We start from the raw sequence: 57,671 nt of genomic DNA, 5'->3' as shown, positions 1-57,671 counted from the left end.
TACAGAAATCTAATATTTCCTGTTTTCTTGATTCTACATCCGTTTTATATTCGATAGATGTCAGCCCAAGATGACCCACACTCTCTATCTCCAAATGGCCATAAAAATGTTCTATGCTTCCGATGATCCGCTCACATTCCGGCATATTAGGTCCGGTTCTCAAAGCAATTGTAAAGCCTTTCTTGCCAGGCTTAATAGTTGCATGCGGCTCGTGCGTATTGCACCAAGGTGTACATCTGTCGATGAATGCCTTGAACTGTCCGGGAATATCTGCCCAGTATGACGGAGAAACAGAGACAATAATATCTGCCTCATCATATTCTCTCATTATATTCTCGATAACACCCGCATCACTCATGACACACTTCGCCATATTGTGGCACGAACGGCAGCCTCTGCAGAATGCAAAGACATAATCGTCAATGCAAATGCTTTTGACACTGTATTTATTTGATAACTGTTCCGAAACCAGCTTAACTATTTCTGCAGTTGCCCCTGTGCGAACAGGGCTGCAATTAATTATCAAAGCTCTCATTCCACAAAACTCCTTCGTACATAATTCTGAAATTTACGCGTCTGCCTGTGATATATACTTCTCGACGACGGAACGTATTGGTGGTGATATTTCGGAAAGAACTATTTTGGCGCACTCTTCGACATATTCATCAATCTCACCGAAGTTCACTTCGCCTAAATGAACTTCGGTAAAATGAACTTCGGTAAAATAATTATATACATAAATACACCACACTAGCAAGCAAAAGAGCAGCTACCTCTTTCGAGATAACTGCTCTATGTAAAGTTCATTATTCAATTAGGTCGACAAACTGCAATTTATTGTATAAAATACCTTTTCACCCATTTGTGATGAAGAAATACCATAATCAGAATAGGAATAATCGTGCCTATACATAACGGAATCACGGAGTATATGCTGTCTCCTCCAATAAACGCAGAACAAATCCACGAGCCAATAATACAAATGCCATAAATGATCCACATTACGCCATGTTTCTTATTCCATGAATTTACATCTGATAATTGATCTACTTTCGGTGGTTTTTCTCCTGTATAAAAACCAACAGGTTCCTTACTCTTTAGCTGACTAACTCCAATTCCAAGCATTATCATTGCAACTATACAGAAAATCACACCAGAAATAATTGTTCCAGCCATCTTTTTTCCTCCATTAAACTGAATTATATTCGTTTAAAATGCACCATCCAATCAGTTATCAGATGGTGCATCTGCATATTCATTATAATTTTTTTACAAATCTCAGCTGGTTCTTCTCGGATGCATAACCGAGATGTCTGTAGAACTCATGAGCACCGCTTCTGGATGCTCCCGAATTCAGTCTCATAAGAGCTATGTCATTCTCGTTAGCCCATTCTTCAGCCTTTTCTACAAGAGCCTTACCTATCCCGTGTTTTCTGACCTTTGAACTTACAGCCAGTCCGAGAATATTGGCCATCGTCTCAAAGTAAAGTGTATTATATCTTTCAACATGGATAAAACCGACTATACGATCTTCAAATATTGCTACAAATACCGCCTCTCTCTCAGTATCGAGCTGACTGATTCTCAGCTTGACCAGGGACTTATCACATTGATATCCCAGATCTTCGCAGCATATCATACATACTTCGGCGGCATCGGTCTCCGTTACCGGTCTGACCGTTACCAGACCTTTTTTACCTTCCATAATTCAAATATCTCCGTTATCATATTCTCACTTCAAATGTTGTAACATTTTTTTTCGATGAAGCTTTTATGGTACCGCCATGATTAAGAACTATTCTTTTAGCGATCGCAAGTCCCAGTCCATAACGATTTTCATTTCTGTTTCTGGATTTATCCGCCCTGTAGAATCTTTCAAATATCTTCTCTTCATCTCCCTCTTCTATAGGATCACCATGATTTACAACTTGTATCACTATACTGTTTTTCTCTGCAAATGCTTCAACCCTGACCTCACTATCCTTATAACTATGCTTAATCGCATTATCAATAAGTATAGAAACCAGTCTTTCAATATCTTCCTTATTGCAGCGAAGCTTAAGTCCTGATTCTATTTCTGTATTTACAGAAACTCCCTGTTCAAAAGCAACCCCTTCAAAAACAAGCGCCATTTTTTCAACAATTTTTGAAATATTCTCTTCCTTATACTCTTCCTTTGAACTTTCGTTTTCCAGTTTAGAAAGATCAAGAAGCGCTGTTAAAAGCTTATTCATCCTCTCGGATTCATATCTGATATTATCAATATATTTTTGATTTTTTTCTCCTGACAGTTCATCTGAAGAAGCCATTATAACAGCTATAGGCGTTTTAAGTTCATGAGAAGCATCCGCGATAAATTCCTTCTGTTTCCTAAATGCCTCCTTTGCCGGTTTTATGATCCATCCTGTTATTACTTTTGAAAAAATAATAATGGCCGCTTCAAATAATATAAATAGAATAAGAGTTTCTATAAGTATATCCCTAAGTTTCTTTTTAATAGACGTATTATTTACTATTATCAAAGACCGATTCATTTTATAGTTAAACGAATAGTTTGCCGTATAAAGATTGCCTATTTTTATTTTATCCGATACATATTTATTAATTACATTCGAAGCAATTCCTTGTACATCAAAATTATCGGATTCATTCCCATGGCTTATAATACGAGAAATCTTGTTATCAACTATATCAACAGTATATACTTCATAGTCCATGAACATGATATTCTCTGCGTCGGGAGCCTCATCCGGATTTATAAAACCATCTTCTTTCGGTCTATCCTTTCCCACCGGATCCCCTTCCGAAAAACTTCTCGGACCAAACCTTCCCGGTTGCCCCATTTTATTGAGATTCCGACTGACATTTTCATATTCGCGGCGATAATTTTCTACATTAACAATGACCATACTGACGATCAAAAAAAGTGTAAGTATACCGCATATTGTGAAAAATATTTTTCTACTCAGTTCTTTCATCCGACATCTCCATCTTATAACCCATATTCCTTACAGATTTAATAGTTACTGATGATTCAAGCACTTTTAACTTCTTACGTATAAATGAGATATATGCCTCCAGATTATTCGAAAGCGTCTCACTTTCCATTCCCCATACTCTGTCATATATCATTTCGCGCGAAAGTACACGCCCCGGATTATTGATAAAATATTCAAAAAGCTGGAATTCCTTATTATTTATCTTTATGCTTTCTCCGGTTTTTATATTCTTCAATGCAGGTATATCACGGTCCAGCAAAATATCTCCATACTCAGGTTTTTTTACTTTAGTGCTCTCCATCCTTAATTGAACATTCACTCTTGCTATAAGTTCATCTATATGAAATGGTTTCGGCAGATAATCGTTTGCCCCCTCACTAAACCCTCTTAGTCTGTCTTCCAATTCTCCTTTTGCGGTAAGCATTATCACTTTGGAAGTAATGCCTTCTTCCCTTATCTCTCTAAGTATTTCCAGACCATTCTTTTTAGGAAGCATTATATCCAAAAGAATAAGATCATATATTCCGGAAAGAGCATTATATGATCCGTCTTCACCGTCTTTAGAAATATCAACTGTATATCGTTCCTTTTTCAATCTGTCGGCTATAAGTCCGGCCAAAGTTTCTTCATCTTCAACTATCAATATACGCATATTGTCCCTCTAAGATAAAATTACTCACCATCAAATTCACTTAATTCGATTATATCATCTTTACTTTCTTTGAATCCTCTTTTGATGTAATACTTTCCGCCATCAACCCAAATGCTTCCGCATGAACACTTCACTCTCTGGGTTCTTACTTTTGATTCGATTATATCATTACATTTACGGCACTGAGCCTTATTGGCAATTATTCTTCTCAAAATATTTCACCCTTTCTTTCATAGTTTTATAAATATATTCTATCATAATTGCAGCATTTCCTCAGTATTTTTCTTATCTTTAGCATAGACAAAGAACTCAGTATGACAAAAAAAGTTTACAGGTGTCTTGTCAGCTGTAAACTTTTCTGATATGATAGCTTCACTTGATGAATATCAAAAGAGAAATACAGTCAGAGGTGTTGGCCTATGAAAACAGATATTATTATAGCCGGAAGCGGATGCTCAGCTTTATATGCTGCATTTAATCTTCCAAAAGACAAACAGATACTTATGATAACCAAGAGAAATCTCGAGACGAACGATTCATTTCTTGCCCAGGGCGGAATGTGTGTATTAAAAGACGAATCGGATTTCGATAGTTATTTTGAGGATACAATGAAAGCAGGTCATTATGAAAATGATCCTGTATCAGTTGAGATCATGATAAGGTCTTCTCAGACCGTTTTAAAAGATCTTATTTCCGTTGGTGCACGATTTGCCAAGAATCCCGATGGTACTCTTGACTATACAAGAGAGGGTGGACACAGTGCTGAAAGAATCGTTTACCATAAAGATGTAACCGGAAAAGAGATAACCAGTCATCTTCTTGCAGCGGTTAAGAAGATGAAGAATGTTACCCTTGTTGAATATACAAAACTCATTGATATCATCGAGAAAGACAATGTATGCTACGGCGCTGTTATACGTAAATCAGACGAAACAGTCATAACAAGAGGCGGCAAAGAATTAACCTGGGAAGAAGCAGGTTTCGATAATAATACACTTGAGAAAGTTGAAGCTGATGTAACCATCCTTGCTACCGGAGGTATCGGAGGATTATATCGTCACTCAACCAATTACCGTCATCTTACAGGTGACTCTCTCGCTATCGCCATTATGCATAATGTCAAGCTTCAGGATATTAATTATGTTCAGATACATCCGACTACATTCTATACGGATCGTGAAGAGGAAAGAAGTTTCCTTATCTCTGAATCAGTACGAGGCGAAGGCGCAAAACTCTATGATAAGGATATGAACAGATTCGTTGACGAGCTCATTCCGAGAGACCTTCTGACAGCTGCCATAAATGAGCAGATGGCAAAGGACGGAACACAGCATGTCTGGGAGGATATGAGACCTATCGATTCCGAAGAGCAAAAACTTCATTTCCCTAATATCGTTAAGCACTGTCGCAAGATGGGATTCGATCCTTCAAATGAATGCATTCCGGTTGTTCCGGCACAGCATTATTTTATGGGCGGAATCAAAGTCGATCACGAATCAAAGACCAGCATGGACAGATTATATGCCGTAGGTGAAACAGCCTGCAACGGTGTACATGGTCGTAACCGACTTGCAAGTAATTCTCTCCTTGAGAGTATGGTATTCGCTCAGAGAGCGGCGCTTGATATCACCAAATCATATATCGAAGGTGATTACGGAAGCATCAATCTTAATACCGGAATAAATGATGAGGAATCATTTAGAGAAAAAATCTTTTCATCTGTTGATCTCAATATATATGAAGACGATGATGCCATTACAGAGAAGTACCGTCGTCTTGTAAGAGAAGAGATTCAGAAAGCCGATAAAGCAGTAAGCGGTTTTAAGAATGACGAAGAATATGAAAAGATAAAAATAGAAAAAGAAAATGCAAAAGCAAAGAAGGAAGGAAAATAGAAATGTTTGATCCAGTTACATTAAAATTAAATGTTGATCCGCTTATCGAAAGCGCTTTAAGAGAAGACATCTCCAGTGAAGATGTTTCCACAAATTCAGTTATGCCTCTCCCAAAGGAAGGAAAAGTTGACCTTATAGCTAAAGAAGATGGTATCATCTGCGGACTTCAGGTTTTTGAAAGAGTTTTCAAATTACTTGATGAAACTGCAAGAGTTGTCTTCTATGTTAAAGACGGCGATGCTGTTACAAAGGGACTTCTTATGGGTGAAGTTTATGGCGATATCAGAGCACTCCTTTGCGGAGAAAGAACAGCTCTTAACTACCTTCAGAGAATGTCAGGTATAGCAACATATACTCATTCGGTTGCTGCCCTTCTTGAAGGATCAAAGACAAAACTTCTCGATACACGTAAGACTACTCCAAACAACCGTATATTTGAAAAGTACTCTGTTAGAGTAGGCGGCGGAAATAATCATAGATACAATCTTTCTGACGGAGTTCTTCTTAAAGATAATCATATCGGTGCAGCCGGCGGAGTTAAAGAAGCTATCACAATGGCTAAGGAATATGCTCCATTTGTAAGAAAGATTGAAGTTGAAGTCGAAAACCTTGATATGGTACGCGAAGCCGTTGAAGCAAAAGCTGATATCATCATGCTTGATAACATGTCTCATGAAGATATGCAGGAAGCTATGAATATCATCGACGGAAAAGCTGAAGTTGAAGTATCAGGAAATGTAACAAGAGAAAATATAGCAAGACTTGTTGATCTTGGAGTTGATTTTATCAGCAGCGGTGCTCTCACACATTCAGCACCTATCCTTGATATCTCACTCAAGAATCTTCATCCGGTAGATGAAGACTGAGCATTTTCCACCAGCTCATTATAAGTTTCTAATGATGATACATGAATTGCAACCACAAACTGACTGAGAGGTAAGACAATGACCGGAGAGGAAAGAAGAGAAAAATTAATAAAAAGTCTTAACAATCATACGGCCGTTTCCGGCACCGACCTGGCTAAAATACTTGGTGTCAGCCGCCAGATCATCGTTCAGGATATAGCTCTCCTCAGGAAGAGCGGTTCTAACATCATTTCAACTACTAAGGGGTACCTTCTTGAAGAGGATGACCGCCCAAGAAGAGTTTATAAACTCTTCCATCAGCCTGAAAAATGTGAGGAGGAACTCAACCTCATTGTTGACTACGGTGGACATATCGAAGATATTTTTATCTACCATAAAGTCTACAATGTTGTAAGAGCCGAAATGAATGTTCGATCCAGAAAAGACGTAGCAGAATTTATGGAGCAGATAAGAACCGGCAAATCCCATCTCTTATCTACTGCTACCAGCGGATATCACTATCATACAGTTTCCGCTGACACTGAAGAAGAACTTGATGCTATCTATGACCAGCTTGAAAAACATGGTTTTCTGGCAAAGCTTCAGGATTACGAACCGGTTGATTTTTGGAAAAAGGAAGATAAATAATTTAGTTTTAGATTGAGGATTATATATGACTATTCGTGAAATGCAGGATGAGATCATCCGATTAAAGAAAGAAAAAGATATATGTATATTGGTACATGCATATGTCGGACATGATATCTGGGAAGTTGCCGACTTCGTTGGCGACAGCTACGGACTCAGTAAGCAGGCTGCAGCTGCACCTCAAAAAAATGTACTTATGTGTGGCGTAAGATTTATGGCAGAGACATGTAAGATACTTTCTCCTGAGAAGAGAGTTTATCTGTCACATTCAGATGCAGGATGCCCAATGGCTGAGCAGATCGGCAAGAAGGTCATCGAGGAATTTAAGAAGAAAAATCCTGATACAACTGTTGTTGCATATATCAATACAACTGCTGACCTTAAAACAGTTTGTGATGTATGCGTAACATCTTCTTCAGCCCTTCAGATAGTAAATAATATCGAGAATAAAGATATCTTATTCATCCCTGATATGAATTTAGGCGGATGGATCAGAGAAAAGTGTCCTGATAAGAATATTAAACTTATGCAGGGTGGATGCCCAACACATGCACTGATCAGTAAGACAAATGTAGAACGACTTAAAGCAATTCATCCTGATGCTCTCCTTCTTGTTCATCCTGAATGCAGAAAGGAAGTTGTAGATCTTGCTGATTATGTCGGAAGTACGACAGGTATTATGGATTTTGCAAAGAAGAGCGATGCAAAAGAATTCATAATCGGTACTGAAAACAGTATCGTTCAGCATCTTCAGATGGAATGTCTTGATAAGAGATTCTATGAACTTTCTAAAGAATGTGTCTGCAGAAATATGAAACTTACAACTCTTGCCGATGTTTATAACATGGTTAAATACGGCGAGTGTGAAGAGATCATAATGGATGAAGAGACAAGACTTGCAGCCAAAAAACCTCTTGATAAAATGCTTGAGCTTGGTGGCTGATAAAGAGATCGATACACAGAATATACGTGATGCATTAGATGTTAAAGAGGCAGATAGTATGAAACATGTGCATGATTATGAAATAAGATATAATGCGCTCAGCGCAGAAGAGTTCCGTCTTTTGTGGGAATCGGCAAAAGGACAGCCGTTAACCATAGAGCAGGCAAGACTTGCAATTTGGAATACTCTTTTTAGTGTTTCCATGTATGATGGAGACACTATTATTGCTATGGCAAGGGTAATAGAGGATAATGGTTTATGTTACTACATAAAGGATGTGATGGTCAGACTGGAGTATCGGGCAAAAGGGTTAGACAAGCGTCTTATCGATGAACTAAATTCGAAAAGTTCAGAAATGAGTATTTTAATAGATGATCAGTATAGACACAGTCCACATTATGATAAATTTTTTGAATCATTTTGTAAAAGATTAGAGAAGCGTTTTAATGATATCCCTGTTTTTGATGCGGCAATGCAATTTTATAAGACGTATCATTATATAGAGTATTCAAGGGATCACAATAGCGTGGTATGTGGTCGTAATTTATATGATGAAGCATATCGTTACCTTAACGGAATACGTCTTGAAGAGGTGGTTCGTAAACTTGTAAAAGATAGCGGCATAAAATATCTGCCTGCTGCTTCTGTTTACTTAAAGAAAGGTTTTTTTAGATTCATACTCATCAATGAGAACGGTGAGTTTTATCTTGATGACGGAACATACCTCGGCACAGAGTATAAAAAGATAGTTGAGAGTATTCTCAGTGGTGAAAAAGAGGTCGTTCCGATACGAAACGACAGGATATTTACCAGTCTTGAAAGACACGGTTGGAATCCTGATAAGATCATTGATACTGCGCCTATTGAAGATAAATACAGGGAACTTGGTTTTTCGTTTTTCCCTGCAGCAAAGAAATTCTTTGAGGTGATCCCTACCGGTAAATATAAGATATGGATTCCTAGATCAGATGATGATTGCTATGTAGGATTTTATCCTAATAAAAGAATGAAAGATCCGAAAGAATTCCGGGATGAAATAGGTGAGGATCTGCTGACTATTGCTTCAAAAAGAGAGGCAGACTTCTTCATAAGCGAGAGCGGAAAATTTTACGTACAGTATGCTGTCCACACACAAAGAATCTATGTGACGGATGACCTGTATTTATTTATATACTACCTGCTTATAAATTGGAACGGCTTTTGATGCATTTGACCATTTATAATGTGACTATATGCATTATTTCCAAAGCCGGGAAATGAGTGAAAGGAAAGGTCACAGACTCGAATTGTTTGAAGCAAGTAAAAGTCTTCCCTTCATTTCAGCATCAATTTTGGTAAGTTCCTGTTCTGCTTGATAACGCTTAAGTTTTCCTTCCTGCTGTATTCTTGATATATCATCAAGACTTTCTATAAGGATCTTATTTGCTTCGCCTAAGGCCTTAGGATCTATATTATTATCATCTCTTGCTCTTTGTGTTTCTATTGTAAGCATTTTCAAATTTTGAGCATTTTTGATAAGAAGCTGATTCGACATATCTGTCAGTTTTTTATCTGCAGCGATCGCAGCCCTTGTATGTTCTGTTCCGAATGCAATAACTATCTGATTCTTCCAAAGCGGAATAACAGTATAAAGCGTTGACTGAAGCTTATCTGCCATTGCTACTGCATTTGCCTGAAGCATTCTTATCTGCGGAGCCTGCTGAAGAGATATTGTCTTTGTTGTTTCAAGTTCAATTATCTTTCGCTCCAATCTATCTATGATATCAGGAATAATATCCGCACATTCACTTGGATATTCACCTGCTTTGATCGAAGCAAGTTTATTTTTAGCAGCTTCGATCTTAAGATCTACCTGCTTAAAGTATTCCTGATTCATTCTATATATCTGATCAAGCATAGCTGTATCTTTCATAAGACGTATCTGATGGTCTTCCAGCGAACGTTCAATCTTTTCCACATTCTGAGAGATAATATCATATCTGTTCTGAAGAGTAAGAGTCTTTGATTTTTTCTTCCAAGGAAGAAAACTTTTTTCCTTATCTTCTTCATTGTCATCTGTTTTTTCCAGATATTCCACAGTCTTATCGATCACTTCACCGATCTCATCAACATTTGTCTCTCCAATGCTTTTGATCATCATCTCAGATAAATCGGCCATCTTCTTCTGAATATCCGCTCCGTAAATAGTGATACTGTTTGCCTTACTGATATCCAGAAGTTCCTTATTTGACTGAAGCATAGCCTTATCTTCGTCATTCATATATAATTCTGAATTAACAGATAATCCTCTAAATAAATCTAAATCAGCCATTTGTTATACCCCCATCCGAGTATGCCGGTACCCTTATCTTACCATCAAGATTTAATTTCTTTAAAAAGGTATCCGCATCTGTATAAATATTTTCACCTGTTATATTCATCTCACTTGGAGATCCGATATAGATATCGCTGTCCTTGATCTCCATTATCCTTCGAGTGTGCTCTTCATTTAACACAACTCCGTATCCCATTCCCCAACCGCATTCAAACGGCATGGATTCCTTTATCCTGCAAAGTATCCTTCTAACGAAGGCTTTTCCGCACATAGGATAATAACAAAGCCTTGGATACAGCATCTGCCCCGGCTTTTTTAATTCAATCTCACATCTGAACAGCTCTCTCTCGAAACTGCATAACTCAAAAAGTCTGAAGTCAACCATATAGTTATTCATTTCAAGAAGCTTTATAAGGTTCAACGCTATGATTCCTCTGTTCAGAATCTGATCCTCGTTTGTAGTGGCTTCATATGTAACCTTCATCCATATCCTTTTCAGCTTCTTCTCTTCAGTTCTTTCGAGCCTGTACATATTCTTGGGAGCTTCAGCAATATAAGCAGGCACATTAGGTCTCTGTCCCACAAATGATGTAATCGTCTTACGGACTTTGACATTTTTCTTATTCACCGCTTCAAGCTGCTTTGACAGACTCAGAAACTGGTCATATCTATCGCTGTATCCGCCTATACAATAATTTATTGCATCCTCCAGCGGCGCACCTGCAAAGCTTTCGCTTGCCGTCCTGCTTTTTTGCTCATAAAAAATATTCGTATTGATATCGGGATCAGCCATAAGAAAAGTCTGTACTTCTCCTATAGAATTAAAACTCATTTTAAATTGTCTTAAATTCTTACTTCCCGATATTTCAAGAAATCTGCATTCTTCAGGGCTCACCCCTGTTCCATTCATATATTAACCCCTTCTTGAATCGATCATCTTTGAAAATTCGTCAAAAATTGCCTTGGCATTTAAGTTCTGTTCAATTCTGTTTCTTATATACTCCTTGATAAATGCCAGATATGTAATATCCTTTGTCTGAATAAATTCATACTCAAGGATCCTTGACATATCAAAACTGTTATTATCTTTATATCTCTTAATGCGTGTAGCATCTCTTGTTGTTATGATACCAGGCGCATCTCCGTAATTTTTCTTTCCCCATTCATCGGTTGCCGACCTGAAAAGTACAATGAATGAATACCAATCCGGATAATTGCTGAGGATCTTCTTCTCAACCTCATTATCATAACCTATATATATCGGAGTAAGTCTCTGCTGAACCGACTCTTCAATCTTTTCTCTGGAATTATAGTTACTGTCAGCACCATTTCCGTCAGTATTTCCTGCACCGATCATTCTGAAATTCGGATGACGCATTACACATTCGCCATTAGGGAAATTATAACTTGCATTTTTAAGATTAGACAAAAATGAATTAAGCTTAACTGTCGCTCTGCTGTTACCATTATCAAGCTCATCACAGAAAGCAATTTTTCCATACTTGTAGCATCTATAGAAATTCGGTCTGCTGTATCCTCCGTTAGCTGTTCTGAATCCTAGAATATCATATTCTTCATTGATATATCCTATATCAATAAAGTCCATATCAAGGATTCTTGCTATCTGGGAAACCATATACGTCTTTCCGCATCCTGAAGGTCCGATGAGATATGGATTTGAATTTTCCATAACAGCTATCAGAACATCATCAAACATTTTATGGAAATGTTCTCCTGTGGCGATCATATACGTCTTCTTTTCCATCGCCTTCTCAAATCTCTCTGAGAAGCTTATTGAATCATCAAGTAAAGGATTTATTGCCGGAATCTCAACATCATCATCCTTTATGATTGTCTGCGTCTCATAAATCTTTGCATATTCGTCATATGAAACCAAACCTGCAGCATTTGTAGCACCACTATTTCCACCTGCAATGATCTGACCACCCGGAATAGGTGCTGAAACTTTGATCTCAGCATTACTATCAGATCCACCAAGTTCCATCTTGGTAATTCCTTCAGGCATTTCGAGTTTCACGGTATTGACAGTCTTTTCAGCCGCCCTTTTAAGAGACATGAGTTTCTCTTCCGCCTCTTGAAAGACTTCATCAACCATCTTCTTTTTATCATAAAGAATTGCACGCTTTTGTTCATTTACGCAGGAATCATAAGCCTGCTGTAACTTTTCATTTATGATACTAAGCTCATATTTGGCTTTACTGACTTCGTCATCGCAAAGACTCTTAACGTTATTTATTGCATTACTTGACATAGAATCCAGAATATTTACTCTTTCATCTACGATCTTCACGAGCTCAACTATCTTCTCGTGCATGGTATTGGCCATTTTGATCTTATTTACAGCATCCAAAAGGACTGCTTCATTAACATCATATATTCCGGCCATTCGATGAAGCTTTTCGGTTTCCTCATCCAATACCGCCTGCATATCGCCGGATGTCTGTATCTTTTTTGTTACATCGATCAAATTCGATACAAAGCAATCCTCATCTATAAAATATGCTCTTGCTTCAATTGCATATTGTTGAATAAAACTATTTACCGAACCATCTATAGCAGTATCCAGAAGATTTTTATTCCACTTCATGTAATTGAATTTATCACTGAAAAGATCATACATGGCTGTATTAAATCTCTTCTTTGCGATAATACCGTCTTTATGAATCATTTCCAAAAAGATGGTACTGAGATTTTCGAAATCCGGAGTATGTTCCTTATATGGAAACATAGCATTATATACATTTTCTATATATGTTAAATATTCCATATATCTTTCAGGAAAAACTCCAGATTCAAGTATAAGCGCCTTTATAGCTGATGCATATAAAACAAATGGCTCGACTACTCTGCTTCTTGGATTGCCCTTAAAATACAAGTATTTAGTTAATACTTCATTAGCCCCCGCACTGTAATGATTGCGGAGTATTCGCTCTGTTTCATTTATGATTTCTGAATCTTCATCTCTGTCAAGTATTGAAAAAATCCCCATAACCTACACACTCTTTCTATCTTTTATTATATATTTTCCTTCCAGTTCTTCCTTATATCTGCTTCCGGTGCCCCTCAGAAATGAACTTTGAATAAATTCTCTGTTATCCGTAAGATTAATAATCCAGAAAGCTTCATTTTTAAGAGCTATGCCTAACTTTTCACTCTTTATAACAGACCAGCCTCTTAAATCCGCCAGCGACGCCTGCTGCCACAAAAATGCTCCACAGAAAGTTTCTACTTCCACATCTTCCTCATTAAATACAGAATCATAAAGAATATAATCAAGTCCCATAGGAAGACTGTAAACCGCGCAAGGCTTAATTCCCTCCGGAAGTAATTTCAGTGATGATACCGACAGACAATCTTCTAACTTATCCTCTTCTTTAAATGTATTCGCATATGTATTTACATCATAGAAAAGCTGCTTGCCGTTTTTTTTGATCTGATGCATTTCTCTAACGCTGTCCTTACTAAACCTAAAAGAACTGCTTCCTTCTATCGCCGCCGCATCGGATTTATATGAAATAGAGAACATATCATCGTAAAAGATTATATTTATGACCATATCGCCATTTTGTGAAAAGCATCCGTTCAGCTTTATCAAAAAAGCATTGTTATCTATCTCAAACACTCTATAATACGTCATTTTTGTTTGATTACCAACATGGATACTGAGTCTTCCCGCACCGCGCCATCCGGTTCTTTTCTCTATCAAATCTGCCTCTAAACCCATTGTTTTATAAAGGCCCAGGAGAATATACTCAATAAGCGGCTCAAAACGTTTGCTTAATGTTGAAGCATTTACAATAGCCGGCATTTCCTGTTTCTTCGCGTCATAATATTTTCCTAAAATTCCTTCATGCCTTGGAACTTTACCTGCTTCCATTATCTTCCTGGTGTCATCATCCATGCTGATAAGCAATTTATTCGGCGAATTATTGTAAGCTTCAAACAATTTATTAACGAAAACATTAAAACAGTGATCATTCTCAGTATAATTTAACTGCTTATTGTCACCAAAATTAACAAGGACTGCTGTCACTCCGTATTTTCTTTCGAGTGTTGCTGCCCCTGCCAGATCATAGATATGGATCATTTTAATATTTTCGATCTCTTCAATATTCATCTCTTCAAGAGACATTTGTCTAAATGCTGATTCAATCATGATAACCCCTTAAAAATACTTTAACCCTAACACTGGTATAGCTGTTCTTAGCAAACATTCGGCGCATAAGTCGAGTTATTTTGAGACAGCTATACTAGTAATTATCTATCAAAATGCAACATTATTCCAGCATTATTTTTCTTAATTAAATAAATAAACTCATATCGGATTCTTCCCCGGATCCGATGAAAGTTGCAACTCCCCCAAGCTCAACTCCGTCTATAAGCTCTTCCTTACGGATTCCCATAATGTCCATAGACATCTGGCAGGCAACTATTCTTACACCATGTGCCTTTGCGCTCTCAACTAATTCTTCCAGAGAGCTGATCCCTTTTTGCTTCATTACCGCGCGGATCATTTTTGAACCCGCACCGCCCATATTCATTCTCGAAAGGCCCAGTTTTTTTGTTCCTCTCGGCATCATTATTGAAAACATTTTTTCAACAAATTTCTTTTTCACTTTAATCTTCTTTGGGTTTCTTAAGATATTAAGCCCCCAGAAAGTGAAGAACATGGTAACTTTTCTTCCCATCGCCGCTGCTCCGTTTGCGATGATAAATGCAGCAATAGTTTTATCAAGATCACCTGAAAAAACTACAAAAGTCTTATCATGCTTTTCCTGTACAGAAGCTGATTCTTTCTTCTCAGCCTTTGTAATAGTTGCACTTATAAAATTATCTTTTATGATCAACTGATCCAGATGATTTCCTGTTCTGTCGCACCAAACCTTTATATCCGAACCGAAAGCATCCTCAGTTGCTTCCACCACTACAGTTTCACCAACCTGCTTATCTTTTAAATAATCAGCAACTTTAACTATAGGTCCGGGACATTTCATCCCTTTTGCATCTATCAGAACAGGTGTCTTTGCATTAGCACTTTCCGTATTCGAGTTACTGCTGCCTGCACCGGTTATTTCTGCATTTCCTACTTTAGGATCACTACTGACATCCTTTTTATTTTCTTTTAAAAATTCTCTATACGCATTAAATCCGCCATCAAGTGAATATGCATCATATTCTCTATCTGCAAGTATCTCAGCTACCTCTTTGCTCCAGTCACCTACACGACAGAATATGATTACCGGTTTATCCTTCGGGATGGTATCTATCTCCCCAAAAACCTTGGAAAAAGGAAGATTTATTGCTCCTTCGATACCGCTTACCAATACTTCATCAGGCTCTCTAAGGTCAACTAGTGTGACGCTGCTATGATCAAGTTTAGAAAATTCTTCAGCTGAAATATGTTTATAACTATCCTGATTATTCATTACCTTTATTCTCCCTAAGTACTTCTCCGGAAGGTATTTCACAAACCGGCTGTTCATAATCGATCAACTTATGTATCGTCGGATGATCAGAACATATCTGGCAATCACTTCTTCTGTTTTTAATCGGAACTGTCCTGAAATTCATGGTTAATGCATCAAATGTAAGCATTTTACCTGTTAATAATTCACCTGTTCCTGTTATATATTTTATCGCTTCAAGGGCTTGTATCGATCCTATCACCCCTGCCATTGCGCCTATTACACCGGCTTCACTGCAGGAAGGAACTTCACCTTTTTTAGGTGGATTTTCAAACACACAGCGATAACATGGACTTTCGTGAGGAATAACAGTCATGACCTGACCGTTAAAACGAAGTATACCTGCATGAGAAAATGGTTTATTTACCATAACACAGGCATCATTTATTAAAAATTTAGTCGGGAAATTATCAGTACCGTCGAGTATAAAATCATAATCTTCTATTATTTTTAAAATATTTTCGCTGTAAATGCGAGTATTATATGTTCGGACATTTATACTTGGATTAATAGCTGAAATAGACTCAGCAGCAGATTCAACCTTCGACCTTCCTATATCTTTGGTTGTATGAATAATCTGTCTTTGCAGATTGGACAGATCCACCACATCAGCATCCACTATACCTATCGTTCCAACTCCCGCTGCCGCAAGATACATAGCGGCCGGAGCACCAAGTCCACCTGCGCCAATGATCAGTACCTTTGCTTCCGCGAGTTTCTTTTGCCCTTTATATCCTATTTCTTTCAAAATAAGATGGCGTGAATATCTTTCCAGTTCCTCATTTGAAAAAGCCATCTTTTACCTCCAAAAATAAAAAACGGAAGATTCAATCGAATCTTCCGGAAGCTTGATTTCATTTATTAAATCGACTATAAAGTTTTTTACTCACCTAGCTATTCGACAGGTCTCATGTTATCATGTTTTATACGTATTTTCAAGGTTTTTCATGCCTTTTGACCCATTTAACCCCTTAAAACTATTCACATACCTTTCTCCTTTTGCAACCAACTACAAAAAAGTAACACCCACATTAATTATATCACTCAGTTTTTTTTCACAATAAAGATATAGAATCTGTTTTTTATACAACCTTTAAAACTTAATCTACTCGTAAGATTTATTACTTCTCGATCACCAGTATAAACTCCATTTCCTTATTCTTTTCATTGGCTCTTACATATATATCTCCATCGAGTCTTTTTGCAATTTCATATGCTTCAAAAAGTCCGATTCCGCTTCCTTCTGTTTTTTCAGCATTTGATCCTCGCCAGAATCCATTGAAGATATATGGCAGCTCATTTTCACTGAGAACTTCACCCTTATTCTTAACTGATATCTTATATAATTCGCTTTCTTTATTTATATGGACAAATATACCTTCGCCATTTCCGTATTTGATGGCATTTTCCATAAGCTGTGATAAAATCCTGCATATTCCGTCTTTATCACTGTTTAAGATTGCATCATTCTCCAATGAAAATTCATATGGAATCCTCATTACTTCAAGTCTTCTTCCGTATTCTTCATCCAGATAATTCTTCAATTCACTAAGATAAAATCCATTTTTCTTCGGCTCGAAATCGATCACACCACCGGAAGCCTTATCAATAAGCTGCTTCACAAGATCTGATATATCATCTGCATTCTTTCTGATCTTTTGAGCAACTTCCAAATCGCTTTCATTCGGCTTTCCATCAGGTTGATAAAGCCCCGTCTCTATAGCATCGGAATACAGCCTGATATTGGATACCGGTGTTTTTATTCCATGAGCAATTGTAGTAACCATAGTAAGCTGTTCCTTATTAAGATCGTTTACTCTCTTCCTTTCACTGTTCAGGCTGTCATTCAGCATATTCATTCCCCAGACAAACTTACCAAACATACGATTCTTTGTCTCCGGAAGTTTATCTATATTCTGATTTTTTGAAATCTTTTCAGGATAATCCGCAAGTCTGTTAAAAGGTCTGATAACTTTTCGATTAATATAAATGCAGCATCCTACTGCAAAAATAAACGCTATCCCAAGTGAGAAATTTAAGATTAATCTGTATTTACTTAAATCTCTTTCTTTATAATAAAATATGATAAATCCTGCATTAATTCCGTCTTTTTTCAATATCCATATTTTGGAATCGGTTTTTTCTCTGTTGATCAGCGCCACTCCATCTTCTTTTGGCTCGGCAGCAAGGAAATAAACCTTATCCGGAAGATTATTCTTTCCAAACTTCTTTTTCAGGATATCTGTCTTTTCGTAATAGCAGGAATCTATGATCTTTTTCATCTTGTCAGTATCACTTATCTCTAATGAGTCATCATCAGAATCCCCGTTTTCCTCTAATAAATCATAATCAGGATCATCTTTTCCGGAAATTTTCAACATATCTTCTATATCATGAATCACCTGATTCATAAGCATGACTGATGTGTCTTCATTTTTTCTCATCATCTTATTCAGGATCAGATTTGAAAAAATGATTAGAACAGCAAAAAGAAGCACTATGATAAGATAAAGTTTTTTTAATCTTTTCATACCTCAGCGCCTCCAAATTTATATCCCACTCTCCAAATCGTCTGAATAAGCTTCGGATTCTTCGGATCATCTTCTAATTTTTCCCTAAGCCATCTTATGTGCACATTAAGACTTCCAACTTCGCTGAAACAGTCTTTACCCCAGACCTCGTCGAAAAGCTTCTCTTTTCTGATTATCTGATTAGGATTATGCATCATATATTCCAGAAGATCATATTCTTTTCCGGTTATATCTATTTTATTATCATCTTTATAAACTGTTCTCGTCGCCAGATCAACAGTAATATTTCCGTAGGTGAGAAGCTGTCTTCCCTCTGTCATATCATAAGAACGGCGCATAAGAGCCTTTATCTTAAGTCCCAGAACCTGTATGGAAAAAGGCTTTTCAATATAATCATCCGCTCCGACCTGAAGCCCTAAGATCTTACTCTGATCATCTGTACGGGCACTCATCATCAACACAGGAAGCTTTCCCGTCCTCCTTATTTCCTGAAGTGCGGCATATCCATCTATTCCGGGAAGCATGACATCAAGAAGAAGCAGCTTACATATTTCATTTTTCATGAATGTAAGCCCCTCTTCCGCATTCTGTCTCCATTCAACTGTATATCCTTCACGCTTTAAAAAATCATAAACCAGCTTTCCCAGCTCTTCATTATCTTCAATTATGAGTATATCAGTCATCTCTCACCCTCATAAATATAAAACAATAAATCCACTTCAGAATATACTTATACTATATCATATATACTATCTAATATGTACCTACATCTATATAGTTCGGCACATCATCCGCATAACTTCCTTTGGTAAATGAAACATGTATAGTACATGTCGCATAATCAAGAATTACAGTATGAACAGTTCCTCTATTATGAATATTATCGACTTCATACTGTTCCACTACTTCTCGTGCCATAAGCCCCTTTACATCAGCAACCGAAAACTTATCCGTCTCACTCACCCATTTATTATACTTAACCCATCTGTTGATATTGAATGGCTCACCGGTAAATCTATCCTGATTTCCCTTACTTGCAAATGTATTCACTATACATAAACTGTCTTTACTGTCCCATGAAAGTCCTTCCATAATTTCTGTATCTTCACTTCTAAGGACTGATTTTGCTTTTCCGTCAACAGCCACCTCAGCAGTTGCATTTTCACAGCAAAATGCATCTTTCTTATCTGTAACAAGAAGATTATTGCACCAGGTAAAATCCCCGCTTTCGCCAACAAGAAATTCTCCTGCTTCCTTCGCTGTACTAAAATGCTCCAGTGCATATCTCACTTCGAATGTATAGCATTTCTTACCTTCATATACGAAAGGCGAATGCAGTTTGGAACCAACATCCAGAATACCTATCATAACGCCATCATCATTTACAGCCGTGAGTATATCAAGAAGTCCCAGTACATTTATGGATGTGATCGATTCTTTGCCTTTCTTCATATGAACAACCGCATGAATTCTTGTCAGCTGATCCTCACTTCCCATATTCCATTCCAGATTTCGAAGCGTTATCCTTTCACCGGTTTTGGTTTTATTTCCCCATAGTGATAACGCGCTGCAGGCAGTTGGTCTAAGCGCATCAGGTATGATCTGAAAAGTCAGAATTTCAATATAACTAAGCTTGCCATTTTCACTATAACCTTCTTCGCCATCTGACATTGCCTTTGCAAAACTTTCAATCTCAATTCTGTACTCATCCGGAATAGCTGCTATAAGAGTAGTGATTCTTTTTTTCAGATCATCATAATTTACATTTCTTCCGTCATATGAATTTTTGATGTTTTCATATAATACAGATTCCATCATACTGTCATAATCCGGCATTACCTTCAGAATAGCTTCGGCATACGCTTTTCCAACCTCCGAAGGACTCCCATTTTCATAATCCAGAGTCACATCATAATATGAATCATATACATCAATTTTACATAGTTCATTTTCAGAAGAAATGCATAATCCAGGTCTCTCTTTCGTGCTTTCATCCGAGTAATTTACCTCTTCTTCAACATTCAAAGATCCGACTTTCTTCATGCCATTCGGATTTGTTATTTTTTTCTTCTTTCCACAACCACCGAGAGACATGACAGATGTTGCGGCAAGAGAAAATATCATCAGACTTGCGAGGCATTTTTTTATTTTATTTCCGCTCTTTTTATATTTCATACAAACATTCTTTCCCTTCATTTTAAATGATTCCTCTAATTTTCTCTTATTTCCTCTTATATCTTTTATTCTTCTCTTACTTTCCATATCTTTATTCGGTCTATCGGTTTAAATGATATATATAAAATGACGGTTACCAAAACTGCAAGCCCCATTGGAAGAAGTATTAAATAACCTACAGGTGATGTAACGATCATGAATTGTCCCACATTGAGCGCTGCCTTTCCGATCATATTGAACAGCATTCTCATAACTGTGAATGACAAAAGTATTGCCATAAACGAAGCAACAACCACAAGTATCATGATCCTTATATATTGCCATTTTTTAATATCTTTTCCGTCCACTCCCAGACTTTTCAGCATCGCTATATCAGAGGTCTCCTCTTCGATAAAAATCTGCTGATATAAAAATGTCATAGCAAAAACCATAAGAAAGACTATGCTGCCTGTTATTACAGCAAGCATGTTCAGGATTGTTCCGTACATATCTCCCATATCATAATCAAGGAGCCTGTCATAATCCCAGATCAGGATATCTTTATTAACAGCACGCATTTTCTCAATATAGTCATAATATTCGTCATCAGTGCAGTTGAGCCCCTGATTGAACAAGGTAAATTCACCGGTAAGCACCATATTTTCATCTGTATTATTGATATAAACCTGTGAATTATCAGTTCCCAGCCTTTCAACGTAAGCAGTTACTATAAAGTCCTTCCTTTTTACTTCTTCAGAAATACCATCCTCTTTATAGACTCTATATTCCAATGTTATAACGTCTCCGAGTTTTATTCCGTATTCATCCTTCATAAAATGTGAAACAGCAATTTCATTTTGAAGTTCAGGAAGTTTTCCGCCATTTACTATTTCAAGTTTTTTGATATCATAATCTCCATGATAAATATCAACAGCAATATTTTTATCATCAGCTATTACACTTCCATTCTGGATATCTAAGATCTGAATATCCAGCGGAATCCCATGTTCATTGTAATATTCTTCATAATAAAGAATCGTATTCCTGTAACTTCCGGTCTTCTCAATAAATTTCAACCTGAGGTTTTCTTCCGGTCTTATGAAAACTTCTCTGTCAGCCACACCCCAGTATTTTCTTCTGTAGATATCACTTACAAGAGTATCTTTAAGCTGGAAAATAGTGAAAAGAATTGTAAGGCCGAGAGTATAACTGATCACGATATAGATATATCGCTTCATTTTCCTGATAATATCTTCCAACGCCAGAAAAAAAGGCAATTTCATTTTCTTTGATTTATAAAAATGAATTCCCGGTATTTTACTGAATCTTTCACCTCTGTTTTCACCATGAATGGTATCCATAACCGAAATGCGGTTGATCCTTTTAAGTGCCACAAATGAAAAGAGCACCATCATAAGTATGAATATCATTCCTGCAATCAGTCCCAAAGCAACGAAAAGTCCGTCATCTATTCCAACGGTATTAAATAAAAATCTGCTTATCATTTTCTTACTTATCGGAATTCCGACAAATAAACCTATTATCGATCCGATTATTCCAAATGCGATATATTTAACGATAAAAAGCGTTCTGTAAGAAATGGAATCAACCCCTATGGCTTTCATGGTTCCTATCTCTTTTTCTTCTCTTTTTACCGTTGCACTTAAACTGAATCTTATGGACATAAAAATGATAAGAATAAGTGCGATTCCCATAAGCATCATAAATATACTGATGATAAGTGATATTGCAGCTTCATCTGTTGCTGTATTGGATTTACCGATCATCACATCAGTTATGCTTCCGTCAATCTTCCCGTCCTTACTTAGAGCCATCAGACTGTCTCTTATTTCGGCCATCAGATTCTCTCTTGCTGAACGCTTTAAAGCTTCACTATCATAATTAATCTCATACAGATTGGTGACATTTCCACTTTCTTCAAGTATCCTTTCAAAATCCCCGTCGGAAAAAAGTATTTTATAAAGCGCCGCCGTACTTGGATCCTTATATATCTCAGATACTATAAATTCATATGTATTTCCCATGTCTGTTGTGAGAAAAAATTTTGTTCCGACTTTAATGCCTGCGCTCGATGCCATCGTCTGCGGAATAGCCACGCATCCATCACTCAGAGTAAATCTATCATCGTCCATATTATATGGAATATTTCTTTCCGTACTGACTTTATATACAAGAAATGATCTCTCATAAAGTCCCGAAACATTTCTCTTATCTATCCCTTCAAAATTCATTCTTGAATTTCCAAGCAGGATTGAATCATTAATGAATATATCACTGACTTCCGGATAAGATTTCAACGTATCCTCTATCACTTTACGATTTTTATCTTCGTCCGATACGCTTCGTGAAACAGTAAAAAGTCCGTCTGTAGTTTTGCATTTATCATATGTTCTATCTATTCCGGCAATGAATGTATATACAAATCCCACACTCATTATCACAACCGTTGCGGATATGATCATGAATAGGCATAGAACGATATTTACACCTATCTTATCTCTAAGATCCTTTTTTAACATTCTTAGATACATATTACCAACCCAGCCCTTCTAACCACTTTCTAAGTTTCTTTTCACGTAAAATTACACGTTCCGTTTCCGATAATGAATCATCATTTTTAGCATTCATCTTACCTAAAATAAGTTCGCCCTGAATATCGCCGTCCAGAAGATATATGATCCTGTCAGACAGAGCTGCTACCTTCTCACTATGCGTTACCATAAGTACAGTAGTTCCTGCTTCATTTGCCTTAATCATTTCTCCCAAAACCTCCTTAGAAGCCTTGGAATTAAGCGCTCCTGTAGGCTCATCTGCAAAAATGACCTTCGGGCTGTTTATAAGTGCTCTTGCAAGACAGGCTCTCTGAAGCTGTCCACCTGACACTTCTGTTATCTCTCTATCAGCTGTATCAGCAATACCAAGTCTTTTAAGTAGTTCTTCTGCCTTTTTATTGACCTCTTCCCTGGATTTTAGTTTTGCCTGGTATCCCGGAAGTACAATATTATCCATGATGCATAACTTCTTCATCATATACATTTGCTGGAAGACAAATCCCATCTTTAGGAGCCTTAGCTTCGTCAGTTCCCTTTCCTTCATTTTTGAAATATCATCGCCATCAAAGATCACACTTCCTGCCGTCATTTTATCCATCCCGCTTATGGTATAGAGAAGTGTGGATTTTCCGGAACCACTGGGACCCATTATTGAGACAAACTCTCCATCCTCTATGCAAAGATTTATATTCTGAAGCACATTATTACTATAACCATCAACTATATATGACTTACATAAGTCATGTGCTTCCAAACAAATTCCGGCCATTTCTTTTACCTCACTTTCGCCTGAATATTTACCTTTTAAATCATTTTTAGCATCTTATGGATAGATATTAGCATTCCATTTCTTAAAAAATCTTTAATTGCAGAAAAAAAACTCTCTGCCTTAATTTAGGCAAAGAGTTTTTTAATCTTATCTATTTTATTCAGATATTTCCGCATATTTCTTGATCAATTCTTCGTCGGTTATCATTGTGATCCTGCCGCTTTCATACTCGGAGCTCACCCACTCATACATTTTCTTTACAAGTTCATCGGTCTTAGGAAGCTCAGGAAGTCCAAGATGTTTACGATGATCATTTACCCAGAATGCAATTCCGGCAACGCCTGATGTATTGGTGATAGACACCTTAGGCGGACGGTTCAGGATAGTTTCCGTATCAAATATATTGTAAATCTCAGGATCTTTCATCATTCCGTCTGCATGTATTCCGGCTCTCGTCAGATTGAAATTAGCTCCGACAAATGGTGTCATAGGCGGTATCTTATATCCCGTTTCTTTCTCCATATATTCAGCGATCTCTGTAATAACCTGAGTATTCATTCCGTTAAGATGTCCCCTCAACGAAGCATATTCAAATACCATCGCTTCAAGAGGTACATTTCCGGTACGCTCTCCGATACCGAGGAGTGAACAGTTAACTGAAGATGCTCCGTACATCCAGGCAGTAGTTGCATTTACAACTCCCTTATAGAAATCATTATGTCCGTGCCACTCTATCATTTCAGAAGGTACATCCGAATAATGCTGAAGTCCGTAAATGATTCCCGATACACTTCTAGGAAGCGCCGCACCCGGATAAGGAACTCCGTAGCCCATTGTGTCGCAGGCACGTATTTTTACAGGAACATTACTTTCTCTAGATAATTCCATAAGCTTATTTGCAAAAGGCACCACAAACCCGTAAAAGTCAGCCCTTGTTATATCTTCAAAATGGCATCTTGGACGAAGCCCGGCTTCGATGCAATCCGATACTATCCCAAGATATTTATCAAGTGCCTGTTGTCTGGTTAATCCCATTTTATTGAATATATGATAATCCGAACAGCTTACGAGAATTCCCGTTTCTTTTATACCTATGGATTTTACCAATTCAAAATCTTTCTTCGAAGCTCTTATCCACGTTGTTATCTCAGGGAACTTATATCCGAGCTCCATACATTTTTCCAAAGCTTTTCTGTCTTTTTCAGAATAAACAAAGAACTCGGTCTGACGGATCATGCCATTTGGTCCGCCCAATTCGTGAAGAAGTTTATAGAGATGAACCATCTGTTCAGTTGTATATGGAGATCTTGACTGCTGACCATCTCGAAATGTTGTATCAGTAATAAAAATATCTTCCGCCATATTCTCCGGAACACGTCTATAATTAAATGCCACCTTAGGAGTCTCCGTATATGGGAACATCTCTCTGAAGAGTTCCGGCTCCTCCACATCCTGAAGCTTATAAATATATGGATCATGTTCCAGCTTATATGTCTTATTACTTAATACAATATTTTTCATATCACACATCCTTCCTAATCTCGACGACTCTAAAAATATGTACAAGTATATACATATGTAGTATTATGTGTAAAATAAATAATTTTAATAACATTAATTCGTTTTATCGATAATGAGGTGCGTATGGATATTGAAATGATAAAAACCTTTTTGATTTTGGCTAATAATATGAGCTTTACAAAGACAGCAAATCAGATGTTTGTTGCGCAATCTACAGTAACAAACAGAATAACGGAACTGGAGCGTGAACTTAAAACAACTCTCTTCTACCGCACCAACAGAACCGTTAAACTTACACCTGAAGGAGAGATTTATAAAGAATACGCCGAGAAGATAATCTCACTCACAGAAAAATCTCTGGCTGAAATGTCCTCTGTTAAGAAATATAAAAATAATCTGAGAATCGGAAGTACTGACTCCATTTACGAAGGTCATCTTGCTTCTCTGATCCTCAAATACAAAAAAAATAATCCCGATAATTCTCTCAGGATTTCCATCGGTCTTTCAAATCATCTCATAGAGCAGTTACAGGGTGATTTTCTTGATGTGGTATTCTCCTATATTCCACTAAGAAAATTATCTTATCATTCAGAATTATATAAGCAGGATTCTCTCGTTCTTGTAACAGATCGAAACAATAAAAAATATGCAAAGGGTATAACTGCCGAAAAGCTAACAGAAATCAATTATCTTATGTGTAATTTTGCCCTTCGTGACGTCGGTCAGTTTATCAGAAATCTTTTTCCGAGATTCCATCAATTTGAACTGGAAATAGATGACTGTATGAAGATCGTGCCTTACCTTGTGGGACAGAATAATTATACATTTCTTCCTAAACACATGGCCGAAACATATATCGGTGAGAAAAAATTACGTGAGATTCCTCTTCTTGATTTCAGCACTCCTGTAATAAACAGCTATATTATTTACAAAGATTCAATGAAAGAAAGAGTTTCAGAAGTTTTCTAAATTTGTGGTATAATAAGTATTAGTATTTATTTAAAGGGGAAATAAGTAAAATGAAGGAGAACAAAAGAAACGCATCACTGCTTATTATTTCATTACTGTTTCTGATATGGCTCATCGGATCGATCTGTCTCAGTGTATATGAAGCAAAAAGCGGTAAGACCTGGTTATTCCTGATCATTCTGGGACAGTTTTTCACCATAATGGGAATGATCGCAATCATGGCAATTGTTGCCGAAAAACAAAATGGCTGGTGGCTCGGAAGTATATTTGTGCTAGCAGGAACCTCTTGCATAATATACGGTTTGATGAGCAAACTCGGACCAAAGGATGTATTTGATAAGATGGTAAATGCCATCCCGCTTATTGCCGGAATAACATTTACTATAGTAGGCGGATTTATGCTTATATATTGTCATATCTCCGCAAAGAAACTCCGGGAAATCTGTACATATGAGATTTCCGGAAAATGTATAGACTTCAAATCTTCCGGATCCGGATACAAAAAAACACAGTGCCCGATTTACGAAGTTTTTTATAACGGAGAAAGAATGCTTCTTGATAAAAATATTTTCACTCGTGCTTTGAAAAATCCGGCAATGGGCGAAACAAGACAACTTTTCATATCATTAGACGATGTAAATAAAATAACTGATTCAAACTTCTCTCCTAAGGAAGAAATTCGAATCAGTCGATATATCGATGAAAAAACCGACAAAGCTGTCGCTATTTTTTCAAATATTTTATTCGGATCATTTCTGATAAGCGGATGCATACTTACTGTAGCATCCTGCATTTTCATACCTATATTTTAAATCTAATACTATATAAAGGATTTTGGCTTCGTTAATTTACCTTTCCTGAACAAACATTCCGGTAAGTTTCGGAACATTAAATCTGTTGATAAACAGATCACATTTGCAAAGGAAGGCGTAGAATACACGAAGCCCTTGTCCTGACATGGATTCATAATTACCTTGTCCTTTTGCAAGGACCACATCTGCTTCATCAAGCGCTTTCCTTGCTTCTTCCGGCAACATATCATATATGGTTCCGGCAACAGCATCTCCATTTGAAATAATTTCAGCAAACTTATCAAGTCCGACATAATATGCATCTTCTGAAGTTGCATCATTTAAAACTTCTTTACCTCGGACAAGTGCGCGGATTTTTAAATGAGGAAATCTTTTTGCAAGCTGCTCAAGCATCAGCTTATCCAGCACGATTTCTCCGCAGTTATCACATGCAAGAAGAAATGAACTGCCTTCTGCACATTCTTTTAAGAATTCTTTATATACCGGAATATCTCTTTCCTGCATTTCTGTATCTTTGAAGAGTGTCATAAATTCATTCTGATCCACATGATTCATAGCTCCGAAATCTATATAATTTCCAATTCTGGACATGATAAATGCTTTTGCCAGCGGATCATCGGACTTCTCGATCTCGCTCCTTAGATCATTTTCCATACTGAGAACCAGATCGTTGTATTTTTTCTTAATCTCTTTATAGTCAGCTGCTTTGCCGAAGAATTCCTCATGTACTTTATTGAAAAGATATACCATATACGGACTGGTATCTTCTTCACGTCGGTTCTCAAGAAGTTCCTTTATCTTAGCCAGGTATTCTTCATTGTCTGTTTTACTCTGCTGTTTGTCATATAAACATTTTGCACAGCTCTCAGATATACGCATATATAATTTCTCCTTTGACTTTTTCGGATTTCGAAGATTACTTAACAGCCATAAAGCCAGCCTGCAGATATGACGCCCATAATATATCCACAGATTTAAATCCAACTTTTTTAAGCAGCTCAAGATGCTGTTCGATGGTGATCGGTAATGTCTCAACGCCACGTCTGTCTATCTGCTTTTTAACATCTTCTTCCGAATTTCCATGCTCCCTAAGGAAGTCTATCCAGCGTTTCATGGCTATATCATCACTGACATCAGTAGACATCTTTATATTTTCAAATGTAATGAAAATCCCGCCATCCCGAAGGGCCTTGTAGCAGTTTGCAACAGCATTTTCACGTTCATCCGGTTTATAATAATGATGGCACTGTACCGCAGTTATAATGTCAAACTCAGCCTCAAAAGAAAACTCATGTGAAGCTGCATTAATAAAACGTACATCCTTACCTTCCAGCCTCTTTTTTGCTATATCAAGCATACTAAGTGACGGGTCGCACAAAGTGAATCTCACGTCACAAATTTCCTCCAGCACTCCCGCTGCAAGCACACCTGTTCCGCATCCTGTATCAAGCCAATCCACATTTCCCTGCTTAGATATCCTAACAAGATCCATTATTTGTTTATGGTATTCCCGGTAATACGGAAGTACATTGACTATATGTTCATCATAAATACTTGAATCGTAAGCCGATTTGTTATCATTACTCATCCTTCACTCTCCCATTGTGCTAATAATTTTTAAATATTGTAAAATGTTCCGGCTGATTAACGGTATTACTTTATTCTATAACTTCTGCCACTTCTGTAACTTCCGCCACTTCTATTTTCCTTAACCACAGAAAAACCATAAACAAAAATATGCTCCGTGTCAACATCTTTGTCTTCTACTATTTTCTGTCATCATTCTCTGTTTTTAAGTACCTCTGCAGGAGTGAATTTATTCAGTCTTTTGACCAGAAGTGAGTTAATTATAAAATACAGTATAAGTATGACTATATAAGTTATGATAAAGAAACTTATAGGCGCTTTAACATTCAAGCCGCAGGATACATTTGAAACCATAAACGGAAATATTTTATTCATGATAAGCTTTGCGATTGGCAGAGAGATCAGGGCTCCGAGAGCAACTATATAAAAGTTCCCGTCGAGATATAACTTTCTTATTTCTTTTCTCTTATATCCGAATACTTTTATGAGGGATATGTTGTAAGCACTTTTATCAATCATTACCTTCATCATAAGATACATTACCACACAGAAGATAATTGTTGATGCAAATGTGAGTACATATATCATAGGCATCATAAGATCCGTAAATACTGATGAACCCTTAACTATATCCTCTCTGGTTGTCACAGAATAAACTCCATCAGGATCTATATCCAGCTCTTTATCTGAAAAAAGAACATTATAATAATCATCTGATCTACCCATCATTTCACGCATAACATCAATATCCATGAAAATGTAAAAACTGGTTGAATAATCATTTATCTCCTTTACAGAGAATGCATGCTTTATCTCCTTGTCATCATCTGTAACCACAAATTCGTCTCCAACATCAAGCCCGAATTTATCTGCAAGAGCTGCGGATACAACTACATCCATTTTGCTATCACCGGGATTAACATCAAAATATGGATTATCCTTATCTATACCAAGTATAGTGACATCAAAATTATAGCCCATGGCTTCTTTTTTGCATGTATATGCATAGGCTGCCTCTCCGCCGGAAGGCACTTCAGCCTCAGGATATTTCAGACTATACATATATTCAAACTTAGTATCCTCTTTATAATCCTTCGCTATATTATTGCAAAGATTATAACAGTTGACAGCCATCATAAAGACAAGCAGCGATAGGAACATTCCCAGAACTACCGCAAGTGTTGAGCGAATCTCACGAAGCATCTGTCTGATCCTGAATGCGGTCACAAAGCTCATTCCCTTAAGCTTTATTTTCCTAATACCTTTCTGCTTGGATTCATTTCTGATAAGCGATAAAGCGGTTCTGTTCAATTTACTTCTTATGACAAGCACATTTACGATCATGGCCAGAATCGGCGGAACAGCAATTGAATAAATCCATAAATACATTGGTATATGAAATGTAAATTCAGGTATTGAATAATAATCATATGAACTTTCTGCGATCATAGGTGCCAGTACTCCGGTTGATGCAACCAGAACTCCCACAAGTCCTGCAATGAATGTTACCACTACAGGAAGAGTTATATAATGGCGAAGCAGATCATTCTTCTTAACACCCATTGAATACAGAGTACCTATAATGCTGCTCTCACTTTCAATGGAATGCACCACAAAAACCGAAATCACATAAGCAAGGAGTATAAAGACTACAACTCCCGCAATGATACCTACATCTATATCTACAACCTTATCATTTTTAGTTGCAAATATTCTCGGATTATCCTCACGTTTCAGAAATATGGTAAGATTAGATAATTCAAAATCAAAATTCTCAGAAGCTTCTTTCACTCCGGCCGGATTTATCTTTAAGTCCTTTAAATACTTCTTCAGCGAATCATCGTTTTTACTGCCTGATAATTTATATGCATAAAGATATGTTTCGGATATCCTGGCACTGTCCGATTCCTTAAACTCTTCATATGCTTCTTCTGTAATAAATACCGGTCCGAAATTCTTTGAATTACATGAAGTATCTGATATTTTCTTAAATGGACCATCATAATCAGATGTAACTCCTATTCCCGATACTGTATAATCCTTTCCTGCCAGATTGAAGATATCTCCGACATTTATATCATTCTCTTTGGCATATCTCTTTTCTATAACTATTTCATTTTTGCCGACAGGTTCTTTACCCTCTATGTAATGAACTTTATCAATGGACTCTCGAAGCTTGAAAATCCTCACAGTAGTTTTATCTTCATCAGCTCTTTGATAATCATAAAAGAAATGCTCTTCTATATCTATTCCCATTTCGCTTATATCATTTTTGTCATTCTGACTAAGCGGTATGAAAACCTCAAACTCTCCATCTTCAAGATTCGTTTCCACAGCCAGATCCTCTGTTCCTTTTGTCAGAGTTTCACCGGAACCAACTATCGTAACAACCAGAAATATACCCATGGCAATCACAAGTCCAAGGGCAAAATATCTGAAGAAATTCTTCTTTAAATCTCTTAAAACTCTTTTTCTAAGTACTTTTTGCATCTTACAGATCCTCCAATTCTGAAGCCGTAACCTTGGTTTCATTTCTGTAATTCTTAGAAATCTCTCCATCCTTTAAATAGATAACATGATCCACCATATTCTTGATTGAATTATTGTGAGTTACAATGATCATTGTAGTTCCGTACTTTCTGTTTATCTCTTCCATAAGAATCAGGATGTCCCTTGAAGTCTTTGAATCAAGAGCACCTGTAGGTTCATCACAAAGAAGCAGTTTCGGATTCTTAATGAGTGCTCTTGCTATAGCACACCTCTGCTGCTGTCCACCGGAGAGCTGTGACGGAAATTTATTCTGATGCTCGGTAAGACCCAGCACACTGAGCAGTTCATCCATATCAAGCGGACTCTTAGTCAGATATTCGCATACCTGAATATTTTCCCTAACAGTAAGATTCGGAATCAGATTATAAAACTGAAATATAAATCCGTGGGTGGCTCTTCGATAATCGGAAAGTTTCTCGCCCCTTAGTCCTGCTATTTCTTTATCGTCAATCTTTATCGAACCACTGTCTACTTCATCAAGTCCTCCAATACAGTTAAGCAGTGTTGATTTACCGGAACCCGATGTCCCCTGAATTACACACATTTCACCCTTCTCTATTCCAACAGATACCCCCTTAAGGACCTGTACATAGCTTCCACCTTCTCCATAGCTTTTCTTAATACCGGTTACTTCAACAAACATTTCTTTCCCTCCTGTTATACTAATGCTAATAATATATAAGCGCGCTCACATAACACTGTTATGTATATGCGTTTTTTATTGGCTCGGATTTCTCCAAGCCAAATAAATATCTTTCTAAAGTTTTATGAGTTATAACTAATAATTTATTACTCCATACCAGCCGCCTATCAAATAAGCCATCATTTTATCAATCTGCTTCTCGCCTTCTTTTGCATTTTTGCAATGAGTAAATATATGAATAACTATTTCTACCTGGTCATGCGATAACCAGTGAATAATGAATTTATCTTCCTTGGTCAGCTGCTTCTTAGACTTATACCCCTTCCAGACTACATACAAGGATGTATAGTGTCTTTCCATCTTTTCAACCATTACGTCTCGAATACTTTCATAACGCGATCCCTGGGATTTTGTAAGCAACAAATCCACTACATCTTTATGGCTAAAAAGATAATGGATTACTTCCCTGGCTACAGCTTCGTCATCATCAAATCCATGTTCAGCAGCAAGTTCAGCCACACTTCTTTCTGTACTTTCATAGGACTCAGCAACTTTCATCTCTTCAGAGAAATGATTATCTATGGTCTTATTAAGACCATACAAAACATCTGATACAAGATTTCCAAACAAATCTTCCTTGTCCTTGAAAAAGAAATAAAGCGCTCCTGTGGTAACTCCCGCTTCCTTACATATATTTCTTAAAGAAGCTTTCATGTAACCTTTCTCAGAAAACTCCCTCATAGCACATTCCAGAAGTTTCTTTTTAGTTTCCTTCTCATTATCCATTATATTCATCCTCTCTTCGCATATAAACCAAGCGTGAAAAACAGATAACACCGTTATGTATTTTTAAGTATATACATAACAGTGTTATCCTGTCAATGTTTTTTGTTTATATATTCCAGTCTATTGATAGAATAAAGATATTCACCGGATGTAACTCCTGTCTTCGGATAAGTACGAGTTCCTGTTCCATCTGTAAGTGTCATCCCCAGCTTCTTCATCACGCCCTCTGAAGCTGTGTTTCTGATGTCGCAATGAGCCCGAACAAAATCCGCGTTTAATTCATTAAATGCATATGACATAAGGGCCATTGCTGCCTCTGTTGCAAAGCCCTGCCCTCTTTTATCCCGGCAAATAATCCATCCAATCTCGAATGTATTTCCACTTCTATTTTCACATTTTTCCAGATTTATTCCGCCGATTATCTCACTCCCTTGAAGAATTACATATTCTCTATCCTCCGGCTCATCTTTTTGCCACTCCGACCTGGCAAATTCTACAAACTTCTCTGTATCCTCCATAGTTTCATTTGGAAGAAACATCATCATATCTATATCAGGACTTCCGGCATATACATGAATAGCCTCAGCGTCTCCATTTTCTATAGGGCGTATAACAAGCCTTTTTGTTTTTATTGTATTCATTTAATTCTCTCCAATGATAATTCATTTTATATAACAGCTTTTAATGTATGGGTAACTTCCCAACTGTTCAGTTCCTCTACACTTGTAAATCCAGCGGCAAGAAGCGCTTCTTTTTCATGTTCTACAGTCAGCGGCGTATCATAATGATAAAATATATCATCTGCCAAATTCTGCTCTTTTCGTATACGAAGCAACTCATTTCTGAAATACTCTTCCTGCTCCTCATTCTCTGCAAAGTAGTCTGTAAGAATGAAATATCCACCCGGTTTGAGTGCCTTTCTAAGTTTTGTATATAAAGGTATTTTTTCCTCTTTAGTGAAATGATGCAGCGATTCTACAGAAACAGCCGCATAAAATACCTCTTCTCCAAATGGAACGTCAAAATAAGATCCACATATTGTTGTTATGTCTTTATCTGAAAATTTTGTCTTAAGAAAATCCAGCATAGCTTCTGTCAGGTCTATTCCCGTAATTCTTGCCTGCGGATTTATAGAAAAGTATTCCTCTAATTCAAGTCCCGTACCACATCCTAGATCCAGGACATTAGCTTTTTCCTCAGTTGGTAAGAGAGAAGCTGTATATTTATAAAATACATCCGCTCCTTCGATATTATTTTTCATATGCTCATCATAACCTTCAACACGAGCAGTAAAAAAATCATCCATCTTCTCAATCATTTATATCCATCTCCTATAACCAGTATAATCACGCTCATCCGAGGTTTTGCTTCCTTAATACATCAGAAAAAGCCTGCATTTGTTTCCTATTATTTCTCTACTATCATATAAAGTCAGGTGGACAATCTCAACCTCATGTTTTCTTATAAATTAACTTGAGACAAAATATGGACTATCTTAAATATCGTATTATCCAATTTTTCTTCATGAACGTAGGGAATGCCTTATATTTATCAAGCTCCGAAATTGGAATCCAATACATATTCTCTCTTACACCCTGGGTAAAACTGTTACTGTTCAGTTCCTTTATACCCCTAGACTTCATCATAAAATAAAGAGCAATCTCATGACAATCCATATTCTTTAGTGCACCCATATTGTCATTAAAGAAGTTCTCATGAATTACTGCAAGGTGATCAATTTCATAATGAACACCCGTTTCCTCAAAGACTTCTCTTTTAACTGCATCCTCAGCAGTCTCTCCCATACGAACCGCACCACCTATGGAATAGTAATAATCATCCCTTTCGTTACCGGCAAATAATACACATCCATCTTCAACTATAATTGCTGCAGCACGGTATCGGAACCATCGATTATCATCCGTAAAACCACAATTGTATTCCATAATCAAATAAACCTTATTCTACACTTGCCTTCAAGATTAAATGCTACCGGTTCAGCTCCAGTTGCTTTACAGACAAGTGTATCTGCATCCCATCTATCAAACTCAATATCGTCCAAATCAAGATCATCACATTCACATCTGCTATAAATTGAAATCCAGTCCTTCGGTTCCACTGCAGTCAAAGGATCTTTAAAATCCAGAACAATAACATCACCTGGACAAGCCCAAAAACATCCATCCACAGCTAGAAGATCATTTTGGGAATTGTAGAAACAATCACACCAAATAAATGTTTCTTTAAATTCCTCAGGATACTTCCCGTGAGATTCTGCTGGAATGTAGTGCATACTTTGAAGAGTATCAAGATTCAAAACACTGTAACCATATAAATCCTCATCAAAAACAAAATAAGTATTCCCATCCGCATGGTGAATAATACAGGCTAACCTTGAATTACCGTCTGTATTTTTCCACTCAAATACCTGTTTATCACCCTTAAACAATCTGCATACCTCTCCGTCAACTGGCGCATAACCGGGCTTGCAGTTCTCCTCATCAGCGTAGTAATAGTATCTGACAATATAACCTGATTCCAGTTCTTTTTCTCTCTTAGGCTTATCAAACCTAATTTTCGAAAAAATCTGTTCATCGAGTTTCTTCATATCTTCTTTGTGTTTTTCTGTTCCATAATAATTCATTTTGACCTCAAATCACTAATTTTCTATACAAACCAAACCTGTTGTTACGTTTAATTGGAAGAGTATTTACATAGTCAATTCTGAACGGAAGAACATTTCCATCATTGATAGCATCAACTAGTCAGGTTGATTTTCTGGCCAAAAAAGCCCTGTCTTACATGTTCCTTTCCGAGTATCTTCGCAGCTTTAAGAAGCAACGAACCAGATCCACAAGCGGGATCATATACCTTATTTATTTCAGACTTTCCGGCAACCGCAAGTCTGGTAAGAAGCTCTGATACCTCTTGTGGTGTATAATATTCTCCACCGGACTTACCTGCATTTGACGCGTACATACCCATAAGATATTCATAAGCATCACCAAAAGCATCAATGGTATTCTCCCGGAAGTCACCCAGCTTCATTTCTCCAATACCATCCAAAAGCTTGACCAGCTTATCATTTCTCTTCGCAACTGTCGCTCCAAGTTTATTACTATTAACATCTATATCATCGAAAAGGCCTGCGAAGTCATCCTCACTCTCACTACCATTAGCAGAATTCTCAATATTCTGAAATACCATTTCCAGTTTCTCATTCAAGTTATCTACAACACTACGGATATTTCCATCCTTGTTCTTAAATGTAGCCTCTGTATCCTTTGCATCTCTTCTTACATTACAGAAAAGCTCTGATGGGAGTATGAAGAATCCTTTTGTCTAGACCATATCCTCTCTTGCCATCTCAGCCTCTTCATCACTCAGCTTTGCATAATCAAAATCTAAGTCACCGGCATCCCACTCGTCCTTATTTATCTTTGTAGTAAGATTTTCTGATATATATCTATAGAACATGAATCCAAGGATATATGACTTAAAGTCCCAACCATCAACACTTCCTCTAAGATCATCTGCTATCGCCCATATAGCTCTGTGTAGCTCGTCACGTTCCTGTTCTTTTTTTGTATCTGTCATTATTTCTTCTCCGTTTTGAATTATTATATCTGTATCCTGGATAGACTCTCCCAAATACATATTATAGCAAAAAATGAACCGCATTTATACCGTAAATACGGCCCATTTGTCATTTTTAGCGTATATACGGATGCCTATTTCGTATTAGTGTTTTATCATCTTTATCTCTCTTGAATTTTAAACACTCTAATATATATCTTTTCGATAGGATCTTTCTTAAGTTCCAAACATCTATTATAGTGTTTCTGGAACTCCTCATACATATCTGGAATAGACTAATTAACACCTGAATGCTATAATTTTATAACAAATTGTAAAGAACGGAATAATATCGAGGAATAGAAAATGTCAAATATTAAAAAAATATATTTAGTTGATTTTGAAAATGTTCATGATTCTGGCATTAATAATCCAGAGTCACTAAACAAAAATGATAGCATATATATTTTTTATACAAACGAAAATGATAAGCTATCAACTTCAACTGTTAGTGGATTAAAAAAATCAAATTGTGAATATGAGCTAATCTCAGTTCCTTCCGGTGATCAATCACTTGATATGCACCTTGTTTCATTTCTCGGATTTTTAATTGGTAAACATCTGACAGAAGACGTCTCATATAGTATTATCAGTAAAGATAAAGATTATAATAATATTGTAGATTATTGGAAAAACGAATTTGGAATTAGCATTAGTAGATGTGATACTTTGCCTTCTGCTACAAATAATAGAACTGTACAACAAACGAATAATAAAACCCAGAAAATAACTCATAAATCCGGAAAATCCTCTAACAAAAAATCAAAACTAGAAATAGATATTCAAAACGCAATCAGCAAAATATATACAGGAAAAATTCCAAATGAAGTTGCATCTATAGTACGAAATCATATAGACGATGATAAGCCACTCAATGCAATACATAATGAGCTTAGGAACACCTATTCTCTATATTCAGAAATATATAATCTTATTAAACCAATTGTTGAAAAATATAACAAGACTGTTGAAACACCTAATTCCCATACTACTGAAACCACAGATAAAAAAGCCTTACGAGCTGACATTCAGCAATCTCTAAAAAAAGGAAATTATCCAGCAGGAATATATAACTCAGTGGCATCTATTGTTAGCAAGTATTTCGAAGAAACAAATCGAAAACAGATAATATATCGAGAAATCATTTCAAAATACGGTCAAAAGACAGGGCTTGATATTTATCACAGAATAAAAGTACATTTATAATCAGCAGTTATTAATTTTCATTGTCAGATCATAAATCCGCCCCTTGTCAATCGTGTCCGGTATAAAGAGTCTTGTATAATACTCCAGTCTCTGAAGTGTTGCCGCAGGAGAAGCAACCTCATCAAAATTCATAAACACTCTGCAATCCTTGCCATTATATAAAATTCCGGCAACTTTTGCTGTAATGTTTTTTTCCTATCCCCATTTTTTATCCTATTATCGTCGAATAAATAGGAAAATTAGAATGATTTGGCATAAAAAGTATTCTTCCCTGATCCATATTTTTTAATGTACCCTTCATCCATAAGTTTCTTTATTGCTACTTCTACTGATTTTTCACTTATACTTGGACATATATTAACAATTTCTCGTTTTGTAAACTTACCTATTTTTGTATCGACAGACGCTTTTACAATATCATAAGCTTTACTCTTGATGGTGATTACCTTTTTCTTCCCATCCGCCGTTTCAGATATAATGGTAGTATCACTTAAAATATTTACCCTACTCTCAAATTCCCGATAGCACGCAAGTATAACACCAAGCATATATTTTATAAAAACCGAAGGATCTTCATCTTCTTCATGCCATCCTGATGACGAAGCCTCCAATGCGTCATAATAAGCATCCTTCGTCTTTTCAATATGCTTCTCAATACTAATATACTTTCCGACATGATATCCTGATTTATATAAGAGCAAGAGCGTCATAAGCCTACTCATTCTCCCGTTACCATCATTAAAAGGATGGATACAAAGAAAATCATGTAGAAATACAGGTATAATCAGCAATGGGTCCACTGATGTATCTTCCATCATAAAATTATAATTCTCACAAATCGCATCAATGCAAGGCTCTGTTTCGTAGGGTGGAACGGGTGTAAACCGAATCACCTCAGACCCATCCTCCTTTGTTTCCTTAAGATAATTTTGGGTTATCTTATATCTACCACCATTTCCGGTTTCAGCATACTGCATCAAATCTCTGTGCAATTGAAGGATAATATTTCCATTGATAGGGATATATTCATAATTCTCATGAATCGTATTTAATACATCCCTGTATCCGGCTATTTCCCTCTCATCACGATTCTTGGGAGTTGTTTTTTCTTTTGCAATCTGACCGATTCTTGTTGCTGTAGTAATAATTCCCTCAATCCTATTTGAAGACTCAATAGATTGTACTTTGGCCACATCAACAAGTTTCTCCATTTCGACAGGTTTTTGGCGTAGAAACAGTTCCTGCTTCCCTTTATACTCATGAATCTGTGAAAGGTAATTCAGTATTTCATTATCCCAGCGGTATTCCTTATACTTTTTATAGTCAAATTCTCGCATATTCCCCTATCCCTTTCTATATTCCTAAATATTATCACAAATTAGGAGTATGTCAATATATAGGAGTAAGAATACATACCGTATTTTTTCTATATTTATCACCTCATCTTCTCTGTCCACGAACTCGCTCCGGCTGTTCCAACTCCCTCAAAACATCCTCAGTTTTCACATTTTTATTTTTCATTTCGAGATATTCCTTGAACTTGATTTCAAAAGAAAACAGTTCGTTCCACCCCGGATCACTTCTTGCCACAGTGTTATCAGGATTATATGAACGCAGTGCGCTGACCATATCTCCAAACGCCGCGATATCCTCAGCATTGATAGCTCTTATTTGACTTTTTGGATCTGTTGTCTTGGTTATTTTCTTAAGTAAATTCGTATATATTTACTATGTTTTTTTACGAGCCAAAAAAGTCGCAATTCCACTCTGTTCTGAGGATTGCGACTTTTTAATTATTTGACTGAATATATCCAATTAACGGCCTGTTTTTTACTGCCAACTTTATATTCATATTAGCTGCTTTTAAAATATTACCAAAAAGGAGCCGGCATTTTACGTTCCGGCTCCTTCCCCCTGCTTTTATCTATTTACAAATTAAGATAAAGCTTCTGTTGCTGCAGCTGATGAGGTTGATCCTATTGCTGAACCAAGCGCTCCACATGCACTTCCGAAACCTAATGCAGCTATGCAGAATATTCCGCATCCGGCAACTGTTCCACCTACACATAAAGATCCACAAACAACACCCATGTCTTTCTCCTCCTTTCTGTTTATGATGCAAAGATCAAAATCCTTTTTGACCTTTGTTCAATATAAAAAATATATTGATATTATATTAGTATTACTTACCCGCAAACCGTTCCTTAGGGATACTGTCAATCACCTTTTTAAAAAACAGCAAAATACCGCCGGTCAGAAAAGCATATAAAACCGTCCAAATTATCAGACTGCTTTTATCATTTTTAATATTATCCGAAAGTAACCGAAGACTTTTATAGCCTCCGAACAAAAAAACAAATATCGATACAGCCAGTATTATCCTGTATTTTGATACTATCAGCCAGTTTAAGAAGTGAAACAGCATACTGAATATAAGACCAAAGAAAAATGAAACGAGTATCCACATCACCATATTAAGTACATTAATATTTATTGAATGTTTAAGCATACTCTTTACAGCGATCAAAACCGATATAACACCAACAACTGATTCAAGAAACGAAACAATATTCGCAAAGATAAACTGTCCGATCCATATTTCTGATGGTTTTTTCACAGATACCAGAACCGGATTCAAAGTTCCTTCCTGTATATCCACATTCATGCTAAAGCTTAATATCGTATAATCGCAAAACAAAAGGTTAATAAAAACAAAGTTTGAACAGTATTGATCAATCAGGCTTCCACCAATCGGACTCAGTTTATCTGTTTTATAAATCATTAAAATAAAAGTTAATACAGCTGCCAGGAAAAAAAATACAGCTGGAACACATGACTGTTTTATAAATACTCTATATTCCTTCCAAATCGCAGCCTTCATTCTATCATTCATCTTCGTTCAGTCCTTTATAAATACTCGCTAAAGATCTGTAAATATAATTAAATTCTTTCACCCTGATATTTTTGTCATACAGAAGTTCTGTCATCTGTCCCGTTTTATCCTTATCATACCTGACCCATATCTCATCATTTCTCTGTTCATATATATTTCCGGAGGTTTTAACCAGATCGATTACCATTCGAATATTATCTCCCGGAACAATCCTCAGATACTCAATCTCTTTCTTAGCAATTTCATCTATCAAGCCCATCAACACTATCCTTCCATCTCTGATAAAAGCAATGCGGTTACATAGTGCCTCTATCTCGACCATGTCATGAGAAGTGTAAATAATACATCTTGCCTCCTGCTTAACCCATTCCTTCAGAAGCCTGATTATTATCAGCTGGGAATTAATATCCAGACCATCCAAGGGTTCATCCATGATAAGAATATCCGGATCAACAGCTAAAGCTCTGGCTATTACAAGCCTTCTCTTCATTCCTTTTGAAAACTTATTAACCTGTATATCCTTCTCATCAATCAAACCAACTATATCAAGATATTTATCAATGATTTCCTCCCTGTTAAGCCCAAACAGCCTTAAATGATATTCCATGTTTTCCCTTGCGGTAAGAAACGGATACAGACAGTTCTGTTCCATAATGAGTCCTATTCTTGATCCGGGCTTTTTATAAATCTCTCCCGAATCTATACTGATAAGATCTGTAACAGCCTTGATAGTTGTTGTTTTTCCTACGCCGTTAGGTCCGACAAAAGCAAAAATATCACCTGCATTTACCGTAAATGTGACTTTGTTCAACACCTTCTTATTCTTGTAGCTTTTTTCAACATCCTTCAGTTCAATTATTTTCGATATGCTTTTTCCACAGAAATAGAAGCCTCCCAATCCTAAAGCATCTGCATTATGAATTGCACAAATACAATCATCGCAAAGCCATTTTAAAGAGCATTCATCGCACCCCTTAATACCGTTTCTACTCTGACTCCACAGATTATCTATGTATCCGTCATAAAATATCTCTTCAATATTTCTTTGATTGACATTAAGGATTTCTTTACGCTCTGCCGGACATAATGATACTTTTCCGGACAAGGAAACTGCCACTTTTTTATATGTACACCTGTTACCTTTCCTGTCCACAAAGGTCTCATCAACATCCAGTTTCTTTCGTTCCTCGTATTTCAAAGCAGTGTGCAGTGGTCTGATAAAATCGATTACTTCAACCTCTTCCGGCTCATCATCCGGTATATCTAAAAGTTCTTTCATTTTGCATAAATCCTTATGCTCGCCCACCAGTACAGCTTTTACGTTTATTTCATCCTCCTTTAATACTTTTACCATTGAATCAAACAAACTTGCATCTTTTTCATCAGTCAAAACAGCCTTTATATCTATTCTGTTTTTCTTTATATACTCTCTGATTTTTTCCGAAAGATTAATATTTACCATATGCATAGTAATAGGAAGCTCTGCCTGCTTTTCTCTGATTCTCTTAACAACAGCAGTTACATAACCCCAATTCATCAAAGGATCTCCGCCCAGTATGGTCACTTTTTTCGCCGGAATATCCATCAACCTTTCGATACTTTTTAATAGAATATCTTCTGATGTTTTTTTATTATTCTTTTCCCATTTTACGCAGGATTTGCAACCGCCCTCAACCTTATCCATACTGCAGAAAGAACAACTGTGCCCGCACTGATCCGATGCTTCTATAAAAATATTTTCAAAGTATGGTGGTGAGTCGAACATACCCTTTATTTCAAAGATATTATGAAGTCCCCCTAATCCAAATAACTTTTTGTAATATTTCACCAATTACATTCAACATATTCAATGTATCTGTGTCAGATTGCACAATCAAGAAATATGTTACGAAGCAGGGTATATTTGTTACGAAACTCAACCACGAAAAAAACCCTTCGCAGAGACTGATCATATCTCTGCGAAGGGATAAAAAATGAAACTATATTATTTTAATTTCCAAGCTTCGCTGCCCACTCAAGTGCATCATCGATATGCGGTCTGAAGTTTCATAGACACGAACATGTTTAGGAATCTGTTTAAGCTCAGGTCCGTCAGGATCCTCATCAGGATCATAATACTTCCAGCTTGAGACAAAAGGAATATATGCATGCTCTGTTCTTGACGCGCAAAGCGCATCAAGAACCGTCGCCGTAGGCGCCGTATACCACGAAAAAGGGATACGCGGATATGAATGCAAGCATTCATCCGTGTATCCCTTTTTCGTGGTGCATGGCTTGTTACAGAAGCTCTTTAATACCATCAATATTTAGTATTTCATGAGATTCATAAACCACTTATATGGTATATAAAATCCATATATTCCATGCTATATTTTGCTTTTTCTGACTTTTTAGTGACATTTTATAGACATCAGTTCACAATAAACTTCCCATATTCATTATGCAACCACTGTCTAAATCACATTTCAACATGGTGACCATCAATCTTCACTGAATCAAAATCAATATCATCCAGAGAAAAATCAATAGTCCAATTCTTTTCTTGCATATAATCTAAGAATTCCTGAGGCAATTCCAAATGATAATTCTTAACATAATATGCTAAATCTCCTGGCCATATCCATTTTCCATCTGTATAAACTGTAGGTGTCCCTGCCGTTCCTTTACTGCTATCAATTACATCATCAACTAAACCCGGGCTAATTATCAGAGCTTTACCATCATTTAAATATCTGACAATCTTATCAGTACTGCCTTTTGTTTTGTTGACGAAGTCCAAAATTGATAATTTAGAATCTCCTCCATGAGGCATTTCTTTATAAAATCCTACGCTTGTTAATTCCATACTCTTCACCTCTTCTTGATATGCCTCTGATCATTCAGTATTCATTTTTTAGAACTGTTAAGAAGAATATACGGTATAATAACGTTTTATTTAGCTAATCAGTGTCAAAAATCGCTTTCAGCGCTGAATAAACGCACATATAGTATTATTTAAACAAATCATCTAATGTAATAACATTCGAAAACACACCACTATGCTTATTCTCTTTTAATCCAAAAGTAGTAATAAGTGTATTATGAATAGCAGTTTTGGGAGATATAAGTTTTGTTAGTGCTTCCTGTTTCTTTAACACATCCTTATAACAGCTTAGATCTACTTCGAAATCGTCCCCAGAGAATTTGATTTCACACATATTAATCACATTATCATCACGATCTATAAGCATATCTATCTGTGAACCAGATTCACCTTTCTCACGATAAGACCACGCTGACTCTGATGAAAGCACGCCGCCAATCTCCAACGCTGATTTTATTTGTTTAATATGAGAAAAGCATACCCTTTCAAACGCAAACCCACGCCACACAACAACATTCTGCGCAGATAGACTACGACTCCAGAAGTTTTCTTTTTTTCCACCTATAACACTTTTAAAATTCGAACAAAACAGACAAAAAGGATCAACAAGCTTATAATACTCTGTCCTTCTGCTCAAGCCAAATGGATAATATTTAACAATATAGTCACTTGCTATTAGAGCTTCAAGATTGGTAGTAAGAGTTCCCCCATCAGATACATTTATGCCCTTACATATCTCTGCACGAGTATATCCGGAATTCTTAGTTGAAAGAAAATTAACTATTTTTTTCATAGTTTCCGGATTGCTAAACGCTGAAATGAATAATCTATCATACTCATTCCTTAAAACCGCCTCTTTAGAGAACATTATTTGGTCTACCATTTGCGAAAGGCTTTTTCCCTTTTCAAAATAACCCAAATAATATGGAATACCACCGAATATCATATAACTTTGTGTAATATCATATCTTGTAAGATTGACACCGATGCTTTCAAAGAACTCCTCACATTCATTAAGCGTAAATGGAGATAGTTTAATCTCATATGTTACTCTGTTATATAATCCACCATGATTATTTATCAGGTTATCAAGTATCCATGAACTTGCACTACCGGTAACAATAACCATAATGTTTTTGCGATGGCACGCCCAGTTATTCCAAAACGATTCAAACGCTGTAAGAAAGCCAGACCTTTGTGTATCTAACCATGGTAATTCATCCAAAAAAACTACCTGTCTACTTCCGTCATCTCGTTCCTTTAAGAACTGTTCAAGCATAAAAAAAGCATCAAGCCAATCACCAGGCATTTTACTCTTTTTCATCCCTTGATCCAATAAGGAATTATAGAAATTCTTTAACTGAGCCTTTAATAATCCGGTCTTTATTTCTACTGGCGACAGCCCGGCATGTCTAAAGGTAATCCTCCCTTCAAATGTCTCATCTATGAGATAAGTTTTTCCGACACGACGTCGACCGTATATAGCAACTAATTCTGACTTTTTACTGTTATATAGCCTATTTAATTGTTCAATTTCTTTTTTTCTTCCTATCATAAGAACGATAATAAACCTCTTTTATTCAGCGGTCAAGCAGTTTTTTACATCATTTCCGCTGAATAAACGTGTATTTTGAATCAACGAATCAAAAAAAACAAAATAATTCAGTAATAACAGACCAGATTCTATTCCAAAATGATAACTGATTTAACAACTCCGCAATAATAAGAACCCCAATATAAAAATAGAATCTCACCGCCTTATGTTCAGACCGTTTCAGTTCCTTTCTCAAACCAGCCATTTCATTATCAGCATATATCCGAACATGTCCGGCCTCTTCCATTGCTTGTAGAGCCCTTCTCGAGGCATCATCCGCATCATTCTTATATCTATATACCAGTTCCTCGTTATACAGTTTCTTTTGTTCAATCTCTGATACCAGTGACCAGTTGATCTTCTCCCGGAAATCAGCATTTTGAGCTTCAAGTTCCGAGCAGTACTCTCTTAACCGGTTATCATAGTCCAAGATCCCATCCATCTCTGCCTGCGTCTTCATACCATTCTGATTTCTCAGATCGTCGTTCTCTTCCACGCGCTTTTGATTCTGTATCTCGATCTGATACTTCTGCTGCTTTTCTGCTGCTAATTCTGCGGTCATTTCGGCTAGCGTTGACTGCATCAATTGTATTTCCGAAAGAGAGCTCTGAACATTCTCCTCGAGTTCTTGCTTTAGCATTAATATTTGCGAGGAATGCATCGAATCTAGCTCTTTCATCTCTTGCAACAGAGCTTCTTTTTCCTGAAGTTCTTTCCGGAGCCGCTGTATTTCTTTGTCCATATCCATCATTGAGAATAACGGACTGGAGTGTGCTGAAGAGCAGTTCGGTGACGAAGGTGATGAGCTTTTCGGCGTCTCGGATGATAATATCTTCTGTTGTTCTGTGTCCGGTGTAGTAGCCGTTAATCGCTCTCTCAAGTTCATATAGCAAGTCCTCCAATCCAACATTTATACAAAACGTCCCGGCAAGGTTAATATCGCTAAAAAGTACTCCCTTTATGCTACGAAATATAATATGAGTCCTGCTTACATTCCATGAAACATCCCATCCTCTGTATCGCATCCTCTCGAAGAATTCATCTGAATTATTACATTCAGGAATGGTCTCTACTATCGCTTGGGCACAATCAATCATATAGCTATTTCTTTCGGTATTTGTAAGCACCTTATATTTTTTTTTACTCCAGGCAGTGATCTCGCCGGGCTCCATCTCGGATCCGTCAAAATGTTTTCCCTTAGCGGCTACATTCAATCCTCGATCTTTACAAAGATTATTTGTAAATATCTTCTGATGCTTAAGATCATTCTTTCCTATATCCTACGGCACTCTCCATTAATGGTTATATGTTCAGATATAGACAAATTAAATGAGTTTATTAATACACCGAACAAAAACGACTTTGATATTGACATGTTCGAGAAAACTTTCTATGCTCAGCTACGAACCTATGATCTGGATTTAACTAAAGAACCATATAAGCATAGCCCATTATGATAATCTAATATAACAACCAAGGGAGCCTGATCAATTCAGACTCCCCTTTTTGTTTCTGTAATATTCAATTATAATTACAAAACTATTTCTGTCCTTTCGCATTCAGCAACTAGGCCTTCTTCCCAATCGCTATCAATAAATCTACTTACCGGACTGAATTCTTTGATCAACTCATAACCTTTCCTTACAATAATATCTTCTGAAAACCATACAGCTTTCTCGAATGAGACTTGATGATTTCCGAAGTCAAATATAATTCCACGTGTAAGCCAGACATCATATAACATTTCGTTATTCTCATACAACCTCTGATTTTCATTAACTATGATAATCTTTTTGACTGTTTCATTTACTGGTGCATCAATGAAGGACTTTTTTGAAATCAAAGGATATTCTGTATCTTCTACAGACCATACAGCAACATCTTCCTCAGTCCCATAATAGTCATAAGGTTCTGTAAAGCTGTACAAATATAAATTCTCCGTATCTGTCTGAATCTTTACAGCTTGTGAAGATGTATTTGTAAAAACGAAAGGATCGTGATAAAACGCCACAAGTTTTGTCCCTACTAGTTGCTTTAATTTGTAAATCTCATTTTCCTTTAACTTTATATCTATATTCTTCATAGTTTTACCTCTCACTGACAAAATGTATTTTTTGAGTTACTAAGTCTCCGTGATCGTTGCTAAATTGGACATCAATATCAACCGCCGGTGATTTATCTGCCGAAGATGATACTATCCTCCAATTTATTATGGTTCCATCCTCCATAGTTGTCTGATAACCCTTAATACTCCCGTCCTTATACAATAATTCTGTCTCAATTCCGCCGTGCGCAAGATTATCATAGAATTCTTGAGCAGTTTTAGCTGGGTCATCAGAAACTATATTTCTTATAGACTTATTTTTGCTTTGTCCTGGCTCACCAAACAGACCATTATGATATTTATATTCCTTGCGCATAGAGTCAAGATTTTCAGTTATACTATGATAATGGTCTGCACCACCTTTATAACAAGTACCCATCACGCACCTTCTTTCCTATGAGTGCGTTCAAATTCACTTGCATATCTATAAAACTTGACTTGGTCGATGAATTCTCCAAAGATTTCATCAGGCATATAACCATGCACCAAAACAGCACTTGGGTTAATATTATCTAACATAGCTTCTACTCCTACTTTGAACATTCTCTTCTGTTCTTTAGTAGAAATACATCCATGTGTACTGACCGATACAATAGACCCCTGATGAACGCCTAAAAAGCAATAATCAAAGCTTGATTCATCACTCCATCTAATATTTGGAATCACAGGTATTCCATTCTTCTGAAAATAAAAGCCAACCGCCCTGTTCATGAAAGTGTTAGCCTGCTGCAAGCACGGTGATTGACCAATCATCATAGTGCAATCTGGTGTTATAACACCATCATATAATTTCAATACATCTAAGTATCGAGTTGTAGCTGTTAAGACACGTGAAAACTCCTTATCATGCTGATAAAAATGAACGTATTTTCTTTTATCATTACATACATTCACTTTTCCAAAAGGAATCATATCTTTCGGTATTTGAACATTATCAAGTTTCATCAACATCGGAATTCCGGCATCACCAACAATCGTTGCACCTTCGGTAAGGTAAGCTTGGAATCCATCATCAAAAATAGTTTTTCTTATTCTCATAATAAATCTCCTTTATAGGTATAATTGAATAACACATGATTATTCCTTCTTTCTTTTACAACAAGACTTTAACATCCTGAGGTAATCTCCGGAGACTGACTATGAGTATGCTATTACGTATAGAAGTATCCGGAGACAGTTAACAGTTTTATCATTCAATACTTATTTCCATTCCGAACAAAAAATAAGCTATGTCAAAATAAATATAAGTATTGACATTTATCTCCAAATACCTTTAAAATAATAAATGCTATTACGAATAGAAGTATTCGGAGATAAGCACCGAACTGATTGCTCCAACAATCATTTCAGTGCTTATTCTTTTTTATTATTAACAATCAAATTAACCACCTCCTAGTATTTCTGTCTATATTTAGCCTGCGCTGACGAAACACCATATTTTGCCATAATTTCATATGGAATCATCCCTTTTGTCTCTTCATATGGCATCATTACTTCGCCACAGACCGCTTTAGCTTGCCATTCAACACTTTCATATGCCTTGAGTTCATTATCATTAAAGCTTCTATCCATAACAGGGGTATACCCAATACTAAACAAGAAAACATGACACAATTCATGAGTTATATGATCTCTATATGCTCCGGTATAATATCTATATGCGCCGTCATATACCGATTCCTTTATTTGAATAGTAAAACCTCCTGCAGCATTCTGAAAACACCTTGCCGGATTATTAATATCCAATTTGTCATCATCAACCACTTCATAGTTTGAATTTTCAAACTTGTCTGGTATTTTTTCTAAAACATCAAGAATAGGAAACGCTCCGCCCGGATCTACCTCAAAAATTTTACGAAGTATTCCCGCTAGCATTCTGGCAGTTTTTCTACTCATTTTTTTAGTTTTGTAGTCCATTATTCTATGTCACCCCCTGAATTAAGCATTTCTATGATTTTTCTGGCTGTCTCTTCATCAATCCCGTCAAATGATCTTTGAAATTGTAAAGCCATCTCTCTTTTAACATTATTAGTATTCACCAAACTAATCTTCATCTGAGTTTTTGAATCATCTATAGCATCTCGTAATTCCGCCTGTTCCTCCGCTGAAAGATTATAATGTCCCACAATTTTGTCAAACCAGTCTTCCGGGACATTACGCTTACCATTTTCAACCGCGGATACAAATGGCACTTTAACACCAAAAAGTCTCGCAGTATCACCCATAACTTCATGAAATCTAATTCTTAATATCCTCATAAATTCACCATATTTAGTATATGCCATATTATCCTCACCTCCTATTTTGTATATTACACATTGTTAATCATAATGTCAATAAAAATATTAACCATTTTATGATTAACTTGTGTCTTTTTATTTTTTAATTAATTATTGTTGACATTTTAGCGACGAAAAAATCGGGAAGCCTTATAAAATAAGACTTCCCGATACATTTTAATTATAGAAGCTCAATAGTTCCAGGTGGTTTACTTGTTAAATCCCACATTACTCTATTAACACCCTTAACTTCATTGATGATTCTATTCATACATCTCTGTAACACTTCAAAAGGTATCTCTGTACAATCTGCTGTCATAAAGTCTGATGTACAAACTGCACGAAGAACTACAGCGTAATCATAAGTTCTAAAATCACCCATTACTCCAACTGATCGCATATTTGATAATGCTGCAAAATACTGATTTGGAGCAATTTTTATTCTCTTATCCTTTACAGCTGCATCAACTTCTTCTCTGAAGATAGCATCTGCATCCTGAACTATTCTTACTTTTTCAGCCGTAATGTCGCCAACTATACGAACACCAAGTCCCGGTCCTGGGAATGGCTGACGGAATACAAGATATTCCGGAATTCCAAGCTCGAGTCCAGCCTGTCTTACTTCGTCTTTAAAAAGCATTCTGAGAGGTTCAACAATCTCTTTGAAATCAACATAATCCGGAAGGCCTCCAACATTATGATGAGATTTGATAACAGCAGATTTACCAAGTCCTGATTCGATAACATCAGGATAGATTGTTCCCTGTGCAAGGAAATCAACTGCACCGATCTTCTTTGCTTCTTCCTCAAATACACGGATAAATTCTTCACCAATTATCTTTCTCTTTCTTTCAGGATCTTCCTCTCCTTCAAGTTTCTTATAGAATCTATCCTTAGCATTAACTCTTATGAAATTTAACTCATAGTTGCCATTTGGTCCGAAGATTGCTTCAACTTCGTCTCCTTCATCTTTCCTGAGAAGCCCATGATCTACGAATACACATGTAAGCTGTTTTCCAACAGCCTTTGAAAGGAGTACTGCTGCAACTGAAGAATCCACACCTCCTGATAATGCACAAAGAACTCTTCCTTTTCCAATCTTCTCTCTGAGTGCTTCAATTGTTGTTTCAACAAATGAAGACATCTGCCAATCGCCTTTACATTTACAAACATTATATACAAAGTTACGGAGAATATCCTGTCCCTGTTCTGAATGCATAACTTCAGGATGAAACTGAACAGCATAAATGCTTTTCTCTTCATTTTCCATAGCTGCAACCGGGCAATCTTTTGTATGAGCTGTAACCTTAAATCCTTCAGGAAGTTCTGCAATATAATCAGTATGACTCATCCAAGAATTAATAACCGGCTTGATATTTTCGAAAATCAGAGATGTACTGATACTTACCTGACCGATCACTCCGCTTTCCTCATCGATCGCATCTATAAATGTCTCTGTCTTTCCGTACTCACTAACAGGAGCAGTTGCAACTTTACCACCGGCAAGATATGCAACAAGCTGTGCACCGTAACAAATTCCAAGTATTGGAATTCCGGCTGAGAGGAGTTCTTTTGTATATGATGGTGATTCCGGGTCATATACACTATTAGGGCCACCTGTTAAGATGATTCCCTTTGGGTTCATCTCCTTAATCTTATCAAGCGAAAGTGTATATGGATGAACTTCCGCATATACATTGCACTCTCTGACTCTTCTGGCAATAAGCTGGTTATACTGCCCGCCGAAATCTAAGACAATTATTTTTTCCTTATCCATGAATTATTCTCCGTTTCAAAGCAATTTATAAATATTGCTTAAGCATATACTACCAAGCAAATAATTTCAATCACAAAATCATTCTTTCTTCAAATGAATTATTCATCAGTAAGCGGTTTTCCGCCAAGCTGCTTAACTGCTTCCTGAAGCTGTGTATCATCTTTGTGAGGTATTGTTATCTTCTTCTTAAGTTCATCTGAAAGTTCAACCTCAACGTCCGGCTTAATACCAACCTTGTGAATCTCTGTTCCTGATGGAGTATAATACTTAGCTATAGTAAGTTTAACAGCTGATCCATCTTTAAGAGGAAATACAGACTGAACAATACCTTTACCAAATGTTGTCTTACCAACAACAGTAGCTTTACCGTAATCTCTCATGCAGCTTGTAAATACTTCTGAAGCACTTGCACTGTTTTCATTTACGATAACTACAATAGGAGCCTCAATCGAATGATTATCTGTACATCCGAGCTTCTGGATCATCTTATCGTTCTTATCTTTTGTATAAAGAAGATCTCCGGCGCTCTCTCCGCCAGGTGCTGTTGCCTTATCATCAATAATATAATCACACATTGAGATAACCGCAGTTAAAAGTCCTCCGGGATTATTTCTAAGATCAATGATATATGATTTTGCACCCTGTGATCCAAGATCATCTAATGCCTTTTTGAATAAGTCAGGTGTATTATCAATAAACTGATCAACCTGTACATAACCGATATTTCCATCGAGCATTTCATATGAAACTGTTGTATTCTCAACCAAAGCTCTTGTGATCTTTAATACAACTTCACCTTCAACGCCATCACGCTTTACAGTAACTGTAACTTCTGTATTCTCTTCACCTCTGATCATCTTTGTAACTTCTTCAAGTTCCATATCAGCTGTGATATCTGTATCATCAACCTTGAGAATTACATCTCCCGGAAGCATTCCTGCCTTCTCTGCAGGACCACCCTTAAGCGGTTTAACAATATAGATTTCATTTGTATCAACTTTCTTTGAAACAGTTGATCCTATACCAACATATGTTCCCTTATCATCTTCAATAAGTTTTTCATACTCTTCTTTTGTATAATAAACCGAATATGGATCATCGAGACCTGCCATGATTCCGTCAAAATAGGATTCTTCCTGCTTCTCTGCATCCTTCTCAAAATAATAATGGAAATTAATAAGATTCTCTATCTCCTGAGTTTTATCAATTGTTGATTTTGCTTTAGGATTAAATATTCCATCTACATCATTTGCCGGTTTATAATTTGATGACTTATGATCACTGACTGCTTCCTTATTGCCACATCCTGAAAGCATCATTGAACATGAAAGTGCTACTAATGCTGTTGCAGCAACTTTGTGATATCTGCGTTTCATTTTCTAACTCCTTAACATCCAAAAAATTAATTATAAAAACTAAGTGGATCTACGTATTCGCCATTTATCATTACACCATAGTGTAAATGTGGTCCGGTAGAAACACCCGTATTACCTGAATAAGCAATAACCTGGCTTTTCTCAACCTTCTCGCCTTCTTTTACACAATATGCTGATAAATGATGATAAACAGTACTTAAACCATTACCATGGTCCACAATAACTGTTATTCCGCCGGAACCGTAATATCCTGTATATACTACAACTCCTCCCCATGCAGATATAACATCACTACCCGAATCACAAGCAATATCTATACCTCTGTGATATGAACTTGCTCCTGCTGTAGGCGCATCTCTATATCCAAAGTAAGATGTAAGATAAGTACTTGATGGCATCGGCCATTCCAAACCATTTGCTTCATCAAGGAATGGAATAAAATATTTTTTATCTATTTGAACATAACCACCATCATGTGAAGAAAGATTCATTGTCGCAATCTGTGCGTCAAATTTTCTTTCCATTGCTTCAAGCATTGAAACTTCGCCTTCTACAGGATCGATAGTTTCCTCATAGTTCTTACACTGAGTCTTCTTTGCCTCAACAATAAGCTCTATTGCTTCCTTCTCTTCCTTATATTCCTCTTCTATACTTCCAAGAGATTCAAGGACTGCAGACTGAAGAGTTTTCTTATTTGCAAATTTGGTTCTTTCATCAATATATACATTAAGCAGAGCCTGGTCGTATTCTCTGATCTGATCCATGTATTCTGTTCTGTTTAGAATATCCATGAAATCAGCAGAAAGAAGAAATGCGTCTACATATGAAGCAGAATTTCCTTCGTAAGCACTCTGAATATGTTGCTTCATTACCTCAGTACGTTCTTTTTCTTTCTGTTCGCTTATTTCAAGCTCCTTCTCAGTTTCAGCTATGCTTTCCTCAAGAGCTTTTTTAGCTGTATTAAGTTCTCGATAGTTATTTTCAAGCTTTATCAGAAGTTCATCCATCTCTCTGACCTGATCTTCAAAACTCTTCTGGTTACTTTTAAGATCTGCAAGAAGTGCTTTTGCCTCCTGAAGTTCTTTGCTGTATGCAGATTTATTGCCTCTGAGACGTCTGATTTCATCCATATCAACTGTACGCTTCGTAACTATTCTCTTTGGTGCCGATATGAATACACCTTTAGCCGTAAGGTTTCCCTTTGTAAGATCATCACTTTTATTTTCTGTAGTTTCTTCTTTCTTCTGATCTTTCTGGGTATTTTTCTCCTTATCATTATCCTTTACAGCTTCTGTAGTATTAGCCTCAGAAGTCTGTTCTGTTTTTTCATTTGTTTTTCCCTCTGTTTTTTCTTCTGTTTTTTCAGTACTTTTTTCCTCTGTAGTCTTGTCTTTTTTTGTGGCATCTGTCGGAGTTGCTTCCCTATAAACAGTATCGCCACTAACGGTATTACCGGCAGCGGCGTTACTGATGTTTGAACCTGAAACAATTATAACAAAAGCCATCGTGACAGAGGTTATCATTCTATACATTTTCCTCTTCACTTTAAATCCCTCCTTATATTTTGAGGTGCTTCTTAGTAGTAAATATACTTCCCAGTAAACCTATACCAACACCAATAAGAAGTGTTGCAGGTACCAGAACTTTAAATAAATCATGTAATGATACAAACTCGAAAAGTTTCTTTATAAGAGTAAGTCGTCCAACTACATATTTTAAGACTGTATCATATGCATAGTATATAAGTACAAGTGGAATTACCGAACCAACAAGTCCGATGATAACACCTTCAACTATAAACGGAGCTCTTACGAAGAAGTTAGTTGCTCCGATAAGTTTCATAATTTTTATCTCTTCCTTACGAACAGTAATACCGATTGTAATAGTGTTACTTATAAGGAATATCGATACAAGTAAAAGAATCAGGATAATACCGATTGAGGCATATCCAACGAATAAGTTAATAGATGAAATAGTATCCGCTGTACCCTGCGAACTCTTAACTTTCCTTACACCGTTAAGTCCTTCAAGGAAACGAACAAATTCAGCCTGTTTACTTACATCCTTCAATGTGATTGAGAATGAAGCAGATTTGGCAAGAGGATTATCATCTCCAAAAGCTGCTCTCGCTTCTTCAGGATTATCGTAAGTATCATTTGAATACTTAATCCATGCTTCCTCAGCTGAAATATAATCAAATGTATCAACTTCAGATCTTGTTCTTATCTGAGACTGAAGCAATTCAATATTTGCATCTTCATCGAAGAAAACTGATATCGAAATAGAATTCTCCAAACTCTTCATAGCTGATTTAAAGTTAACTACTACAGCATAAAAAAGTCCGAATAAGAATAAACATGAAACAATAGTACCAATCGATGCCAAAGAGAAGAGAAGGTTTCTTCTGATATTTTTGACACCCTGTCTAAAACTATACCATAACGAACTAATCCTCATCTATATATCCACCCTTCTCTACGTCGCTGACAACAACGCCTTTTTTAAGAGTTATAACTCTCTTTTTCATAGCATTAACGATTTCCTTGTTATGAGTAACAACTACAACCGTTGTTCCTTTTGCATTGATATCTTCAAGAAGATTCATAATGTCCCAGGAATTCTTTGGATCAAGGTTTCCTGTAGGCTCATCCGCAAGAATGATATCAGGCTTATTAACAAGTGCTCTGGCGATAGCAACTCTCTGCTGCTCACCACCCGAAAGCTGTCTCGGATATGCTTTATATCTATTTGCAAGTCCTACAATAGTAAGCATAGCAGGAACCTGCTTTCTGATATATCTTGAAGGGGTTTCTATAACACGCTGCGCAAACGCAACGTTTTCATATACTGTTCTATCATTCAGAAGACGGAAATTCTGGAATACAACTCCAATTTTTCTTCTGACTTTTGGTATCTGTCTGTTCTTAATCTTATTATAGTTATAACCGGCAACCTGTATTCTCCCCTTAGTAGGATTAAGCTCTTTTGTAAGCAGCTTAATGAATGTGGTCTTACCAGAACCACTCGAACCAACTACAAAAACAAATTCGCCCTTTTCAATCTTGATGTTAACGTCTTTAAGCGCAACCATATCGGCCGAATATTTCATAGTTACATTTTCCATTGTAATCATGATGTTTCAGTTCCTTCCAAAATTATTATATCTTTCGTTCTGCAACCACATCAGTTTGCAGACTTTATCTGCCCCAATAAAGACACAATTTTCCCTACACATTTTTCCATAATTAATCCCAATAAACATATGTCTATCTTAGAAATCGAGGCTCTCCATATATTTCATGTATTTGACTACCATGAGCGCAATCTTAAATGTAATCGCATCTTCAAATACTCTAAGATCAAGATTTGTAGACTTCTGAATCTTATCAAGTCTATATACAAGAGTATTCCTGTGAATATATAACTGTCTTGATGTCTCAGAAACATTAAGACTGTTCTCGAAGAATTTATTGATAGTAGTTAAAGTCTCATCATCAAATTCGTCCGGAGATTTTGCATCGAAAATCTCTTTAATGAACATTCTGCAAAGAGGAATTGGAAGCTGATAAATAAGTCGTCCGATTCCAAGGCTGTCATAAGCAATGATATTCTTATCGCTGTAGAAAATCTTCCCTACATCAAGAGCCATCTTTGCTTCCTTGTATGAACGTGATACTTCCTTGATTTCATTGACAATAGTACCGTATGCAACATGTACTTTGATCATTGCCTCTGAGCTGAGCATATCAACTATCACTTTTGCAATCTTTGTCATATCTTCAAGTGACTCAGTTGCTTTTACTTCCTTTACAAGAATGATATTCTTTTCATCTACAGCCGTAATGAAGTCCTTTGCCTTGCTGGCGAAAAGATTTCTAACTGTTTCAAGGGCATTATTATCCTTGTCCGTTTTAGTCTCAATAATGAAAACTATTCTTCTGACATCTGTATCAATATGAAGTTTCTTAGCTTTATTGTAGATGTCAACAAGAAGAAGGTTATCAAGAAGAAGATTCTTGATGAAATTATCCTTATCGAATCTTTCTTTGTATGCTACAAGAAGGCTCTGAATCTGAAATACAGCCATTCTTCCGACCATATAAGTACTGTCATCATCACCTTTAGCCATTATTATATATTCCAATTGTTTATCATCGTTTACTTTGAAGAAATGATATCCAAGAAGTGACTGGCTTTCTGCCGGTGATTCGGCAAATGCTACAACTGCATCTTCATATCCCTCGAAGCTACCTTCGATGGTCTTTGCAAGCATCCTTCCTTCTGTATCCATAATAACAAGATCTGTCTTAGTAATGTTCCTAATCCCCTCAAGAGTATCCTGAAGAATCTGATTTGAAATCATATTACACCTCTCTTTTTTCTGAACTCCATCCTATCCATTACATCAAAATAAAAAGTTTTTTGCAAAATGTTACCTTTCCAAAAACTCACCCAATTTATTTTAACAGAAATTCAACACAAAAAAAAGGGAAAATGCATTTTTTGTACATTTTCCCTTAAAATTTCATTATTTATTAATGATTATTAGTTAGCAATGATTGTTTCTGATTCCTTATCGAAGATATGGATCTTAGAAAGATCAAATGCGAACTGAACTGTATCACCAGGTCTAGCTGTTGTACGAGCATTAACTCTTGCTGTGATATCGAACTGATCGATTGTGAAGTACAGATATACTTCAGCACCGAGCATTTCATAGATATTGATTCTAGCGTCGATAACTGACTCAGGTGATGACTCTATGAAGAGCTGTTCATCATGTATGTCTTCTGGACGAATACCAAGAACAACATCCTTATCAATGAAATCGCCAGCGATAAGCTTCTGAGCTTTTACATCTGGAACCTTGATAGAGTGTGAACCGAACATAAGAAGTACGTCCTGTCCTGACTTAACTACCTTACAATCGATGAAGTTCATAGGTGGCATACCCATGAAACCTGCAACGAAGAGGTTCTGTGGATGATCGTAAAGGTTCTGAGGTGTATCTACCTGCTGGATGATACCATCCTTCATAACTACGATTCTTGTACCAAGTGTCATAGCTTCTGTCTGGTCATGTGTAACGTAAATGATTGTTGTCTGAAGTCTCTGATGAAGTTTAGAGATCTCTACACGCATCTGTACACGAAGCTTTGCGTCAAGGTTTGAGAGAGGCTCGTCCATAAGGAATACCTTTGGCTCACGAACGATAGCTCGTCCCATGGCAACTCTCTGTCTCTGACCACCTGATAAAGCCTTTGGC

58 protein-coding genes and 1 pseudogene (2 of these 59 cut by a window edge) are annotated in these 57,671 nt (G+C 36.6%); 8 read left to right on the top strand and 51 right to left on the bottom strand.

Going from position 1 to position 57,671, the window contains the following annotated elements:
* The 6 genes from B5D25_RS03590 to B5D25_RS03565 form a co-directional block, all read right to left on the bottom strand.
* A protein-coding gene (locus B5D25_RS03590; RefSeq protein ID WP_078786470.1) for a flavodoxin family protein crosses the window boundary here: on the bottom strand, positions 1-535 show its 5' portion. Its footprint begins 11 nt before the window's first position; 535 of the gene's 546 nt are visible here — the first part of the coding sequence; it begins with the start codon at positions 533-535; the stop codon falls past the left edge of the window.
* Positions 536-834: 299 nt separating this feature from the next.
* The gene (locus B5D25_RS03585; RefSeq protein WP_026522801.1) at positions 835-1,176 is read right to left on the bottom strand and encodes a hypothetical protein; all 342 of its coding nucleotides are present in this window, start codon (positions 1,174-1,176) and stop codon (positions 835-837) included.
* 82 nt (positions 1,177-1,258) lie between these two features.
* Positions 1,259-1,705, bottom strand: coding sequence for a GNAT family N-acetyltransferase (locus tag B5D25_RS03580; RefSeq protein WP_078786468.1), 447 nt, complete (start codon positions 1,703-1,705; stop codon positions 1,259-1,261).
* 19 nt (positions 1,706-1,724) lie between these two features.
* Complete coding sequence (locus B5D25_RS03575) at positions 1,725-2,978, bottom strand: sensor histidine kinase (protein WP_078786467.1); 1,254 nt, start codon at positions 2,976-2,978, stop codon at positions 1,725-1,727.
* Entirely contained in the window at positions 2,962-3,651 is a 690-nt protein-coding gene (locus tag B5D25_RS03570) for a response regulator transcription factor (RefSeq protein WP_078786465.1), read from the bottom strand. The genes B5D25_RS03575 and B5D25_RS03570 overlap by 17 nt, the downstream gene beginning before the upstream one ends.
* Before the next feature lie 20 nt (positions 3,652-3,671).
* Positions 3,672-3,863: a DUF7695 domain-containing protein gene (locus B5D25_RS03565; protein ID WP_078786464.1), complete on the bottom strand. Its 192-nt coding sequence runs from the start codon at positions 3,861-3,863 to the stop codon at positions 3,672-3,674.
* A gap of 207 nt (positions 3,864-4,070) precedes the next feature.
* Between B5D25_RS03565 and B5D25_RS03560 the strand changes: the two genes are divergently transcribed.
* From B5D25_RS03560 to B5D25_RS03540, 5 genes are all read left to right on the top strand, one after another.
* Positions 4,071-5,546 carry an FAD-binding protein gene (locus B5D25_RS03560; protein WP_078786463.1) on the top strand — a complete coding sequence of 492 codons (1,476 nt, stop codon included), beginning with the start codon at positions 4,071-4,073 and terminating at the stop codon, positions 5,544-5,546.
* A gap of 2 nt (positions 5,547-5,548) precedes the next feature.
* A complete protein-coding gene (gene nadC / locus B5D25_RS03555) occupies positions 5,549-6,412 on the top strand; it encodes a carboxylating nicotinate-nucleotide diphosphorylase (protein ID WP_078786462.1) in 864 nt (287 codons plus the stop codon).
* A 78-nt stretch (positions 6,413-6,490) separates the two neighbouring features.
* Complete coding sequence (locus B5D25_RS03550; RefSeq protein WP_078786461.1) at positions 6,491-7,039, top strand: transcription repressor NadR; 549 nt, start codon at positions 6,491-6,493, stop codon at positions 7,037-7,039.
* Positions 7,040-7,064: 25 nt separating this feature from the next.
* Entirely contained in the window at positions 7,065-7,982 is a 918-nt protein-coding gene (nadA, locus tag B5D25_RS03545; protein WP_078786460.1) for a quinolinate synthase NadA, read from the top strand.
* The gene (locus B5D25_RS03540) at positions 7,975-9,186 is read left to right on the top strand and encodes an SUKH-3 domain-containing protein (RefSeq protein ID WP_090168534.1); all 1,212 of its coding nucleotides are present in this window, start codon (positions 7,975-7,977) and stop codon (positions 9,184-9,186) included. Before nadA ends, B5D25_RS03540 begins: the two co-directional genes overlap by 8 nt.
* 69 nt (positions 9,187-9,255) lie before the next feature.
* Here the strand turns inward: B5D25_RS03540 and B5D25_RS03535 are convergent, their stop codons facing one another.
* From B5D25_RS03535 to B5D25_RS03480, 12 genes are all read right to left on the bottom strand, one after another.
* Positions 9,256-10,293, bottom strand: coding sequence for a toxic anion resistance protein (locus tag B5D25_RS03535; protein ID WP_078786458.1), 1,038 nt, complete (start codon positions 10,291-10,293; stop codon positions 9,256-9,258).
* Positions 10,286-11,206 (bottom strand): DUF7192 family protein, encoded by a 921-nt coding sequence (locus B5D25_RS03530; protein ID WP_078786457.1) that lies wholly within the window; start codon positions 11,204-11,206, stop codon positions 10,286-10,288. Before B5D25_RS03530 ends, B5D25_RS03535 begins: the two co-directional genes overlap by 8 nt.
* A 3-nt stretch (positions 11,207-11,209) precedes the next feature.
* Complete coding sequence (locus tag B5D25_RS03525; protein WP_078786456.1) at positions 11,210-13,306, bottom strand: AAA family ATPase; 2,097 nt, start codon at positions 13,304-13,306, stop codon at positions 11,210-11,212.
* 3 nt (positions 13,307-13,309) lie between these two features.
* Positions 13,310-14,473 (bottom strand): hypothetical protein, encoded by a 1,164-nt coding sequence (locus tag B5D25_RS03520; protein WP_078786455.1) that lies wholly within the window; start codon positions 14,471-14,473, stop codon positions 13,310-13,312.
* Positions 14,474-14,618: 145 nt separating this feature from the next.
* Positions 14,619-15,743, bottom strand: coding sequence for a DsrE/DsrF/DrsH-like family protein (locus B5D25_RS03515; RefSeq protein ID WP_159444069.1), 1,125 nt, complete (start codon positions 15,741-15,743; stop codon positions 14,619-14,621).
* Positions 15,736-16,578 carry a thiazole biosynthesis adenylyltransferase ThiF gene (gene thiF, locus B5D25_RS03510; RefSeq protein WP_078786452.1) on the bottom strand — a complete coding sequence of 281 codons (843 nt, stop codon included), beginning with the start codon at positions 16,576-16,578 and terminating at the stop codon, positions 15,736-15,738. Before thiF ends, B5D25_RS03515 begins: the two co-directional genes overlap by 8 nt.
* 325 nt (positions 16,579-16,903) lie before the next feature.
* Positions 16,904-18,313, bottom strand: coding sequence for a HAMP domain-containing sensor histidine kinase (locus B5D25_RS03505; RefSeq protein ID WP_078786450.1), 1,410 nt, complete (start codon positions 18,311-18,313; stop codon positions 16,904-16,906).
* Positions 18,310-18,996, bottom strand: a complete 687-nt coding sequence (locus B5D25_RS03500; protein ID WP_078786448.1) for a response regulator transcription factor — start codon at positions 18,994-18,996, stop codon at positions 18,310-18,312. The genes B5D25_RS03505 and B5D25_RS03500 overlap by 4 nt, the downstream gene beginning before the upstream one ends.
* A 70-nt stretch (positions 18,997-19,066) precedes the next feature.
* Positions 19,067-20,575, bottom strand: a complete 1,509-nt coding sequence (locus tag B5D25_RS03495) for a C45 family autoproteolytic acyltransferase/hydrolase (protein ID WP_078786446.1) — start codon at positions 20,573-20,575, stop codon at positions 19,067-19,069.
* Positions 20,554-23,019: an ABC transporter permease gene (locus tag B5D25_RS03490; protein ID WP_078786445.1), complete on the bottom strand. Its 2,466-nt coding sequence runs from the start codon at positions 23,017-23,019 to the stop codon at positions 20,554-20,556. Before B5D25_RS03490 ends, B5D25_RS03495 begins: the two co-directional genes overlap by 22 nt.
* 1 nt (position 23,020) lies before the next feature.
* Entirely contained in the window at positions 23,021-23,809 is a 789-nt protein-coding gene (locus B5D25_RS03485) for an ABC transporter ATP-binding protein (RefSeq protein ID WP_090168537.1), read from the bottom strand.
* Between the two features lie 156 nt (positions 23,810-23,965).
* Complete coding sequence (locus tag B5D25_RS03480) at positions 23,966-25,330, bottom strand: 2-isopropylmalate synthase (protein WP_078786443.1); 1,365 nt, start codon at positions 25,328-25,330, stop codon at positions 23,966-23,968.
* 123 nt (positions 25,331-25,453) lie between these two features.
* On the opposite strand from B5D25_RS03480, the gene B5D25_RS03475 reads away from it, so the two are divergent.
* Both B5D25_RS03475 and B5D25_RS03470 read left to right on the top strand, forming a co-directional pair.
* Positions 25,454-26,299 carry a LysR family transcriptional regulator gene (locus B5D25_RS03475; RefSeq protein WP_078786441.1) on the top strand — a complete coding sequence of 282 codons (846 nt, stop codon included), beginning with the start codon at positions 25,454-25,456 and terminating at the stop codon, positions 26,297-26,299.
* Positions 26,300-26,349: 50 nt separating this feature from the next.
* Complete coding sequence (locus tag B5D25_RS03470) at positions 26,350-27,111, top strand: hypothetical protein (RefSeq protein WP_078786439.1); 762 nt, start codon at positions 26,350-26,352, stop codon at positions 27,109-27,111.
* A 36-nt stretch (positions 27,112-27,147) separates the two neighbouring features.
* Here B5D25_RS03470 and B5D25_RS03465 read toward each other — a convergent pair whose 3' ends face one another.
* From B5D25_RS03465 to B5D25_RS03420, 10 genes and pseudogenes are all read right to left on the bottom strand, one after another.
* Positions 27,148-27,990: a damage-control phosphatase ARMT1 family protein gene (locus tag B5D25_RS03465; protein ID WP_078786437.1), complete on the bottom strand. Its 843-nt coding sequence runs from the start codon at positions 27,988-27,990 to the stop codon at positions 27,148-27,150.
* A 37-nt stretch (positions 27,991-28,027) separates the two neighbouring features.
* The gene (locus tag B5D25_RS03460) at positions 28,028-28,699 is read right to left on the bottom strand and encodes a class I SAM-dependent methyltransferase (RefSeq protein WP_078786435.1); all 672 of its coding nucleotides are present in this window, start codon (positions 28,697-28,699) and stop codon (positions 28,028-28,030) included.
* Between the two features lie 191 nt (positions 28,700-28,890).
* Positions 28,891-31,188: an ABC transporter permease gene (locus B5D25_RS03455; protein ID WP_078786433.1), complete on the bottom strand. Its 2,298-nt coding sequence runs from the start codon at positions 31,186-31,188 to the stop codon at positions 28,891-28,893.
* A gap of 1 nt (position 31,189) precedes the next feature.
* A complete protein-coding gene (locus B5D25_RS03450) occupies positions 31,190-31,891 on the bottom strand; it encodes an ABC transporter ATP-binding protein (RefSeq protein WP_078786431.1) in 702 nt (233 codons plus the stop codon).
* A gap of 135 nt (positions 31,892-32,026) precedes the next feature.
* Entirely contained in the window at positions 32,027-32,677 is a 651-nt protein-coding gene (locus B5D25_RS03445; RefSeq protein WP_159444068.1) for a TetR/AcrR family transcriptional regulator, read from the bottom strand.
* A 92-nt stretch (positions 32,678-32,769) separates the two neighbouring features.
* Positions 32,770-33,318: a GNAT family N-acetyltransferase gene (locus B5D25_RS03440; RefSeq protein ID WP_078786427.1), complete on the bottom strand. Its 549-nt coding sequence runs from the start codon at positions 33,316-33,318 to the stop codon at positions 32,770-32,772.
* Between the two features lie 26 nt (positions 33,319-33,344).
* Complete coding sequence (locus B5D25_RS03435; protein WP_078786425.1) at positions 33,345-33,995, bottom strand: class I SAM-dependent methyltransferase; 651 nt, start codon at positions 33,993-33,995, stop codon at positions 33,345-33,347.
* Positions 33,996-34,167: 172 nt separating this feature from the next.
* Complete coding sequence (locus B5D25_RS03430) at positions 34,168-34,623, bottom strand: NUDIX hydrolase (RefSeq protein ID WP_078786423.1); 456 nt, start codon at positions 34,621-34,623, stop codon at positions 34,168-34,170.
* A gap of 2 nt (positions 34,624-34,625) precedes the next feature.
* Positions 34,626-35,321, bottom strand: a complete 696-nt coding sequence (locus B5D25_RS03425) for a hypothetical protein (RefSeq protein ID WP_078786421.1) — start codon at positions 35,319-35,321, stop codon at positions 34,626-34,628.
* A gap of 116 nt (positions 35,322-35,437) precedes the next feature.
* A pseudogene (locus B5D25_RS03420) lies at positions 35,438-36,274 on the bottom strand (type I restriction-modification system subunit M); the annotation flags it as partial.
* 345 nt (positions 36,275-36,619) lie between these two features.
* Here B5D25_RS03420 and B5D25_RS03415 point away from each other — a divergent pair.
* Complete coding sequence (locus B5D25_RS03415) at positions 36,620-37,519, top strand: PIN domain-containing protein (protein WP_078786420.1); 900 nt, start codon at positions 36,620-36,622, stop codon at positions 37,517-37,519.
* Here B5D25_RS03415 and B5D25_RS13185 read toward each other — a convergent pair whose 3' ends face one another.
* The 23 genes from B5D25_RS13185 to B5D25_RS03310 all read right to left on the bottom strand — a co-directional run.
* Positions 37,520-37,651 (bottom strand): hypothetical protein, encoded by a 132-nt coding sequence (locus tag B5D25_RS13185; RefSeq protein WP_276709314.1) that lies wholly within the window; start codon positions 37,649-37,651, stop codon positions 37,520-37,522.
* Between the two features lie 107 nt (positions 37,652-37,758).
* Positions 37,759-38,730 carry a Fic family protein gene (locus tag B5D25_RS03410; protein WP_341443617.1) on the bottom strand — a complete coding sequence of 324 codons (972 nt, stop codon included), beginning with the start codon at positions 38,728-38,730 and terminating at the stop codon, positions 37,759-37,761.
* A gap of 229 nt (positions 38,731-38,959) precedes the next feature.
* A complete protein-coding gene (locus tag B5D25_RS03405) occupies positions 38,960-39,148 on the bottom strand; it encodes a hypothetical protein (RefSeq protein WP_078786418.1) in 189 nt (62 codons plus the stop codon).
* 306 nt (positions 39,149-39,454) lie between these two features.
* The gene (locus B5D25_RS12830) at positions 39,455-39,610 is read right to left on the bottom strand and encodes a hypothetical protein (RefSeq protein ID WP_159444067.1); all 156 of its coding nucleotides are present in this window, start codon (positions 39,608-39,610) and stop codon (positions 39,455-39,457) included.
* Between the two features lie 91 nt (positions 39,611-39,701).
* Positions 39,702-40,412 carry a hypothetical protein gene (locus B5D25_RS03400; RefSeq protein WP_078786416.1) on the bottom strand — a complete coding sequence of 237 codons (711 nt, stop codon included), beginning with the start codon at positions 40,410-40,412 and terminating at the stop codon, positions 39,702-39,704.
* Positions 40,405-42,240 (bottom strand): ATP-binding cassette domain-containing protein, encoded by a 1,836-nt coding sequence (locus B5D25_RS03395; protein ID WP_143000645.1) that lies wholly within the window; start codon positions 42,238-42,240, stop codon positions 40,405-40,407. The genes B5D25_RS03400 and B5D25_RS03395 overlap by 8 nt, the downstream gene beginning before the upstream one ends.
* Before the next feature lie 151 nt (positions 42,241-42,391).
* Positions 42,392-42,649 carry a hypothetical protein gene (locus tag B5D25_RS03390; RefSeq protein WP_143000644.1) on the bottom strand — a complete coding sequence of 86 codons (258 nt, stop codon included), beginning with the start codon at positions 42,647-42,649 and terminating at the stop codon, positions 42,392-42,394.
* A gap of 221 nt (positions 42,650-42,870) precedes the next feature.
* On the bottom strand, positions 42,871-43,257 hold the full coding sequence (locus B5D25_RS03385) for a hypothetical protein (protein WP_078786411.1): 387 nt from the start codon (positions 43,255-43,257) through the stop codon (positions 42,871-42,873).
* A gap of 145 nt (positions 43,258-43,402) precedes the next feature.
* Positions 43,403-44,830 carry an AAA family ATPase gene (locus tag B5D25_RS03380; RefSeq protein WP_078786409.1) on the bottom strand — a complete coding sequence of 476 codons (1,428 nt, stop codon included), beginning with the start codon at positions 44,828-44,830 and terminating at the stop codon, positions 43,403-43,405.
* An 88-nt stretch (positions 44,831-44,918) separates the two neighbouring features.
* A complete protein-coding gene (locus tag B5D25_RS03375) occupies positions 44,919-45,311 on the bottom strand; it encodes a hypothetical protein (protein WP_078786407.1) in 393 nt (130 codons plus the stop codon).
* Positions 45,289-46,083, bottom strand: coding sequence for a hypothetical protein (locus B5D25_RS03370; RefSeq protein WP_078786405.1), 795 nt, complete (start codon positions 46,081-46,083; stop codon positions 45,289-45,291). Before B5D25_RS03370 ends, B5D25_RS03375 begins: the two co-directional genes overlap by 23 nt.
* 317 nt (positions 46,084-46,400) lie before the next feature.
* Complete coding sequence (locus B5D25_RS03365) at positions 46,401-46,952, bottom strand: hypothetical protein (protein ID WP_078786403.1); 552 nt, start codon at positions 46,950-46,952, stop codon at positions 46,401-46,403.
* 4 nt (positions 46,953-46,956) lie between these two features.
* Positions 46,957-47,352, bottom strand: coding sequence for a hypothetical protein (locus B5D25_RS03360; protein ID WP_078786401.1), 396 nt, complete (start codon positions 47,350-47,352; stop codon positions 46,957-46,959).
* Positions 47,352-48,011, bottom strand: a complete 660-nt coding sequence (locus tag B5D25_RS03355; protein ID WP_078786399.1) for a DUF4417 domain-containing protein — start codon at positions 48,009-48,011, stop codon at positions 47,352-47,354. The genes B5D25_RS03360 and B5D25_RS03355 overlap by 1 nt, the downstream gene beginning before the upstream one ends.
* Positions 48,012-48,365: 354 nt before the next feature.
* Positions 48,366-48,890, bottom strand: a complete 525-nt coding sequence (locus tag B5D25_RS03350) for an ImmA/IrrE family metallo-endopeptidase (protein WP_078786397.1) — start codon at positions 48,888-48,890, stop codon at positions 48,366-48,368.
* Positions 48,890-49,258, bottom strand: a complete 369-nt coding sequence (locus B5D25_RS03345) for a helix-turn-helix domain-containing protein (RefSeq protein WP_078786395.1) — start codon at positions 49,256-49,258, stop codon at positions 48,890-48,892. Before B5D25_RS03345 ends, B5D25_RS03350 begins: the two co-directional genes overlap by 1 nt.
* A gap of 175 nt (positions 49,259-49,433) precedes the next feature.
* Entirely contained in the window at positions 49,434-51,029 is a 1,596-nt protein-coding gene (gene guaA / locus B5D25_RS03340) for a glutamine-hydrolyzing GMP synthase (protein WP_078786394.1), read from the bottom strand.
* A 98-nt stretch (positions 51,030-51,127) separates the two neighbouring features.
* Positions 51,128-52,405, bottom strand: a complete 1,278-nt coding sequence (locus B5D25_RS03335) for a S41 family peptidase (protein WP_078786392.1) — start codon at positions 52,403-52,405, stop codon at positions 51,128-51,130.
* 26 nt (positions 52,406-52,431) lie between these two features.
* Positions 52,432-53,949 (bottom strand): murein hydrolase activator EnvC family protein, encoded by a 1,518-nt coding sequence (locus B5D25_RS03330; RefSeq protein WP_078786390.1) that lies wholly within the window; start codon positions 53,947-53,949, stop codon positions 52,432-52,434.
* A 13-nt stretch (positions 53,950-53,962) separates the two neighbouring features.
* Positions 53,963-54,862, bottom strand: coding sequence for a permease-like cell division protein FtsX (ftsX, locus tag B5D25_RS03325; RefSeq protein ID WP_078786388.1), 900 nt, complete (start codon positions 54,860-54,862; stop codon positions 53,963-53,965).
* Positions 54,852-55,538 (bottom strand): cell division ATP-binding protein FtsE, encoded by a 687-nt coding sequence (gene ftsE, locus B5D25_RS03320; protein ID WP_078786387.1) that lies wholly within the window; start codon positions 55,536-55,538, stop codon positions 54,852-54,854. The genes ftsX and ftsE overlap by 11 nt, the downstream gene beginning before the upstream one ends.
* Before the next feature lie 138 nt (positions 55,539-55,676).
* Positions 55,677-56,768, bottom strand: a complete 1,092-nt coding sequence (locus B5D25_RS03315; RefSeq protein ID WP_078786385.1) for a PucR family transcriptional regulator — start codon at positions 56,766-56,768, stop codon at positions 55,677-55,679.
* Between the two features lie 182 nt (positions 56,769-56,950).
* Positions 56,951-57,671, bottom strand: the 3' portion of a protein-coding gene (locus B5D25_RS03310; protein ID WP_078786383.1) for an ABC transporter ATP-binding protein. Its footprint extends 392 nt past the window's final position; 721 of the gene's 1,113 nt are visible here — the last part of the coding sequence; its start codon lies off the right edge, out of view; it ends in the stop codon at positions 56,951-56,953.

The sequence above is a fragment of the Eubacterium ruminantium genome, from assembly GCF_900167085.1.
In the GTDB taxonomy this organism is placed as follows: domain Bacteria; phylum Bacillota; class Clostridia; order Lachnospirales; family Lachnospiraceae; genus Eubacterium_Q; species Eubacterium_Q ruminantium.
The sequence above is the reverse complement of the archived record's forward strand: the minus strand, read 5'-3'. Positions and strand labels throughout refer to the sequence as shown.

Coding starts and splice junctions, on each gene's coding strand:
- B5D25_RS03585 (WP_026522801.1), bottom strand. CDS start 1,176: ATGGCTGGAACAATTATTTCTGGTGTGATTTTCTGTATAGTTGCAATG.
- B5D25_RS03580 (WP_078786468.1), bottom strand. CDS start 1,705: ATGGAAGGTAAAAAAGGTCTGGTAACGGTCAGACCGGTAACGGAGACC.
- B5D25_RS03575 (WP_078786467.1), bottom strand. CDS start 2,978: ATGAAAGAACTGAGTAGAAAAATATTTTTCACAATATGCGGTATACTT.
- B5D25_RS03570 (WP_078786465.1), bottom strand. CDS start 3,651: ATGCGTATATTGATAGTTGAAGATGAAGAAACTTTGGCCGGACTTATA.
- B5D25_RS03560 (WP_078786463.1), top strand. CDS start 4,071: ATGAAAACAGATATTATTATAGCCGGAAGCGGATGCTCAGCTTTATAT.
- nadC (WP_078786462.1), top strand. CDS start 5,549: ATGTTTGATCCAGTTACATTAAAATTAAATGTTGATCCGCTTATCGAA.
- B5D25_RS03550 (WP_078786461.1), top strand. CDS start 6,491: ATGACCGGAGAGGAAAGAAGAGAAAAATTAATAAAAAGTCTTAACAAT.
- nadA (WP_078786460.1), top strand. CDS start 7,065: ATGACTATTCGTGAAATGCAGGATGAGATCATCCGATTAAAGAAAGAA.
- B5D25_RS03535 (WP_078786458.1), bottom strand. CDS start 10,293: ATGGCTGATTTAGATTTATTTAGAGGATTATCTGTTAATTCAGAATTA.
- B5D25_RS03530 (WP_078786457.1), bottom strand. CDS start 11,206: ATGAATGGAACAGGGGTGAGCCCTGAAGAATGCAGATTTCTTGAAATA.
- B5D25_RS03525 (WP_078786456.1), bottom strand. CDS start 13,306: ATGGGGATTTTTTCAATACTTGACAGAGATGAAGATTCAGAAATCATA.
- B5D25_RS03520 (WP_078786455.1), bottom strand. CDS start 14,473: ATGATTGAATCAGCATTTAGACAAATGTCTCTTGAAGAGATGAATATT.
- B5D25_RS03515 (WP_159444069.1), bottom strand. CDS start 15,743: ATGAATAATCAGGATAGTTATAAACATATTTCAGCTGAAGAATTTTCT.
- thiF (WP_078786452.1), bottom strand. CDS start 16,578: ATGGCTTTTTCAAATGAGGAACTGGAAAGATATTCACGCCATCTTATT.
- B5D25_RS03505 (WP_078786450.1), bottom strand. CDS start 18,313: ATGAAAAGATTAAAAAAACTTTATCTTATCATAGTGCTTCTTTTTGCT.
- B5D25_RS03500 (WP_078786448.1), bottom strand. CDS start 18,996: ATGACTGATATACTCATAATTGAAGATAATGAAGAGCTGGGAAAGCTG.
- B5D25_RS03495 (WP_078786446.1), bottom strand. CDS start 20,575: ATGGAAAGTAAGAGAAGAATAAAAGATATAAGAGGAAATAAGAGAAAA.
- B5D25_RS03490 (WP_078786445.1), bottom strand. CDS start 23,019: ATGTATCTAAGAATGTTAAAAAAGGATCTTAGAGATAAGATAGGTGTA.
- B5D25_RS03485 (WP_090168537.1), bottom strand. CDS start 23,809: ATGGCCGGAATTTGTTTGGAAGCACATGACTTATGTAAGTCATATATA.
- B5D25_RS03480 (WP_078786443.1), bottom strand. CDS start 25,330: ATGAAAAATATTGTATTAAGTAATAAGACATATAAGCTGGAACATGAT.
- B5D25_RS03475 (WP_078786441.1), top strand. CDS start 25,454: ATGGATATTGAAATGATAAAAACCTTTTTGATTTTGGCTAATAATATG.
- B5D25_RS03470 (WP_078786439.1), top strand. CDS start 26,350: ATGAAGGAGAACAAAAGAAACGCATCACTGCTTATTATTTCATTACTG.
- B5D25_RS03465 (WP_078786437.1), bottom strand. CDS start 27,990: ATGCGTATATCTGAGAGCTGTGCAAAATGTTTATATGACAAACAGCAG.
- B5D25_RS03460 (WP_078786435.1), bottom strand. CDS start 28,699: ATGAGTAATGATAACAAATCGGCTTACGATTCAAGTATTTATGATGAA.
- B5D25_RS03455 (WP_078786433.1), bottom strand. CDS start 31,188: ATGCAAAAAGTACTTAGAAAAAGAGTTTTAAGAGATTTAAAGAAGAAT.
- B5D25_RS03450 (WP_078786431.1), bottom strand. CDS start 31,891: ATGTTTGTTGAAGTAACCGGTATTAAGAAAAGCTATGGAGAAGGTGGA.
- B5D25_RS03445 (WP_159444068.1), bottom strand. CDS start 32,677: ATGGATAATGAGAAGGAAACTAAAAAGAAACTTCTGGAATGTGCTATG.
- B5D25_RS03440 (WP_078786427.1), bottom strand. CDS start 33,318: ATGAATACAATAAAAACAAAAAGGCTTGTTATACGCCCTATAGAAAAT.
- B5D25_RS03435 (WP_078786425.1), bottom strand. CDS start 33,995: ATGATTGAGAAGATGGATGATTTTTTTACTGCTCGTGTTGAAGGTTAT.
- B5D25_RS03430 (WP_078786423.1), bottom strand. CDS start 34,623: ATGGAATACAATTGTGGTTTTACGGATGATAATCGATGGTTCCGATAC.
- B5D25_RS03425 (WP_078786421.1), bottom strand. CDS start 35,321: ATGAATTATTATGGAACAGAAAAACACAAAGAAGATATGAAGAAACTC.
- B5D25_RS03415 (WP_078786420.1), top strand. CDS start 36,620: ATGTCAAATATTAAAAAAATATATTTAGTTGATTTTGAAAATGTTCAT.
- B5D25_RS13185 (WP_276709314.1), bottom strand. CDS start 37,651: ATGAATTTTGATGAGGTTGCTTCTCCTGCGGCAACACTTCAGAGACTG.
- B5D25_RS03410 (WP_341443617.1), bottom strand. CDS start 38,730: ATGGAGAAACTTGTTGATGTGGCCAAAGTACAATCTATTGAGTCTTCA.
- B5D25_RS03405 (WP_078786418.1), bottom strand. CDS start 39,148: ATGGTCAGCGCACTGCGTTCATATAATCCTGATAACACTGTGGCAAGA.
- B5D25_RS12830 (WP_159444067.1), bottom strand. CDS start 39,610: ATGGGTGTTGTTTGTGGATCTTTATGTGTAGGTGGAACAGTTGCCGGA.
- B5D25_RS03400 (WP_078786416.1), bottom strand. CDS start 40,412: ATGAATGATAGAATGAAGGCTGCGATTTGGAAGGAATATAGAGTATTT.
- B5D25_RS03385 (WP_078786411.1), bottom strand. CDS start 43,257: ATGGAATTAACAAGCGTAGGATTTTATAAAGAAATGCCTCATGGAGGA.
- B5D25_RS03380 (WP_078786409.1), bottom strand. CDS start 44,830: ATGATAGGAAGAAAAAAAGAAATTGAACAATTAAATAGGCTATATAAC.
- B5D25_RS03375 (WP_078786407.1), bottom strand. CDS start 45,311: ATGGATGGGATCTTGGACTATGATAACCGGTTAAGAGAGTACTGCTCG.
- B5D25_RS03365 (WP_078786403.1), bottom strand. CDS start 46,952: ATGAAGAATATAGATATAAAGTTAAAGGAAAATGAGATTTACAAATTA.
- B5D25_RS03360 (WP_078786401.1), bottom strand. CDS start 47,352: ATGGGTACTTGTTATAAAGGTGGTGCAGACCATTATCATAGTATAACT.
- B5D25_RS03355 (WP_078786399.1), bottom strand. CDS start 48,011: ATGAGAATAAGAAAAACTATTTTTGATGATGGATTCCAAGCTTACCTT.
- B5D25_RS03350 (WP_078786397.1), bottom strand. CDS start 48,890: ATGGACTACAAAACTAAAAAAATGAGTAGAAAAACTGCCAGAATGCTA.
- B5D25_RS03345 (WP_078786395.1), bottom strand. CDS start 49,258: ATGGCATATACTAAATATGGTGAATTTATGAGGATATTAAGAATTAGA.
- guaA (WP_078786394.1), bottom strand. CDS start 51,029: ATGGATAAGGAAAAAATAATTGTCTTAGATTTCGGCGGGCAGTATAAC.
- B5D25_RS03335 (WP_078786392.1), bottom strand. CDS start 52,405: ATGAAACGCAGATATCACAAAGTTGCTGCAACAGCATTAGTAGCACTT.
- ftsX (WP_078786388.1), bottom strand. CDS start 54,862: ATGAGGATTAGTTCGTTATGGTATAGTTTTAGACAGGGTGTCAAAAAT.
- ftsE (WP_078786387.1), bottom strand. CDS start 55,538: ATGATTACAATGGAAAATGTAACTATGAAATATTCGGCCGATATGGTT.
- B5D25_RS03315 (WP_078786385.1), bottom strand. CDS start 56,768: ATGATTTCAAATCAGATTCTTCAGGATACTCTTGAGGGGATTAGGAAC.